The sequence below is a fragment of the Thauera sp. AutoDN2 genome (genome assembly GCF_051280715.1).
GTDB lineage: Bacteria > Pseudomonadota > Gammaproteobacteria > Burkholderiales > Rhodocyclaceae > Thauera.
On sequence record NZ_JBNCAR010000010.1, the window covers coordinates 55,342 to 111,845 of the forward strand.

The 56,504-nt window shown below is 66.6% G+C and carries 52 protein-coding genes and 2 tRNA genes (1 of these 54 running past the window's edge); 33 read left to right on the plus strand and 21 right to left on the minus strand.

The window, feature by feature from the left end; genetic code table 11:
• Window positions 1-63 precede the first annotated feature (63 nt).
• From ACPT9U_RS08040 to ACPT9U_RS08095, 12 genes are all read left to right on the plus strand, one after another.
• Window positions 64-1,512: a secretin N-terminal domain-containing protein gene (locus tag ACPT9U_RS08040; RefSeq protein WP_435750511.1), complete on the plus strand. Its 1,449-nt coding sequence runs from the start codon at window positions 64-66 to the stop codon at window positions 1,510-1,512.
• Window positions 1,509-3,212 carry a GspE/PulE family protein gene (locus ACPT9U_RS08045; RefSeq protein WP_435750512.1) on the plus strand — a complete coding sequence of 568 codons (1,704 nt, stop codon included), beginning with the start codon at window positions 1,509-1,511 and terminating at the stop codon, window positions 3,210-3,212. Before ACPT9U_RS08040 ends, ACPT9U_RS08045 begins: the two co-directional genes overlap by 4 nt.
• The gene (locus ACPT9U_RS08050; protein WP_435750513.1) at window positions 3,209-4,408 is read left to right on the plus strand and encodes a type II secretion system F family protein; all 1,200 of its coding nucleotides are present in this window, start codon (window positions 3,209-3,211) and stop codon (window positions 4,406-4,408) included. The genes ACPT9U_RS08045 and ACPT9U_RS08050 overlap by 4 nt, the downstream gene beginning before the upstream one ends.
• A 4-nt stretch (window positions 4,409-4,412) precedes the next feature.
• A complete protein-coding gene (locus tag ACPT9U_RS08055; RefSeq protein WP_435750514.1) occupies window positions 4,413-5,876 on the plus strand; it encodes a hypothetical protein in 1,464 nt (487 codons plus the stop codon).
• Window positions 5,873-7,102 carry a hypothetical protein gene (locus ACPT9U_RS08060; RefSeq protein ID WP_435750515.1) on the plus strand — a complete coding sequence of 410 codons (1,230 nt, stop codon included), beginning with the start codon at window positions 5,873-5,875 and terminating at the stop codon, window positions 7,100-7,102. Before ACPT9U_RS08055 ends, ACPT9U_RS08060 begins: the two co-directional genes overlap by 4 nt.
• A 38-nt stretch (window positions 7,103-7,140) precedes the next feature.
• On the plus strand, window positions 7,141-7,830 hold the full coding sequence (locus ACPT9U_RS08065; RefSeq protein ID WP_435750517.1) for a type II secretion system protein: 690 nt from the start codon (window positions 7,141-7,143) through the stop codon (window positions 7,828-7,830).
• A 40-nt stretch (window positions 7,831-7,870) separates the two neighbouring features.
• Complete coding sequence (locus ACPT9U_RS08070; protein WP_435750518.1) at window positions 7,871-8,503, plus strand: prepilin-type N-terminal cleavage/methylation domain-containing protein; 633 nt, start codon at window positions 7,871-7,873, stop codon at window positions 8,501-8,503.
• 245 nt (window positions 8,504-8,748) lie between these two features.
• Window positions 8,749-9,738, plus strand: coding sequence for a KpsF/GutQ family sugar-phosphate isomerase (locus tag ACPT9U_RS08075; RefSeq protein ID WP_418365191.1), 990 nt, complete (start codon window positions 8,749-8,751; stop codon window positions 9,736-9,738).
• Window positions 9,739-9,741: 3 nt separating this feature from the next.
• Complete coding sequence (lptC, locus tag ACPT9U_RS08080) at window positions 9,742-10,323, plus strand: LPS export ABC transporter periplasmic protein LptC (protein WP_435750520.1); 582 nt, start codon at window positions 9,742-9,744, stop codon at window positions 10,321-10,323.
• The gene (lptA, locus tag ACPT9U_RS08085; protein ID WP_418365193.1) at window positions 10,320-10,847 is read left to right on the plus strand and encodes a lipopolysaccharide transport periplasmic protein LptA; all 528 of its coding nucleotides are present in this window, start codon (window positions 10,320-10,322) and stop codon (window positions 10,845-10,847) included. Before lptC ends, lptA begins: the two co-directional genes overlap by 4 nt.
• 34 nt (window positions 10,848-10,881) lie before the next feature.
• Window positions 10,882-11,658, plus strand: a complete 777-nt coding sequence (locus ACPT9U_RS08090; RefSeq protein WP_435750521.1) for an enoyl-CoA hydratase — start codon at window positions 10,882-10,884, stop codon at window positions 11,656-11,658.
• Between the two features lie 359 nt (window positions 11,659-12,017).
• On the plus strand, window positions 12,018-12,587 hold the full coding sequence (locus ACPT9U_RS08095) for a phasin family protein (protein ID WP_435750523.1): 570 nt from the start codon (window positions 12,018-12,020) through the stop codon (window positions 12,585-12,587).
• 182 nt (window positions 12,588-12,769) lie between these two features.
• Here the strand turns inward: ACPT9U_RS08095 and ACPT9U_RS08100 are convergent, their stop codons facing one another.
• The 10 genes from ACPT9U_RS08100 to ACPT9U_RS08145 form a co-directional block, all read right to left on the minus strand.
• A complete protein-coding gene (locus ACPT9U_RS08100; protein ID WP_435750524.1) occupies window positions 12,770-13,570 on the minus strand; it encodes a lysophospholipid acyltransferase family protein in 801 nt (266 codons plus the stop codon).
• Between the two features lie 17 nt (window positions 13,571-13,587).
• Window positions 13,588-14,121 (minus strand): D-glycero-beta-D-manno-heptose 1,7-bisphosphate 7-phosphatase, encoded by a 534-nt coding sequence (gene gmhB / locus ACPT9U_RS08105; protein ID WP_418365197.1) that lies wholly within the window; start codon window positions 14,119-14,121, stop codon window positions 13,588-13,590.
• A 54-nt stretch (window positions 14,122-14,175) separates the two neighbouring features.
• On the minus strand, window positions 14,176-16,263 hold the full coding sequence (gene glyS / locus ACPT9U_RS08110; protein ID WP_435750525.1) for a glycine--tRNA ligase subunit beta: 2,088 nt from the start codon (window positions 16,261-16,263) through the stop codon (window positions 14,176-14,178).
• The gene (gene glyQ, locus ACPT9U_RS08115; protein ID WP_435750526.1) at window positions 16,263-17,189 is read right to left on the minus strand and encodes a glycine--tRNA ligase subunit alpha; all 927 of its coding nucleotides are present in this window, start codon (window positions 17,187-17,189) and stop codon (window positions 16,263-16,265) included. The genes glyS and glyQ overlap by 1 nt, the downstream gene beginning before the upstream one ends.
• A gap of 151 nt (window positions 17,190-17,340) precedes the next feature.
• Window positions 17,341-18,918 (minus strand): apolipoprotein N-acyltransferase, encoded by a 1,578-nt coding sequence (lnt, locus tag ACPT9U_RS08120; protein ID WP_435750527.1) that lies wholly within the window; start codon window positions 18,916-18,918, stop codon window positions 17,341-17,343.
• On the minus strand, window positions 18,918-19,757 hold the full coding sequence (locus tag ACPT9U_RS08125; protein WP_435750528.1) for an HlyC/CorC family transporter: 840 nt from the start codon (window positions 19,755-19,757) through the stop codon (window positions 18,918-18,920). The genes lnt and ACPT9U_RS08125 overlap by 1 nt, the downstream gene beginning before the upstream one ends.
• A 22-nt stretch (window positions 19,758-19,779) precedes the next feature.
• Window positions 19,780-20,559, minus strand: a complete 780-nt coding sequence (ybeY, locus tag ACPT9U_RS08130; protein ID WP_435750529.1) for an rRNA maturation RNase YbeY — start codon at window positions 20,557-20,559, stop codon at window positions 19,780-19,782.
• On the minus strand, window positions 20,549-21,577 hold the full coding sequence (locus tag ACPT9U_RS08135; RefSeq protein ID WP_435750531.1) for a PhoH family protein: 1,029 nt from the start codon (window positions 21,575-21,577) through the stop codon (window positions 20,549-20,551). Before ACPT9U_RS08135 ends, ybeY begins: the two co-directional genes overlap by 11 nt.
• Complete coding sequence (miaB, locus tag ACPT9U_RS08140) at window positions 21,578-22,930, minus strand: tRNA (N6-isopentenyl adenosine(37)-C2)-methylthiotransferase MiaB (RefSeq protein WP_435750532.1); 1,353 nt, start codon at window positions 22,928-22,930, stop codon at window positions 21,578-21,580. It lies immediately after the preceding gene.
• A 58-nt stretch (window positions 22,931-22,988) separates the two neighbouring features.
• Entirely contained in the window at window positions 22,989-23,288 is a 300-nt protein-coding gene (locus ACPT9U_RS08145) for a hypothetical protein (protein ID WP_435750534.1), read from the minus strand.
• 239 nt (window positions 23,289-23,527) lie between these two features.
• Between ACPT9U_RS08145 and ACPT9U_RS08150 the strand changes: the two genes are divergently transcribed.
• Window positions 23,528-23,604 (plus strand) — tRNA-Met (locus ACPT9U_RS08150).
• Window positions 23,605-24,119: 515 nt separating this feature from the next.
• Here ACPT9U_RS08150 and ACPT9U_RS08155 read toward each other — a convergent pair.
• Window positions 24,120-25,061 carry a sensor domain-containing diguanylate cyclase gene (locus ACPT9U_RS08155; RefSeq protein ID WP_435750535.1) on the minus strand — a complete coding sequence of 314 codons (942 nt, stop codon included), beginning with the start codon at window positions 25,059-25,061 and terminating at the stop codon, window positions 24,120-24,122.
• Between the two features lie 285 nt (window positions 25,062-25,346).
• Here ACPT9U_RS08155 and ACPT9U_RS08160 point away from each other — a divergent pair, with 285 nt between their 5' ends.
• From ACPT9U_RS08160 to ACPT9U_RS08185, 6 genes are all read left to right on the plus strand, one after another.
• Complete coding sequence (locus tag ACPT9U_RS08160) at window positions 25,347-26,771, plus strand: dihydrolipoyl dehydrogenase (protein ID WP_435750536.1); 1,425 nt, start codon at window positions 25,347-25,349, stop codon at window positions 26,769-26,771.
• Window positions 26,768-27,202 carry a DUF2141 domain-containing protein gene (locus ACPT9U_RS08165; protein WP_435750537.1) on the plus strand — a complete coding sequence of 145 codons (435 nt, stop codon included), beginning with the start codon at window positions 26,768-26,770 and terminating at the stop codon, window positions 27,200-27,202. The genes ACPT9U_RS08160 and ACPT9U_RS08165 overlap by 4 nt, the downstream gene beginning before the upstream one ends.
• 61 nt (window positions 27,203-27,263) lie before the next feature.
• Entirely contained in the window at window positions 27,264-28,280 is a 1,017-nt protein-coding gene (locus ACPT9U_RS08170; RefSeq protein WP_435750538.1) for a nucleoid-associated protein, read from the plus strand.
• A 33-nt stretch (window positions 28,281-28,313) separates the two neighbouring features.
• Entirely contained in the window at window positions 28,314-28,535 is a 222-nt protein-coding gene (locus ACPT9U_RS08175) for a hypothetical protein (RefSeq protein WP_435750540.1), read from the plus strand.
• Window positions 28,532-29,731: a CaiB/BaiF CoA transferase family protein gene (locus ACPT9U_RS08180; RefSeq protein WP_435750541.1), complete on the plus strand. Its 1,200-nt coding sequence runs from the start codon at window positions 28,532-28,534 to the stop codon at window positions 29,729-29,731. Before ACPT9U_RS08175 ends, ACPT9U_RS08180 begins: the two co-directional genes overlap by 4 nt.
• A gap of 124 nt (window positions 29,732-29,855) precedes the next feature.
• The gene (locus ACPT9U_RS08185) at window positions 29,856-30,473 is read left to right on the plus strand and encodes a hypothetical protein (protein WP_418365211.1); all 618 of its coding nucleotides are present in this window, start codon (window positions 29,856-29,858) and stop codon (window positions 30,471-30,473) included.
• 51 nt (window positions 30,474-30,524) lie between these two features.
• On the opposite strand, the gene ACPT9U_RS08190 is transcribed toward ACPT9U_RS08185, so the two are convergent.
• From ACPT9U_RS08190 to ftsY, 7 genes are all read right to left on the minus strand, one after another.
• Window positions 30,525-32,291 carry a diguanylate cyclase domain-containing protein gene (locus ACPT9U_RS08190; protein WP_435750542.1) on the minus strand — a complete coding sequence of 589 codons (1,767 nt, stop codon included), beginning with the start codon at window positions 32,289-32,291 and terminating at the stop codon, window positions 30,525-30,527.
• A gap of 27 nt (window positions 32,292-32,318) precedes the next feature.
• Window positions 32,319-34,220 (minus strand): ABC transporter ATP-binding protein, encoded by a 1,902-nt coding sequence (locus tag ACPT9U_RS08195; protein WP_435750543.1) that lies wholly within the window; start codon window positions 34,218-34,220, stop codon window positions 32,319-32,321.
• 112 nt (window positions 34,221-34,332) lie between these two features.
• Entirely contained in the window at window positions 34,333-35,892 is a 1,560-nt protein-coding gene (ahpF, locus tag ACPT9U_RS08200) for an alkyl hydroperoxide reductase subunit F (RefSeq protein WP_435750544.1), read from the minus strand.
• Between the two features lie 132 nt (window positions 35,893-36,024).
• Window positions 36,025-36,588 carry an alkyl hydroperoxide reductase subunit C gene (gene ahpC, locus ACPT9U_RS08205; RefSeq protein WP_418365215.1) on the minus strand — a complete coding sequence of 188 codons (564 nt, stop codon included), beginning with the start codon at window positions 36,586-36,588 and terminating at the stop codon, window positions 36,025-36,027.
• 233 nt (window positions 36,589-36,821) lie between these two features.
• Window positions 36,822-37,718 (minus strand): permease-like cell division protein FtsX, encoded by an 897-nt coding sequence (gene ftsX / locus ACPT9U_RS08210; RefSeq protein ID WP_435750545.1) that lies wholly within the window; start codon window positions 37,716-37,718, stop codon window positions 36,822-36,824.
• Window positions 37,715-38,410, minus strand: coding sequence for a cell division ATP-binding protein FtsE (locus tag ACPT9U_RS08215; protein ID WP_435750546.1), 696 nt, complete (start codon window positions 38,408-38,410; stop codon window positions 37,715-37,717). The genes ftsX and ACPT9U_RS08215 overlap by 4 nt, the downstream gene beginning before the upstream one ends.
• Window positions 38,407-39,873, minus strand: a complete 1,467-nt coding sequence (ftsY, locus tag ACPT9U_RS08220) for a signal recognition particle-docking protein FtsY (protein WP_435750547.1) — start codon at window positions 39,871-39,873, stop codon at window positions 38,407-38,409. The genes ACPT9U_RS08215 and ftsY overlap by 4 nt, the downstream gene beginning before the upstream one ends.
• Window positions 39,874-40,038: 165 nt before the next feature.
• On the opposite strand from ftsY, the gene ACPT9U_RS08225 reads away from it, so the two are divergent.
• The 5 genes from ACPT9U_RS08225 to ACPT9U_RS08245 are packed head-to-tail and all read left to right on the plus strand — an operon-like array spanning window position 40,039 to window position 44,122.
• Window positions 40,039-41,415 (plus strand): M16 family metallopeptidase, encoded by a 1,377-nt coding sequence (locus tag ACPT9U_RS08225; protein WP_435750548.1) that lies wholly within the window; start codon window positions 40,039-40,041, stop codon window positions 41,413-41,415.
• 17 nt (window positions 41,416-41,432) lie between these two features.
• Entirely contained in the window at window positions 41,433-42,830 is a 1,398-nt protein-coding gene (locus tag ACPT9U_RS08230; RefSeq protein WP_435750549.1) for a M16 family metallopeptidase, read from the plus strand.
• Window positions 42,827-43,366, plus strand: coding sequence for a 16S rRNA (guanine(966)-N(2))-methyltransferase RsmD (rsmD, locus tag ACPT9U_RS08235; protein ID WP_435750550.1), 540 nt, complete (start codon window positions 42,827-42,829; stop codon window positions 43,364-43,366). Before ACPT9U_RS08230 ends, rsmD begins: the two co-directional genes overlap by 4 nt.
• Window positions 43,363-43,851: a pantetheine-phosphate adenylyltransferase gene (gene coaD / locus ACPT9U_RS08240; RefSeq protein ID WP_418365222.1), complete on the plus strand. Its 489-nt coding sequence runs from the start codon at window positions 43,363-43,365 to the stop codon at window positions 43,849-43,851. The genes rsmD and coaD overlap by 4 nt, the downstream gene beginning before the upstream one ends.
• A 19-nt stretch (window positions 43,852-43,870) precedes the next feature.
• The gene (locus tag ACPT9U_RS08245; protein WP_418365223.1) at window positions 43,871-44,122 is read left to right on the plus strand and encodes a YfhL family 4Fe-4S dicluster ferredoxin; all 252 of its coding nucleotides are present in this window, start codon (window positions 43,871-43,873) and stop codon (window positions 44,120-44,122) included.
• A gap of 93 nt (window positions 44,123-44,215) precedes the next feature.
• Here the strand turns inward: ACPT9U_RS08245 and ACPT9U_RS08250 are convergent, their stop codons facing one another.
• Both ACPT9U_RS08250 and mutM read right to left on the minus strand, forming a co-directional pair.
• Entirely contained in the window at window positions 44,216-46,186 is a 1,971-nt protein-coding gene (locus ACPT9U_RS08250) for a dynamin family protein (RefSeq protein ID WP_435750551.1), read from the minus strand.
• A 153-nt stretch (window positions 46,187-46,339) separates the two neighbouring features.
• Window positions 46,340-47,158 (minus strand): bifunctional DNA-formamidopyrimidine glycosylase/DNA-(apurinic or apyrimidinic site) lyase, encoded by an 819-nt coding sequence (gene mutM, locus ACPT9U_RS08255; protein ID WP_435750552.1) that lies wholly within the window; start codon window positions 47,156-47,158, stop codon window positions 46,340-46,342.
• Between the two features lie 248 nt (window positions 47,159-47,406).
• On the opposite strand from mutM, the gene ACPT9U_RS08260 reads away from it, so the two are divergent.
• From ACPT9U_RS08260 to pth, 7 genes are all read left to right on the plus strand, one after another.
• Entirely contained in the window at window positions 47,407-49,122 is a 1,716-nt protein-coding gene (locus ACPT9U_RS08260) for a tetratricopeptide repeat protein (protein WP_435750553.1), read from the plus strand.
• Window positions 49,119-49,727: a lipoprotein insertase outer membrane protein LolB gene (gene lolB, locus ACPT9U_RS08265; RefSeq protein ID WP_435750554.1), complete on the plus strand. Its 609-nt coding sequence runs from the start codon at window positions 49,119-49,121 to the stop codon at window positions 49,725-49,727. The genes ACPT9U_RS08260 and lolB overlap by 4 nt, the downstream gene beginning before the upstream one ends.
• A complete protein-coding gene (gene ispE, locus ACPT9U_RS08270) occupies window positions 49,709-50,593 on the plus strand; it encodes a 4-(cytidine 5'-diphospho)-2-C-methyl-D-erythritol kinase (RefSeq protein ID WP_435750559.1) in 885 nt (294 codons plus the stop codon). The genes lolB and ispE overlap by 19 nt, the downstream gene beginning before the upstream one ends.
• Before the next feature lie 45 nt (window positions 50,594-50,638).
• Window positions 50,639-50,715 (plus strand) — tRNA-Gln (locus ACPT9U_RS08275).
• Between the two features lie 92 nt (window positions 50,716-50,807).
• Complete coding sequence (locus tag ACPT9U_RS08280) at window positions 50,808-51,758, plus strand: ribose-phosphate pyrophosphokinase (protein WP_002931055.1); 951 nt, start codon at window positions 50,808-50,810, stop codon at window positions 51,756-51,758.
• A gap of 90 nt (window positions 51,759-51,848) precedes the next feature.
• Complete coding sequence (locus tag ACPT9U_RS08285) at window positions 51,849-52,454, plus strand: 50S ribosomal protein L25/general stress protein Ctc (protein WP_418365228.1); 606 nt, start codon at window positions 51,849-51,851, stop codon at window positions 52,452-52,454.
• Between the two features lie 42 nt (window positions 52,455-52,496).
• A complete protein-coding gene (gene pth / locus ACPT9U_RS08290; protein ID WP_435750556.1) occupies window positions 52,497-53,174 on the plus strand; it encodes an aminoacyl-tRNA hydrolase in 678 nt (225 codons plus the stop codon).
• A 24-nt stretch (window positions 53,175-53,198) separates the two neighbouring features.
• Here pth and ACPT9U_RS08295 read toward each other — a convergent pair whose 3' ends face one another.
• Window positions 53,199-54,116 (minus strand): ATP adenylyltransferase family protein, encoded by a 918-nt coding sequence (locus ACPT9U_RS08295; protein ID WP_418365230.1) that lies wholly within the window; start codon window positions 54,114-54,116, stop codon window positions 53,199-53,201.
• 253 nt (window positions 54,117-54,369) lie between these two features.
• Between ACPT9U_RS08295 and ychF the strand changes: the two genes are divergently transcribed.
• Window positions 54,370-55,461 carry a redox-regulated ATPase YchF gene (gene ychF / locus ACPT9U_RS08300; protein ID WP_418365231.1) on the plus strand — a complete coding sequence of 364 codons (1,092 nt, stop codon included), beginning with the start codon at window positions 54,370-54,372 and terminating at the stop codon, window positions 55,459-55,461.
• A gap of 217 nt (window positions 55,462-55,678) precedes the next feature.
• Window positions 55,679-56,504, plus strand: partial view of a tyrosine-type recombinase/integrase gene (locus tag ACPT9U_RS08305; RefSeq protein WP_435750558.1) — the 5' portion only. 353 nt of this gene lie beyond the right edge of the window; 826 of the gene's 1,179 nt are visible here — the first part of the coding sequence; it begins with the start codon at window positions 55,679-55,681; its stop codon lies beyond the right edge, outside the window.

Consider the following 56,504-nt stretch of genomic DNA (forward strand, 5'->3'; position numbering starts at 1 on the left):
ACCCCTGCAACATCCGCCTCATGGAAAGCAGACAGGCTCACCTATTCCCTGGACGTGCAGGATATGCCGGTGACGCAGTTGCTCCTCGCCCTCGCACGCGACACTGCACTCGACCTCGACCTGCACCCCGGCATCGAAGGCAGCGTCACCCTGCAAGCACGCAATCGGCCGCTGGACGAACTGCTGGCGCGCATCGCAACGCAGGCAGACATCCGCTACCGACTCGACGGCCGTCACCTCATCGTCCGCCCCGACCTGCCGGTGCTGCGCAGCTACACCGTGGACTACGTAAACATGAGCCGCGACATGCGCGGGACGGTCGCCACCAGCACCCAGATCGCCACCAGCAGCGGCAGCCAGAGCCACGGCACGGAACACGGCAACACCTCGGTCACACAGATCGAGACTCGCGCGGCGAACGACTTCTGGGGCGCACTCGAGGGCAGCCTCGCCCTGCTCCTGGGCGGTCCGGCTCACGCCTGTGGAAGTACAGCCGAACCCTGCCGCCATCCTGACCTCACGGTCAACCGCGAGGCCGGCCTCCTCATGATCCGTGCCACCGCGCGCCAGCACGAGCAACTCCATGCCTTCCTGACGGGCATCCAGGACGCCGCGCGCCGCCAGGTCATGGTCGAGGCCACCATTGTGGAGGTCACCCTCGCGGACGGTTATCGCCAGGGCATCGACTGGACCCGCATCGGCATCCCGGGATGGAGCGTACGACCGCGCGGCAGCGGCGACGCACTGCCGGGCCAGCCCACGGTGAGCTATCTTTCCGCGCGCAGCGACGTGCGCCTCGAACTGCTGGAAACCTTCGGCACCGTGAAGGTGCTCTCCAGCCCACGCCTGTCGGTGCTCAACAACCAGACCGCCATGCTCAAGGTCGTCGAAGAGGTCGTGTACTTCCTCGTAGACAGCACCACCACCGAGTACGACGACCGCAAGCAGGCACGTATCACCGCCACCACCACGCCGCAATCGGTTTCGGTAGGGATGGTGATGTCGGTCACGCCGCAGATCAGCGCCGGGGGCGAGATCACGCTCAACGTGCGCCCGACCATCTCCGGCATTTCCGGCTTCAAGGACGACCCCAACCCGTCGCTCGGCAACATCCCCAACCGCGTCCCGCAGATCCGCACCCGCGAGATCGAATCCATCCTGCGCCTCCGCAGCGGCGAGATCGCGGTGCTCGGCGGCCTGATGGAAGACCGCATCGATCACGACACCGGTCGCATACCGCTGCTCGGCGACCTGCCGCTGATCGGCGAGATCTTCACTCGGCGCGACAACAACGTGCGCCGAACCGAACTGCTGATCTTCCTGCGCCCGGTCCTGATCGACGACCCCGGGCTCGAGGGCGGCTACGCGCCCTGGGCTACGCAGCTACCCGACGCAGGCTTCCTCACCAACATCGCTCCGCCAGGGGAGCGCAACTTTCCGCACATGCCGCTGCGACCACTGCTCGCGCCGGCTAGCGCAAGCGCCACCGAAAGCCCTCTGACCCCGCCATGAACACGCCGCCCCCGCTAGGCCAGAGACTGCTCCGCGCCGGATTGATCGGCTCCGACCAGCTACGTATCGCCCTGCACGAACAGTCCGCGCTTCAGCGCCCGCTCGGGCAGGTTCTCGTGGAGCTTGGCTTCGTGAGCGAGCGTGCGCTGCGCGAATCCATTGCGAACAGCAACGGCATGCGTGAGGTCGACCTGGACACCACGCTGCCCGACCCGGCCGCCATCCGTCGCATCCCGGACACGCTGGCACGCCGTCACCGCCTGCTTCCCTTGCGCTACGACCCAACCGGCCCTGCGCTAACGGTCGCCATGGCCGAAGCGCACGACATCGTGGCGCTCGATCGCCTGCGGACGGAACTCGGCCCCGACGCACACATCGAGGTCCGCCTCGCGGGGGATGCCGAGCTCGGGCGCGCAATCGCCCAGCACTATGGTGCAAGCACCTCGATCGAAGACCTGGTGCAGGCGCTGGAGCGCCGACACGCCCGCGCCGAAGCCCCCGGCCACGACCCGCAGCTGGTCGTGCGACTGGTCGACGCCCTGCTCGCCGAAGCGGTGTCGCGCGGCGCCTCCGACCTGCATTTCGAGCCGGAGGCAGGCTTCCTGCGCATCCGTCACCGCATCGACGGCATCCTGCACCAGACGCGCGCCCTGCACCGCGTGTGCTGGCCCGAGCTCGCGGTGCGGCTCAAGGTGCTCGCCGGCATGGACATCGCCGAATCGCGCGCCCCGCAGGACGGCCGCATCAGCCTTGCGATCGGCGGACGACCGATCGACTTCCGTGCCGCCACGCAGCCCACCCTGCATGGCGAAAATCTGGTCCTGCGCATCCTCGATCGCGACAAGGGCATCGTGCCACTCGCAGCACTGGCGCTCGGGGACGGCCAAGCGCGCGCACTACAGCGCATCCTCGCGCGCCCCGAGGGGCTGATCCTCGTCGTCGGCCCCACGGGCAGCGGCAAGACCACCACGCTGTACTCGATGCTCCAGCATCTTAGCTCCGAAGCGGTCAACATCATGACCCTCGAGGACCCGGTCGAATATCCGCTGTCGATGATCCGCCAGACGCAGGTAGGCGAAGCCTCGCGCCTCGGTTTCGCCGATGGCGTTCGTGCCCTCCTTCGCCAGGACCCGGACATCCTCCTGGTGGGGGAAATCCGCGACGCGGACACCGCGACCATGGCGCTGCGCGCCGCCCTCACCGGCCACCGGGTGTTCGCCACACTCCACGCAAACTCCGTGCTCGGAGCGATCCCGCGCCTGCTCGAGCTCGGCCTGAACACGGAACTGCTCGCCGAGAATCTCGCCGGCATCGTCTCGCAGCGACTGGTGCGCAGACTGTGTCCGGCCTGCAAGGCGTCCGGACCCGCAGATCCGGCACCCTGGCAAGGCACCCTTGCGCCCCTTCCTCCTGGCACGGTGGTGCACCGGGCCCAAGGCTGCCCCGCCTGCGATTTCCGCGGCTATCGCGGCCGCTTCGCGATCATGGAGATCCTGCCTTTCGACACCGAGCTCCATGACATGCTCGCGCGCAGCAGCGGAATCATCGAGTTGCACCGAGCGGTGCGCCGCATGGGCCTACCGACGCTCGCTGATGATGGCCTGCGCCGCGTCATCGACGGAAGCACCAGCCTGGAAGAGCTCGGTCGTGTCGTGAACCTCGAGAACCTGCGCAGTCGCGCCGTCGAGCACACCGCATGAGCATGTTCCGCTACCGCGCCCTCGATGCGGACGGCCGCCGCAAACGCGGCACCCTGGAGGCCTCCGGCATCGACGAGCTCGAGCGTGCGCTGCACGCGCAGGCGTTGCTCCTCATCAGCGCGCGCGAAACCCGGCCGCACTGGTTCCCCGCGCGACGCATCCCGCGCCGCGAGTTGATCCCCTTCCTCTTCCAACTCGAGCACCTGCTCGGCGCGGGCATTCCGCCGCACGAGAGCCTCGCCACCCTGCAGGAGAGCAGCACGGGCACGCGCCTACGCGAAACAGCCTCCGCGCTGCTCGCCGCCGTGGAGCGGGGACGGCCGCTTTCGGATGCTGCGGCGTCTCGCCCCGAGGCCTTCTCGCCGGTCGCGACCAGCCTGCTGCGTGCCGGCGAGGAAGCCGGCCGGCTGCCGATGGCGATTCACGACATCGGCAGCGTGCTTGCACAGGAGGAAGCGATCACCGCGCACGCCCGCCGTATCGCGATCTACCCCGCCATCGTCGCCAGCATCCTGCTGGTCGCGGCGGTGGTCGCACTCACCCACGTCGTGCCCGAGCTCGAAAAGCTGCTGCGCAGCACCGGACAGGCACTCCCCCTGCCGACGCGCATGCTTCTCGGCCTGTCGCAGGCGGTGCGTGACTGGGGACTGGCACTCGCGCTGGGTTCGGCACTGCTCGTTGCTGCAGCCGTCGCTGCGCTGGCCCGCTCCGAGGCCCTGCGCACCCGGATGCACGCCCTGCAGCTACGCCTGCCGCTGCTCGGTCCGATCCTGCACAAGCTCGCCCTCGCACGCTTCGCCTCGCTGTTCGGCGCCCTCTACAGCGCCGGAATCAGCATCGTCGAAGCACTGCGCACAAGCGAGGCAGCCTGCGCAAACCTCTCTCTTCGAGCCAGCCTGCGCTCCGCGCGGCAAGGTATCGAGCAAGGGCAACCCATCTCCAGCGCCTTCGAAACGGCAGGTGACTTTCCCCCGCTCGTGGTGCGCATGCTCCGCCTAGGCGAACAAACGGGGGCAATCGACCAGACCCTGGACAGGATCGCCACGCTCTACAGCCACGAGGCCGGCGATGCGATTGCCCGCCTGCAGGCGGCCATCGAGCCTGCGCTCACGGTACTGATGGGTGGTCTGCTGCTGTGGATCGCAAGCGCAGTGCTCGACCCGATTCATGCACTCATCACCCGTCTCCCGCTCTGACCCCATGCTCCGCAAACCGCTCCTGCTCCTGATCGACCCGCACGGACTGGAAGTGTGGCAGCACACCGACGGCCTGCTGCAAGCGCGCGCCGGCTTCGACGCCCACGGGCACGAGGCCTTCTCGAACTGGCTCGCAGGGCTGCAGCCGCGGCCTTCCTGCCGCGTGCTGGTCAACCTGCCGGACGAAGACTATGAATACGAGGATCTGCCGCGCACCCGTGGTCGTGACCGCCGCGCCCTGATCGCGCGCCGCTGCGCCGCATGGTTTCCGCACACGCCTTTCGTCCATGCCTGGGCCGCCGGCCCCGCGCCAAACCTGCGCAGCGGTGCGGAACGCTTCGTTTTCGCCGGTCTCGAGCGCCCCGCACCGCTCCAGGCGTGGCTTGCGGTGCTGCAGCGCAGCCAGGTCCGGGTCAGCCACCTGATCCCGGCTGCCAGTCTCGTTCCAACGCTACCCTCCCTCCATCCCCATCGCAGCAACAAGCCCGATACCGGCACGGCCCCCGACGCCAGTGCGGCCCTGGTCGCAGGCTTCACTCGTAGCGGGCTGCGTCTGAGTCTGGTACGTGGCCAGAAGCTGCTCTTCTCTCGGCTGATCCCCCACTGCACCATGCAGTTCACACCCGGGAGTCCGTCATGGGAGGAAGAGATCGAGCGCACCTGTGCCTACCTCCAGGCGCAACCGCTGCTGGCGGCCGACACGCCCCTGCGCGTGCATCTTCTCGCCGCGCCGGCCACACTCGCACGGCAGGCCGCGCCCGAAGGGCACTCGGGTACCACGGCACCGCGCTGGGTCTTAGCCCCCGCGCCACCCGGTCGTCAAGTCGCCGTGGTGCCCCGTCAACCCTCGCCGCCGCACGCCGACGGCGGCCGCACAGCACTGGAGGACTTCGACACGCTGCTTCTCACCGCGCTCATCCGGGTGCGAGCCGCGGAGGGCTGGCCAGCCCGCAGCACCGGCGGAGCGACGGCCCCGCTCAGGCTCTCACGTACCCGGCTGGCCGTCGGCGGGCTTTTTGCCGCCGCAAGCATCGGGGGCGGAGCCTGGTTCGCGCACGGAACCGCCGCACCGCCTCCCGTGATTGAACCTGCCTCCCTGGTCACCCTCCCGCCCGACCTCCCCGCCCACGGAGACGAAGCCGCCATTTCCGAGCCTGCCGTACATCCCGAAGCGCCACCGGAGCCCAAGGAAGCGATCGAGTCGCCACCAACGACCGCCCCTCCACAGCGGACCCCACGAACGATCGAGGGCATCATCCATCATCACGGCGGGCGCACCCGGATCTGGGCGGATGACCGCCTGCTCGAAGCCGACAGCGCCGGGCTGCGCACCCTCAGTCCGACCATGCTGTCACCGCTCGAGCAACCACGAATCCGGCTGCGCGTGGGCGACACGTGGCCACTCCCGCCGCCACCGCCCGAAGATCGTCCCGGGGAGCCCCCTCTCCACGAGGGTGGAGCCCAATGAAACCGCGACGTCAGGGAGGCCAGGTCCTCCTCGCCCTCCTGCTTCTCGGGCTGGTGCTGGGCGCCGGCAGCCTGCTCGCGAGCGGTGCCCTGCGCGCACGCGCCGAGGCACAGGCGCATGCCCGATCCATCGCCGCGCTCGCCGAAGCGCGCAGCGCCCTGATCGGCTACGCGATCAGCTATGCCGAGCGCCACCCCGACGCAGGGTATGGATTCCTGCCCTGTCCGGACAGGGACAACGACGGCTCCACCGACCTCGGCGCCTGTGGCGCGCGAGGCCACTTCACCCTCGGACGCCTGCCCTGGCGCACACTCGGCCTGCCCGAGCTCCGCGACGGATGGGGCGAATGCCTGTGGTACGCGGTCGCGGGCAGCATCAAGCACAACCCCAAGCCGCTCAGTCTGAATTGGGACAGCCCCGGGCAGTTCGAACCACTGGGCCCAAACCGGGAGCCCCTGCGCCTGCAGACCACCGACGGGCGTGCAGTCGCCGTGCTCTTCGCCCCCGGTCCGGCGCACCCAGGACAGGCTCGCGCCGGACGCCGCCCAGGCACGTGCAGCGGCACCGACGGCTCCGATCTGCCCCAGTACCTGGACCACCCGTACCCACTTGGCGGCACAATGCCATTCACGGTCATACAGGGGGGAGAACCCGCAGACGCGGCGGGCGACACGAACGACCTCCTGGCGTGGATCGGTGTCGACGAGATCTTCGCAGCCTGGCGGCGGCGCAACGATCACACGGCCTACCTCGACAGCCTCCTCGCCCGTGCTGCCGGCGCGCTGACCGCACGGCTCGCTGACGCTGACCGGGACGCCTGGCTCGATGCGCACGCAACACGCATCGGCATGCTCCACGCCGCACCGCTGCCCCCCGCCGCCGCACTGGGGCTTCCCGCTCCCGAACGCGGCGAGATCGATCAATGGCGCGACCAGATGCACTTCGCCGCCTGCCCGGCGGGCGGCACCTGCATCACCGTCACACGCACTCACGGTACCGAACCCTGCAGCGCTGTCCTCGGATTCGCGGGCGAGCGCGTGCCCAGCGGACCCGCCGCCCAGCGGCGCAGCACCGCAACGCAACGGGCCGATCCTGCGCAGTACTTCGAGGGCGTCAACGCACCCGGCTTCGCGCAGGGCATTCCCGCATTCGAGGGCGTGGCGACCGTCCCCCACCGCCGCGACAATCACCCCGGCACAGACGACGTCATCCTGTGCCTGCCATGAATCTCCGCATGCCTGGCCTGCGGGCATCCCCCGGCCCAATGCAAGAGCTTCGTGCGCCCGGCGTCACCAGGACCCGCGCGCGCGGCTTCACCCTGGTCGAAGTGGCCATGGTACTGGTGATCCTCACCCTGCTCGGCGGTAGCCTGCTCATGCCCCTGAGGATCCGCATCGAAGCGCGCGACCGCACGACCACGCTGACGCAGTTGCGCGAGATCGATCATGCGCTGACCGGCTTCGCGATCATTCATGGCCGTCTGCCCTGCCCCAGCACCGAAGCCGACCCGGCGAGCCCGCAATACGGCATCGAGGATCCCCCCCCATGCCGTCACGGCATCGCCGGGCGGCTGCCGTGGCGCTCGCTGGCACTTTCGGCGACGGACGCCTGGGGCCGCCCCCGCACGCATGTAGGCGATAGCTGGGCAGGGTACTGGCACTATCGCGTCGACCCAGCATTCGCGAGCGGCCCCATCCGCGCCGACACGGTTCCTGCGGCAAACCTGCAGGTCCATGCCCACGACGGCAGCCGCATCACCACACTCGATTCGCAGGCGATCGCCCTGGTGCACTCGACCGGGCCGAACCGGCGCGCCGACGGGCGCAATGCGAGCTTCTCGCCTGGTGCCCCGTCCTATCAGGCCGGTGAACCGACCCCCGACTTCGACGACCAGCTGGTGTGGATCGGTCGCCCGCTGCTGATCGCACGCCTCGCCCAAGCCGGTCGTCTTTGAGCCGCCGCCCCATGACCCACTCGCAGAGGAGACACCCATCATGCGCACCCAACATGGCTTCACCCTGGTCGAACTTTCCATCGTGCTCCTCGTCATCGGCCTGCTGCTGGGTGGCGTACTGAAAGGACAGGCCTTGATCGACAGCGCGCGGGTGAAGAATCTCGCCCAGGATCTGCGCACCGTCCCCGCGCTGGCCCATGCCTACCAGGACGCATACCGCGCCCTGCCGGGAGACGACCCCGGCGCCGTGCTCCACCTGTGCGGCAGCACACCGGCGTGCACCCGCGCCGGCAATGGCAACGGCTCCGTGGATGGGGACTGGGACGCAAGCACCGATCTGGAATCCGTGCGCTTCTGGCAGCACCTGCGCCTGGCCGGAATCACCACCGGCAGCACCGATCTCTCATCCCCGGGGTATCTGCCGCGCAACGCACTCGGCGGGCGCCTGGGCGTGCAGCGCGGCGGCATACTCGGACTGCCCGGCACCCTAGCAGTGTGCTCCGGCGCAATTCCCGGCTCCATGGCACGCGCACTCGACATTGCACTCGACGACGGCGAGCCCAGCACGGGATCGCTTCGCACCGGGACGCAGGGTACGAGCGGGATCATCCCGGTCTCCAGCGCGAACCCCCTCGTCGATGCAAGCCTGTACACCGTGTGCGCAAGCCTCTGAGCCCTGCTCTCCATCCCTGGGGAGCGGGTGCAAGACAGGGGCGCCGAGCAGCCCGGCAGACAAGGCCCGATGCTTGCCATACCGGGCTGCCGTTCTCTCGCCGTTGCCGTCTCTGTTGGCGTCTGGGGGCAGCAACGGGGGTTTGGTATACAATCTTGCCGATCCTCACCGTGCCTGCCGCCGGGGCTCCGCGTCCGGCAGCGCATTTGACCACGCTTTGCAGCGAACCTGATCGCATCCACTCCATGGACCCAATTCCCGCTTCCAGCGAAAGTCGCGCGGTCGCAATGGCACGCCGCGTGCTGCGCATCGAGGCCGAGGCCGTGGCCGCCCTCGCCGAACGCATCGGCGTCGAATTCGAACGCGCGGTGGACATCATCCTCAAGCGCCACGGGCGCGTGATCGTCACCGGCATCGGCAAATCAGGCCACATCGCACGCAAAATCGCGGCCACGCTCGCCAGCACCGGCACGCCGGCCTACTTCGTGCACGCGGCCGAAGCGGCGCACGGCGATCTCGGCATGATCACCGCACAGGATGTCGTCATTGCGCTGTCGAACTCGGGGTCTAGCGAGGAAGTGCTCACCATCGTGCCGCTGGTCAAGCGCCAGGGCGCGCGCCTGATCGCGATGACCGGAAAGGCCGATTCGCCGCTCGCGCGCGAGGCCGACGCGCACCTCGAGGCCGCCGTGGCGGAAGAGGCCTGCCCGCTCAACCTCGCTCCTACCGCGAGCACCACCGCTGCGCTGGCGCTAGGCGACGCGCTGGCCGTGGCGCTGCTCGATGCACGTGGCTTCGCAGCTGAGGATTTTGCACGGTCGCACCCGGGCGGAGCACTCGGGCGACGTCTGCTCACCCACGTCTCAGACGTGATGCGCCCGGCCAGCGCGGTGCCACAGGTCGGTGCCGATGTGCCACTCGCTCAGGCCCTGCTGGCAATGACCGCGGGCGGCATGGGGATGACTGCAATCGTCGGCCCCCAGGGGCGTCCCGAAGGCATCTTCACCGACGGCGATCTGCGCCGCGCACTGGAGAAGGGCATCGACGTACGCAGCGCGAACCTTGCGGACGTGATGACACGCAATCCACGCAGCATCGGCCCTGCCGCGCTTGCAGTCGAAGCCGCCGAACTCATGGAACGCCACCGCATCAGCCAGCTGCTGGTGCTCGACCCGCACGGAGGGCTCGCAGGCGCGCTTACGACACACGACCTGATGCAGGCCAAGGTCATCTGAATCATGCTCGTCGACGCCTGGCGCCTTTATCCCGTCATTGCACTCGCGGCGCTTGCGGGCGGCTCGATCTGGCTCGAGCGCGCCACCCGTACGGACGAACCTGTCGTCTGGGCCGAGCAGACCGGTCCAGACTTCGCTGCCGAATTCACCCGCGTGACCAGCTTCGGCGACGACGGCCGGCAGCGCTACGAACTCGTCGCCGATCGGCTCGAACACTTCCCTGCCGACGACACCACCCGCCTCCACCTGCCACGCCTGCATATGCTGGGCGAGGACAGCGAAACTTTCGTCACCGCCAACAGCGCAAACGTTTCGCCCGGCGGGGATCAGGTCGACCTCACGGGCGAGGTGCGCGTACGTCGTCCAGCCACCAACGACGCTCCGCCGCTCACGCTAGAATCCGAAACCCTCACCGTGTGGCCCGACGCGCACCGCGCCCTGACGCACTCACCCGTGCTGCTAACGCGCGGCGACGGGCGAACCACCGCACAAGGCATGCACGCCGACGACCTGTTCGGCACGCTCGAACTCATCGGCGAGGTCAGGACTCATTTGCCGCGCCGCCGCCAAGGATCGCCATCATGAAGCACTGGATCATCACTGCTGCCTGCGCACTGTTCGCAGGTCTTGCGCCCCCCGTCTTCGCCGAAAAGGCCGACCGCGAGCAGCCGGTCAACATCGAGGCGGACAACCTGACGGTAGATGACCGCAACAAGGTCCATGTCTTCGAAGGAAACGTCATCCTTACCCAGGGTTCGCTCGAGATCCGGGGCGACCGGCTGGTCGTCACCCAGGATGCGGCCGGCTTCCAGAATGGCGTGGCGACCGCCAGCAAGGGGCTCGCCACCTTCCGCCAGCGCCGGGAGGGCACGAGCGACTACGTGGAAGGCGAGGCCGAGCGCATCGAATACGACAGCCGCAGCGAGAAGGCGAAGCTGTTCAACCGCGCCAAGGTCACCAGCGGCGGCGACCAGGTCACCGGCCACTACATCGAATACGACGCCATCACCGAGAACTATCTCGCCACCAATGCCCCCGGCAGCAAGCCCGGCACCGCACCAGCCCGCGTGCGTGCCGTGATCCAGCCGAAATCCGACGGCGCGCAGTGAGCGCTGCCACCCCTGTTGAACGTAAGGAGACCCCATGAGCTTCGAGATGATCATTGCCGAGAAGCGCGGCCGCGTTGGCCTCATCACACTCAACCGCCCGAAGGCGCTGAACGCCCTCAACGACCAGGTGGTCGACGAGATCGGCGCCGCGCTGGATGACTTCGAAGCGGACGAGAACATCGGCGCGATCGTCATCACCGGGTCGGAGAAGGCCTTCGCAGCCGGCGCCGACATCGGCGCGATGGCGAGTTTCTCGTACATGGACGCCTACAAGGGCGACTACATCACCCGCAACTGGGAGCGCGTGAAAACCTGCCGCAAGCCGGTCATCGCCGCGGTCGCAGGCTTCGCGCTTGGCGGCGGCTGCGAACTGGCGATGATGTGCGACATCATCATCGCGGCCGACAGCGCGAAGTTCGGTCAGCCCGAGATCAAGCTGGGCATCCTGCCCGGCGCTGGCGGCACCCAGCGCCTGCCCCGCGCAGTGGGCAAGGCAAAGGCCATGGACATGTGCCTGACCGCGCGCTTCATGGACGCCACCGAGGCCGAGCGTGCCGGGCTGGTTTCCCGCGTGGTCCCCGCTGACAAGCTGCTCGACGAAGCGCTCGGCGCGGCCGAAACCATCGCAGGCTATTCGCTACCGGTGATCATGATGATCAAGGAATCCGTGAATCGCGCCTTCGAGAGCAGCCTCAACGAAGGCCTGCTGTTCGAGCGCCGCGTGTTCCACTCCGCCTTCGCGCTCAACGACCAGAAGGAAGGCATGGCCGCCTTTGTCGAGAAGCGCAAGCCGGACTTCCGCCACGACTGATTTCCGCCCTCTGCCGCAACACCAGCGCCCCGCGACGCCCGCCCGGGCAGCGTCCGCGGGGCGTCTGGCCGTAGGGCGCGCGGACCGCCCCGCGCGGATGTTGCGGTGCGGTCACAATGTCGAAACACCAGATCTCCAGAATCGGGACAAGCTTGTCGATGCAGCGCAGCAGCAAGGTCTAAAACCAGCTCCGGAAACGCGCAGGCGATTGGGTTTCATAATCAATCTGCCATTGTGCGATGCACAAAACGCGCTTGACACACTCCCCGGGGTCCGTATAATCCGACCCATGCTGCAACGCACCATCGCGGCATGAGCAAGCGATGCGGATGCAAACCCCCATACTCAAGGAGATTCACATGAGCAACTACGTCACCCCCGAGCAGTTCGTCGCTGCCAACAAGACCAGCATCGAAACCATGCTGACCCTGGCCAACACCGCCTTCGCCACCGTCGAGCGCCTGGCTGCCCTGAACCTGAACACCGCCCGTTCGCTGCTGGAAGACGGCGTGGCCAACACCAAGGCCCTGCTGGCTGCCAAGGACGTGCAGGAGCTGACCAACCTCCAGATCGCGCTGGCTCAGCCGGTCGTCGAGAAGGCCGTCGCCTACACCCGTAGCGTGTACGAAATCACCTCGCAGACCCAGGAAGAAGTCTCCAAGGTCTTCGAAGGCCAGATGGCCGAAGTGAACAAGGGCGTCGCCACCGCACTCGACAAGGCTGCCAAGTCGGCACCCGCCGGTTCGGACGTTGCCGTCGCCGCCGTCAAGTCGGCCATCGCCGCCGCCAACAGCGCCTACGACAGCATGAGCAAGGCCGCCAAACAGGTCGCCGAGATCGCTGAAGCCAACGTGGCTGCCGCGACCAACGCCACCGTCAAGGCCGTGAGCACCACCGCCAAGACGGCCGCCCCCAAGAAGGCTGCCTAAGCCTCTTCGGTACCGCTGAACAGAAAGGCCCCGCATTGCGGGGCCTTTCTGCGTCTACGTACGCTGGAACGTGGCCGCGTGAGAACTGAATCCGGCGGACATCGAAAGGCGGCGGAAACACCGCCCCCTCCAGCACTCCGGCCGCCGCGCCCCGGTCCGATTACCGCTCTGCAGCTGCTGCCTCAGACATCCTGCGCGCTCTTTCGCTCGGCGCCGCCCGCATCTTCTTCGGGCGTACCTGCCGGACTGGCTGCCACCTCGGCGTTCCCATAGTGGTGCGGAAACAGCCGATGCATCTCGGCCTCGATCCAGGCCTCGGCCCGCTCGCTGACGTCACCCGCCTTTGTGCCTTTGGTGTCGATCGCAGGACCGATGCTGACGATGATCTCCCCCGGGCGCTTGATGAAGGCATTGCGCTGCCAGAACTCACCCGCATTGTGCGCCACCGGCACCACCGGAACCCCCGCACGCTTGGCCAGGATCGCACCGCCCGGCTTGTAGCGCCGGGTCGTCCCGGGCGCAACCCGGGTCCCCTCCGGAAAAACCACCACCCACAGGCCTTCCTTGAGGCGCTCGCGCCCCTGCTCGACCACCTGCGCGAGCGCATCCTTGCCCGCAGAGCGGTCGATCGCGATGCCCGGGATCATGGCGAGCGCCCAGCCGAAGAAGGGGACGCGCAGCAGTTCGCGCTTGAGCACGTAGCACAGCGGCGGAAAGATCACCTGCAAGGCGATCGTCTCCCACGCCGACTGATGCTTGGACAGCACCACGGCCGGCCCCGCAGGGATGTTCTCACGACCGAGCACGCGGTAGCGAATGCCGAGCACCTGGCGGATCACCCACATCATGATCGGCACCCAGCTGGTGATCAGCCGGTGGCGCGTCATCGGCGGCAGCCAGAAGAACAAGGTCGGGAAGACCACATAAGGCACCGTGACGACGGCGAGCGCGATGGCGAAGAGGATGGATCGGATCAGATGCACTTCAGTACTCGAAGGGTTCAGGATGTCAGTTCGGCCGCAAGGGTAGCCAGGTCGGGGAACACCTCGGTGCCGGGCGGCAGTTCCGGGTTCTCGCGCGTCTTCTCGCCCTTGCCGGTGAGCACCAGATAGGGCTTTGCGCCCACCGCTACCGCAGCCTGCAGGTCGCGCAGGCTGTCCCCCACGACCGGCACGCCCGTCAATTCCACGTTGAAGCGCGCGCCGATCTGCTCCAGCATGCCAGGCTTCGGCTTGCGGCAGTCGCAGGTGGAGTCGGCCGGATGCGGGCAGAAGAAGATCGCATCGAGACGACCGCCGACCTGCGCGAGACTCTTGACCATCTTCTCGTTGATCGCGTTGAGCGTATCCATGCCGAACAGCCCGCGCCCGACGCCCGACTGGTTTGACGCCACCACCACCCGCCAGCCCCACTGGTTCAGGCGAGCGATCGCTTCCAGCGCGCCAGGGATCGGCTTCCACTCATCCGGCGACTTGATGAACTGATCGGAATCGAGGTTGATGACCCCGTCGCGATCCAGAATGATGAGCTTCATCGTCTTGCTCCTTGCGTCGCAGCGACCCCCACGCCCCATGCGGCCGCGGGGTGATCAGGCCGACAGGCGCGAGATGTCCGCCACCTGGTTCATCAGGCCAGCAAGCTGCGCCAGCAGCGCGAAGCGGTTCTGGCGCGTCAACGGCTCTTCGGCCATCACCATGACGTCCTCGAAGAACTGGTCCACCGCCGCGCGCAGGCCAGCGAGCACGCACAGCGCGTCGGTGTAGTCCTCGTTGGCGACGTGCGAGCGCACCAGCGGCGCGACCTCGACCACCTGACGGAAGAGCGCCTTCTCGGCGTCCTCCTGCAGCAGCGCGAAGTCCGGCTCGCCCGGCGTGCCCTCGGCCTTCTTGAGGATGTTGACGATGCGCTTGTTGGCTGCGGCCAGGGCATCGGCCTCGGGCAGCGCGCGGAAGGCTTCCACCGCGGCGAGCTTGGCCGGCACCAGATCGATGCGCGCGGGCTTCAGCGCCAGCACGGCGTCGATCACGGCGCCGTCGCGGCCCGTCTCGCGGAGCAGGTTCTTCAAGCGCTCGAACATGAAGTCCTGAATCTGTGCGGAGAAACCTTCGGTGGTCAGCAGGCCGGGCTTGAAACCGCCTGCAGCGGTGTCGATGAGCTTCGGCAGCTCAAGCGGAAGCGGCGCCTCGATCAGGATGCGCAACACGCCGAGCGCGGCGCGGCGCAGCGCGAACGGGTCCTTGTCACCGGTCGGCACCATGCCGATACCGAAGAAGCCGACCAGAGCGTCGAGCTTGTCGGCCAGCGCCACGGCGGCGGCGACGTTGCCCGCGGGCAGCGCGTCGCCGGCGAAGCGCGGCTGGTAGTGGGCCTGGATGGCGTCGGCCACCACCTGCCCTTCGCCGTCGGCGAACGCGTAGTAGCGGCCCATGATGCCCTGCAGCTCGGGAAACTCGCCCACCATGTCGGTGACGAGGTCGGCCTTGGCCAGGCGCGCGGCGCGCTTCGCCGCGGCGACGTCGCCATGCAGCTGCGCCGCGATCGCGCCGGCCAGCGCCTCGAGGCGCTCGACACGCTCGAGCTGGCTGCCGAGCTTGTTGTGATAGACCACCGGGGCCAGGCGCGGCAGGCGGGCCTCGAGCTTCTGCTTCTTGTCCTGCTCGAAGAAGAAGCGCGCGTCCGACAGGCGCGGGCGCACCACGCGGGCGTTGCCGGCGACGATGTTGCTCGGATCGGCCACCCGCATGTTGGAGACGATCAGGAAGCGGTTGAGCAGTTTGCCGGCGCCATCGAAAAGCGGGAAGTACTTCTGGTTGGCGCGCATGGTCAGGATCAGGCACTCCTGGGGCACGGCGAGGAATTCGGCCTCGAACTCGCCCACGTACACCGTCGGGTACTCGACCAGCGCGGCGACCTCATCGAGCAGGTCGGCGTATTCGTCGAGCAGTGCGCCCTGCTTCGCGGCCTCGGCGAGCAGCTGGCGCTCGATGTCGGCACGGCGCTCGGCGAAGCTGGGGATGACCTTGCCCTCGGCGAGCAGCGTGGGCTCGTAGGCGTCCGCAGTCGCAATGTCGATGTCGCCGCGGCTCATGAAGCGGTGGCCGCGCGTCGTGCGGCCCGAGTTCAGGTCGAGCACGCGGCCCGGCACCACGTCAGCACCGTGCAGCAGGGTGAGCTTGTGCACCGGACGCACGAAGGTGGCATCGCCGTCGCCCCAGCGCATGACCTTGGGGATGGGCAGTGCCTTGATCGCGTCCTGCACGATGCCCGCGAGGACGTCGGCGAGCTTCGCACCCGGCACCATGGCGGTGTGGAACAGCGCCTCGGCCTTGCCGTCCATACGACGTTCGAAGCCGACGAAGGCGTCGGCGGCAATGCCCTTCGCTTCCATCTTCTTCAGCAGCGCCGAGGTCGGCTTGCCCTCGGCGTCGAGCGCCACGGACACCGGCATCAGCTTCTCGGTGACTTCCTTGGCTGCGGCTTCGGAGGCCACCTGCGCCACCGTCACCGCCAGCCGGCGCGGGCTGGCGAAGGTGCGGAAGGCGGCGTCGGCAGGCGCCAGGCCCTTGGCCTTGAGGCCGTCGGCGATCCTGGTGGCGAAAGTCTCGCCCAGGCGCGGCAGGGCCTTGGGCGGCAGCTCTTCGGTGAGCAGTTCAACGAGCAGGGTCGCGCTGGTCATCACGCGGCCTCCTTGGTTGTGTTCAGCATCGGGAAGCCGAGGGCTTCACGGGATTCGAAATAAGCCTGGGCGACGGCGCGCGACAGGTTGCGGATACGGCCGATGTAGGCGGCGCGCTCGGTCACCGAGATGGCACCACGGGCATCAAGCAGGTTGAAGGTGTGCGCCGCCTTCAGCACCATCTCGTAGGCCGGCAACGCGAGGCCGACTTCCATCACGCGCTTGGCTTCGGACTCGTAGTTATTGAACAGCGAGAACAGGAAGTCGACGTTGCTGTGCTCGAAGTTGAAGGTCGACTGCTCGACCTCGTTCTGGTGATAGACGTCGCCATAGGTCACCTTGCGCCCGTCCGGCGCGATCGACCACACCAGGTCATAGACGTTTTCCACGCCCTGCAGGTACATCGCCAGACGCTCGATGCCGTAGGTGATCTCGCCCAGCACCGGCTTGCAATCGAGGCCGCCGACCTGCTGGAAATAAGTGAACTGGGTGACCTCCATACCGTCCAGCCACACTTCCCAGCCCAGGCCCCAGGCGCCTAGGGTGGGATTCTCCCAGTCGTCCTCGACGAAGCGGATGTCGTGCACCATGGGGTCGATGCCGAGCGCACGCAGGCTGTCGAGGTAGAGCTCCTGGATGTTCAGCGGCGAGGGCTTGAGCACCACCTGGAACTGGTAGTAGTGCTGCAGGCGGTTGGGGTTCTCGCCGTAGCGGCCGTCCTTGGGGCGGCGCGAGGGCTGCACGTAGGCGGCGTTCCAGGGCTCGGGGCCGATCGCACGCAGGAAGGTGTGGGTGTGGCTGGTGCCGGCGCCCACCTCGAGGTCGTAGGGCTGCAGCAGTACGCAGCCGCGCTCGCCCCAGAAGTGCTGGAGTGTGAGGATGACTTGCTGGAAGGTCGGTTTCACGAGTCTGGATTCGGTGGTCATGGTCTTGGGCAGCCTCCGGGCTGCGCAGCGCACGCAAAGGCGATGATTTTAACGGGCTTCGGGCTGCAAGGGGGCTGCAAGCTTACCGCCTGGCACCCTCTTGCGGGAGCGGGTTCCTGCGGGAGCAAGTTTGCCCGCGAACATTACGCGCTCAAGCGCCGCGTTCTCGGGCAAGCCCACCCCCACTGGCACCGCCCAGGGCAATGGCGGCCAGGGTCAGCAGCGCAAGGCCCAGTGCCAGCCAGTCGCCCCAGCGCGCGTAGGGTGTCAGCCCGGTGTAGCCCTGCGCTTCCACGCGCAACACCCCGCGCTCGAAGGCCGGCAGCACGTCGCTCACGCGGCCATTCGGCTGCACCAGCGCGGTCATGCCGGTGTTGGTCGAGCGCAGCATCGGGCGTCCGGTCTCGAGCGCACGCACACGGGCGACCTGCAGGTGCTGGGGCTGAGCGAGCGAGTCGCCGTACCAGGCAAGATTGGAAATATTGAGCATCAAGGTGGCCTCCGGCAGCGCGCGTGCGAGCTCTGCACCGAAGAGATCCTCGTAGCAGATGTTGAGCGCCACGCGTTGCGCGCCGAAGCGCATCGGCGGCTGGTCGGGGGCGCCGCGCGTCTGGTCGGACATCGGAATCTGCGCCAGCCGGTAGAACCAGCCGAAGAGCGGCGGCGAATACTCGCCGAAGGGCACCAGGTGCTGCTTGGCGTAGTACTGCGCAGGCGCGGCGCCGAGGCTGATCGCCGCGTTGTAGATGTGCCCGGCCTCATCGCGGCGGAACACGCCCATCACGAGGTCTCCGCCACCTTCACGTGCCGATTGTGCCAGCCATTTCAGGTAGCCTTCAGGCAGGCGATCGAGCAGTGTCGGCACGGTGGTCTCGGGTAGCACCACGAGCGCAGGCGGCTGTGGCCCAGCAAAAGCTTCGCGCACCAGGTCCAGGTTGGCCTGGAGCACGTCGGCAAAGCGCTCCGGATCCCACTTCAGGCTCTGCTCGAAATTCGTCTGCACCAGCGCCACGGTGACCGGCGCACCGCTCGGCACGGTCCATCCCCGGCCAGCCAGCCCCATGCCGACTGCGAGCACGACGCCCACCACCGCCACCGGCGCCCAGCGCCGCACGGGGGCACCACGCCCCATGGGCAGGAAGACCACCAGAGCAGCGACGAACGCGGCAAGCCCGCCGACGCCGTAGGCGCCGATCAGCGGCAGATAACCGGCGAGCGGACTGGGTGGCGTCTGCGAGTAAGCGACGGCCAGCCAGGGAAAACCGGTAAACACCACGCCGCGCAACCACTCGGCGAGCAGCCAGAGCGCGGCAAAGAGGGCGGCTGAACGCACGGGCGCCGCAGAAGGCGCTCGTAGTGGGGGCGCCGCTCCGACCCTTTGCGGGGAACGCGGCGGGCGTCGACGATGCAGGCCCGCAAAGCCAGCGCCGGCAAGTCCCGGGAAAAGTGCGAGGTAGCCACAGAACAGGGCGATGGCAAGCACGGCCAGCGGCGCAGGCATGCCACCATAACGCTCGAGAGCCACGTACAGCCAGGACACCCCGCCGGCAAAGGCGCCAAACCCCCAGGCAAACCCGAGTGCGAATCCGTCACGCAGGCGGGTCACACCGGCAAGCAGCCAGGCGAGCACCCCCAGCGAAATCAGCGCGAGCGGATACCACTCGAAGGGCGCGTAGCCGAACACCGACGCGCCGCCCGCAAGCAGCGCGAGCAAGGCGCGACGCCGCATCACTCGTCCACGGGCTCGGGTTGGGGCAGACGCTCCACCACCAGGGTATGCACCCGGCGACTGTCGGCGCGCAGAACCTGAATCTTCAGCCCCTCCACCTCCAGTGCCTCGCCACGCTTGGGCAGGCGCCCGAAATGGCGGATGACGAGACCACCGACGGTGTCGTACTCCTCGTCGCTGAAGTGGGTCGCGAAAGCCTCGTTGAAGTCCTCGATCTCGGTCGTCGCCTTGACGCGGTAGCGCCCGTTCTGATCGAGACGGATGCTGTCGCCAGCCTCGTCGAAGTCGTATTCGTCCTCGATGTCGCCGACGATCTGCTCGAGCACGTCCTCGATGGTGACCAGCCCGGCCACGCCGCCGTATTCATCAACCACGATCGCCATATGGTTGCGCGATACCCGGAACTCGCGCAACAGCACGTTGAGGCGCTTGGATTCGGGCACGAACACCGCGGGGCGGAGCATGTCGCGCAGGTCGAACTCGCGCCCGGCAAAGTAGCGCAGCAAATCCTTTGCGAGCAGGATGCCGGCGACGTCGTCCTTGCCGTCGCCGATCGCGGGGAAGCGCGAGTGCGCGGTGTCGATGGCGAAATTGACGATCGCATCGATCGGATCGTCCAGGTGCACGCAGTCCATCTGCGCGCGCGGGATCATCACGTCGCGCACCTGCATGTCGGACATCTGCAGGGCGCCTTCGATGATGGAGAGCGCATCGGCGTCGATCAGGTTGCGATCGAAGGCCGAGTGCAGTTGCGCGAGGAGTTCTTCGCGATCTTCCGGTTCGCGCGAGAGAAAGGCCGAAAGTCGCTCAAGTAAGGAAGGTTTAGGGGAACTGTCCATTTTGGGTGTCGAAGTCTCCGCTTCAGGCGTTCAAGGCGTATGGGTCGGCGTAGCCCAGCTCGCGCAGGATGGCGGTCTCGAGCGACTCCATCTCGGCGGCTTCCGCTTCGGTTTCGTGATCGTAGCCCTGCAGGTGCAGCATGCCATGCACGACCAGATGCGCAAAGTGCGCCTCCAGGGTCTTGCCCTGGGCGGCCGCCTCGCGCACCACGACCGGCACGCACAGCACCAGGTCGCCGGCGAGCACATCGCCCACGGCATCGGGCGCGCCGGGCAGCGCCTCGTTTTCTGCATAAACGAAAGTCAGGACGTTGGTGGCGTAGTCCTTGCCCCGGTAGTCGCGATTGAGCTCACGCCCTTCGGCCTCGCCCACCAGACGCACGGTGACCTCCGCGTCCCGGCGCGCCGCGGCCCGGGCCCAGCGGCGGATGTGATTTTTCTTGGGCGCGTTGGCCTTGTCCTCGCCTTCCAGCGCCTTCTGCACCGAGAGCTTGAGCACCGGCTCGTGTCCGCCTTCGGGCAACTCCAGCGGATCGACAAAGCGCATGTCGTGATGGACGTCTACGCGCAGGGTGAGCAGATTGCAGGCACCTGGCTGCAGCGAAAGCATCGGCACTGCGCTCTCGTCCTCGCAATCGGCCTCGATCTCGAGATCGCCCCAGGCGGATTCGGGGAAGGCCAGCAGCAGTCGGCGGCCGTTTCCGAAGTCGATCTCGAGGCGCTCGGCCTTCACCCGGCTCGCCTTGCCATCAGCGGCGATCGCGGTGATTCGGGGCGTGCTCACGACTGTCTCATTCGCCATTTCGGGAGTCTTCCTCTTCCTTTGTCTCTTCTTTTGCCTGCGTCGCCCTCGCGCGCGCGGCGGCCTTCTCGCGCTCGATGCGCGCAGCTTCGCGGTCGTAAGCTTCCACGATGCGTGCGACAAGCGGATGACGGACCACGTCTTCCTTGCGGAATTCGGTGATGGCGATGCCGCGCACCTCGGAGAGCACCTCGCGCGCTTCCCTCAAACCACTGCGCTGGCCGCGTGCCAGGTCGACCTGGGTCAAGTCGCCGGTGACCACAGCCTTGGCACCGAAACCGATGCGGGTGAGGAACATCTTCATCTGCTCGGGCGTCGTGTTCTGCGCCTCGTCGAGGATGATGAAGGCGTTGTTGAGCGTGCGCCCGCGCATGAAGGCGAGCGGCGCAATCTCGATCAGGCTGCGCTCGAAGAGCTTGCCGACGCGGTCGAAGCCCATCAGGTCGTAGAGCGCGTCGTACAGCGGGCGGAGATAGGGGTCGACCTTCTGCGCGAGGTCGCCGGGCAGAAAGCCAAGACGCTCGCCCGCCTCGACCGCCGGGCGGGTGAGGATGATGCGCTCGACCAGGTCGCGCTCGAAGGCGTCCACCGCACTCGCCACCGCAAGGTAGGTCTTGCCGGTACCGGCCGGGCCGATGCCGAAGGTGATGTCGAACTCCTGGATATTGCGCAGGTACTCCACCTGGCGGGGCGTACGACCGTGCAGCTCGGTACGCCGCGTCATCAGCACCGGTGCGGACTGCGGCGATTCGCCCTTGTTGGCGATCTCGATCAGGCCAAGCTGCACGTCGTCGAGCGAGAGGTCACTCTCGGCGCGCTCGTAGAAGTGCTTGAGCGCCATCTCGCCGCGCAGCACCTGCGCCGGATGACCGTTGAGCGTGAAGTGCTCGCCACGCCGGCTCACAGTGATGTCGAAGGCGTTCTCGATCTGGCGCAGGTTCTCGTCGAGCACGCCGCAAAGGTTCGCGAGCCGGGCGTTGTCGACCGGCTCGAAGAAGACTTCAAGGGTCTTCGCCATTCAGGATTCCCGGGTGAGGATTTCGCCGCGCAGGCTGTGGGGCAGCGCGGCAGTGATGCGCACATCCACGAACTGCCCGATCAGGCGGTCGCGCGCGGGCGAGTCGGAAGGGAAGTTGACCACGCGGTTGTTGTCGGTGCGCCCCATCATCTCGACCTCAGCGTTCTTCTTCGCCGCGCCCTCGACCAGAATGCGCTGCACCGAGCCGACCATGGCCTCGCTGTTGGCCTGGTACTGCGCGTCGATGCATTTCTGCAGGCGGGCGAGCCAGGCGAGCTTGGTGTCCTGCGGCACAGGGTCTTCGAGGTCGGCCGCCGGCGTGCCAGGACGCGAGCTGTATACGAAGCTGAAGGAGCCATCGAAGCCGATGTCCTCGATCAGCTTCATGGTCTTCTCGAAGTCGTCCTCGGTCTCGCCGGGGAAGCCGACGATGAAGTCGGAGGTCAGCGCCAGATCGGGCCGCGCCGCGCGCAGCTTGCGCACCACCGACTTGAACTCGAGCACCGAGTAGCCGCGCTTCATCGCCGCCAGCACGCGGTCCGAACCCGACTGCACCGGCAGGTGCAACTGCGAGACGAGCTTGGGGATCTTCGCGTAGCAGTCGATCAGGCGCTGCGTCATCTCGCGCGGGTGCGAGGTGGTGTAGCGGATGCGTTCGATGCCGGGGATCTCGGCCACGCACTCGAGCAGGAACGCAAAGTCGCCCTGCTCGCCGTCCTCGCGTACCAGCTCGCCGCGCCAGGCGTTCACGTTCTGGCCCAGCAGCGTCACTTCCTTGACGCCCTGCGCCGCCAGGCCGGCGACCTCGGCGAGCACGTCCTCGAGCGGGCGCGACACCTCATCGCCGCGGGTGTAGGGCACGACGCAGAAGGTGCAGTACTTCGAGCAGCCCTCCATGATGGACACGAAGGCGCTCGCGCCCTCGACGCGCGCCGGCGGCATGGCGTCGAACTTCTCGATCTCGGGGAAGGAGATGTCCACCTGCGAGCGCCCGGTCCGCTTGCGCGCCTCGATCAGGCCGGGCAGGCGGTGCAGGGTCTGCGGGCCGAACACCACGTCTACGTAAGGCGCACGCTTGACGATGGCCTCACCCTCCTGGCTGGCCACGCAGCCACCGACGCCGATGATCAGCCCGGGCTTGGCCTGTTTGAGCAGGCGTGCGCGGCCGAGGTCGTGAAACACCCGCTCCTGCGCCTTCTCTCGCACCGAGCAGGTATTGAAGAGGATCACATCGGCCTCTTCCGGGTTGTCGGTCTTGACCAGTTCTTCGTGGGCACCGAGCACGTCCGCCATCTTCTCGGAGTCGTACTCGTTCATCTGGCACCCGAAGGTGCGGATGTAGAGTTTCTTCATGTTCAGGAAAACACCAGGCTGAGCCTTGCGGCCGTTGGGGCGGGTGTCGCGGCAGCCATCAGCGCTTGGGCTCGGGCAGCGCCGCTTCTTCCGGGGTGAGGATCCACACCCGGTGCACCTCGCCATTGCTGTCGAGCAGCATGCGCACCGTATGGTTTCCGCGAATGTGGGATGGCAGCACGATGCGGTTGTGGGTGTCGCGGATCTGCGCACCGGGACTCAGGCGCAGCGCCAAGTCCTTCACCCGAACCACGCCGGGTTGCGAGAACCCGGCCGTCGCCTTCACGGCGCCATCGGGAATCGGCCGCGGCAGCGCCGCAATCGCCAGCGAGGACGCCATGCCAAGCACGCTGACCATGAGAACGGAAACAAAATGCGGGCGCAAGGGCAGACCGGACAGATCCGGAATGGTAGGAACAGGCGGCGATCATCCCCGATCGCCCGCCTGATGTCAATGCAAAAGCCTTATAAATCAAGACTTCCGAGGCAGACCGCACGCCACCCGCGTGCCGCTCGCCCAAGCCCTCGCCTTTCGGCTTTCGGCCGGCCGACTGTTGACGCATCCCGGCCCGACCCGCTATATTCGCGCGCTCTGTTGGTGATGTAGCTCAGACGGTTAGAGCGATGGATTCATAACCCATAGGTCGGCGGTTCGATTCCGCCCATCACCACCACCAAACACAAAGCCGCTGATTCGAAAGGATCAGCGGCTTTTTGCTTCTGCAAGTGGCACGGGATGCCTGCTCCGACACGTCCTGCACCCTAGGGCGCGCTCGCCGTCCGGCAGCGACACGACTAAGTGACCTTCAAGGTCCTGACCCGCAGCGACCGCGCACTCTCAAACCCACCCGCCCTCCTGACGCCTTCGATCAAGATGCGGTCGAAAGCCGTCTATCCGCCCCCTGCGAACCGGAAGCTCCACGCATTTGCCGCCGGCACAGAGGATGAAACCGAGCCGTTGGCGTGTGTTACTGGACACCAGAAAACGGCATCCGGCCTACGCCGCACCCACTTGCCTCCCTTTTGAGCAACCCATGCAAGCTTATGGCAAACAAGGCTTCGCCACACTTATCCACAGCTCTGCCAACAGCTCTTTCCCCACGGACTGGGGACAACCCAGAGCGAGGGTCGCAAAGCAGGCGCAATCGCGAGCGGACGACGCCGACGGTGGGTTGCCTCAGTCAGCGGCCTACGATTCGACGCAGTTCCGCCCTGCGAGCTTGGCCCGATAGAGCGCCATATCGGCACGCTTGATCAGCGCATCGAAGCCCTCGTCGGCGGCAAGCACGACGGCCCCGAAACTGGCGGTGACAGAGCCCGCCGCGTCGAAGTGTCTGGCCTCGATGCCCGCACGCAGGCGCTCCGCGGCGCGAAGGGTTTCGCTCAGGTCAGCACCGGAGAGCAGCAACAGGAACTCCTCGCCCCCCCAGCGCCCGACCACATCTTCCTCGCGCACCTGCTCGCGCACCACTTCGATCACGCCGCGCAACACGGCGTCGCCAGCGTCATGGCCGTGGGTGTCGTTGATCTGCTTGAACAGGTCGAGATCGAACATCACCAGCCCCAGCGGCGTGCCAGTGGCATGGGCGCGTGCGATCGCATCGTTGAGCCTGCGAGAGAACTCGGCCCGATTGGCCGCGCCGGTCAGGGTGTCGGTGGTGGCCAGGATGCGGATGCGCCGCTCGACCTCCTTGCGCTCGGTGATGTCACGGCAGATGCAGAAGATAAGCTTCTGCCCGCGAAAGATCGTGCGGCTGTTACTGAGCTCGATCTCGACGACGCTACCGTCCTTGCGCATCTGACGGGTTTCGAAGTGGTGTCCATCCGCATCGATGCAGTGAATCATCTCGAGCAGGTCATCCGCCGTGTACTCGTAGGCCCAGTCCCACACGTGGAGCTGATAGGTCTCTTCCATCGTGTAGCCGAGCGTCTCCGCGAAGCGCGGGTTCGCCTCATAGACCCGACCGTTCTGGTCGAGCACGACCACTCCGTCACGTGACTGCGCAAACAGGGTGTGCCACAGGGAGTCCCGGTCGCGGAGAAGTTGCTCCACGGTTTCGCGCTCGAAGTACCCCGCTTCGGAGTCTTCAGCAGGCGCTTCCTGCGTCAGGGGATCGTGACTGGCATTCATTTGGGCCGGATCGACAGCTTGTGAGGGACGGTCCGCCTGAACACGGAACCATCTAATCAATAGCATGCGCGACTCAAGACGCAAAAACCGTAATTTTTGTCACACATACACAATTTATTATGTTTTTAGCCTTTTATCCCCACAGACATGATTCTTCCCGGAAGCACCAGGAATGAAGTTGTGTCCGGTTTATAGTTGAAATCTATGCATCAACGTCGAACGATCAATTAGCCAGAATATAAGCACTCGTTTATGTTTGCCGGACAACCGACACGGAGTTCACCCATGAATGAGGAGATTCACACCGACATCGCGATCATCGGCGCCGGCAGCGCAGGACTGTATGCCCTGCGCGAGGTGCGCCGCGCCGGCCGCGACTTCCTCCTGATCGACCGCGGCCCACTGGGGACGACCTGCGCGCGCGTAGGCTGCATGCCCTCCAAGGTGGCGTTGCACGCTGGTGCGCAATGGGCTGCACGCAGCCAGTTCGCCGAGGCCGGCATCCGTGGAGCAGAGAAGCTGGAGATCGATCTGAGCCGCACGTGGGCCCATGTGCGCAGCAAGCGCGACCAGTTCGCCGCGAGCGCGTCCGGCAAGGCGCGGGAGGCAGCGGGCAAGCATCTGATCGAGGGCAGCGCGCGCTTCATCGAACCAACGCTGATCGAAGTCGAAGGCCCAGCTGGCGTGCGACGCATCCGCGCGCGGGCAGTCGTCATCGCCACCGGGTCACGGCCGGTGATGCCGGCCTGGCTCGACCCGGTACGGGAACGCACCGTGAGCACCGATGAACTCTTCGAGCTCGAGACCCTGCCGCACTCGGTAGGCATTCTTGGCCTGGGCGCGATCGGCCTGGAGATGGGCCTCGCGCTGTCCCGGCTCGGCGTGGGCTTGGTCGCGGCAGATCTCGCACCGACAATCGCCGGCATCGCCGACCCGGAAGTGGGCGAGCGTGCGATCGCCCACTTCGGCGAGGAGATGGAGATGTGGCTGGGTGCCCAGACGACGGTCACCCCGATTGGGCGGGGCGTGCGCATGCGGGCGGGCGACCGCGAGGCCGACGTCGAATTGCTGCTGGCCGCGCTCGGCCGCCGCCCGAACATCGACGGGCTTGGGATGGCCGAGGCCGGTTTCCCGCTCGATGAACGCGGCATGCCCAGGTTCGACCCCACGACGCTGCAGATCTGCGATCTGCCGGTCTTCATCGCCGGCGACGCCAACGCGGACCGCCCGCTGATGCACGAGGCCGCCGACGAGGGCGCAATCGCCGGCTTCAACGCCGCACACGGCATCCCGGTGCGCTTCGCGCGCAAGGTCGCGCTCGGCATCGCCTTCACCGATCCGGACATCGCCAGCGTGGGCGCGCGCTTCGACCAGCTCGACCCGGGACAGATCGTGGTCGGCAAGGCGACCGGCGCAGCCAACGGACGCGCCCGCATCCTTGAGGCCCAGTCCAGCCTGCTGCGCGTGTACGCCGACCGCAGGGACGGCCGCTTGCTCGGCGCCGCCATGATGATGGCCGGCGGCGAGCACATCGCCCATCTGCTCGCGTGGGCAATCCAGCGGGGCGAAACCGCGCGCAGCCTGCTCGAACTGCCCTTCTACCACCCGGTGGTGGAAGAGATGCTGCAAACGGCGCTGCAGGACATCGTCCGCAGCCTTGGCGATGACAGCCCCCTCCCCATCGGACTTGCACAGGAAACCGAGGCATGAACCACAGCCCTACCCGCCTTGCCACTTTGGTACTTGCCGCCGCCCTCGGCTGCAGCACCACACACGCTGCGGCCCCGCTCGAAGTCCAGCTCACCGGCGTCCAGCACGCGCGCGGCGCAATCCGGGTCGGCCTCTACGCCGACGAAAAGACCTTCCGCAAGGAAGCCCAGGCGCTGGCCCTGCAGCAGGTGCCGGCCACGCCCGGCAATGTCGTGGTGCGCTTCGACGATCTCGCCCCCGGCCGCTACGCGATCATGGCTTACCACGACGAGGACGGTAACGGCGAGATGAACCGTCGCTTCGGCATGTTCCCGACCGAGGGCTACGGTCTGTCGAACAACCCGCAGGTCGTTGGTCCGCCCGCCTTTGCGGACAGCGCCTTCGAAGCCGGAGAAAAGGCGCACACGATCACGATCGAGCTGCGTTACTGAAGCGCATCCCGGCAGTGCGCATGGCAGAATCCCGCCCCACTCCCCACCGCAAGCCCACCACATGCGCACCGTCGAACACCTCCTCACCCACCTGATCGTCCACGCACTGGTGCGCGAGCCCGGCGCGCCCTCGCGGCTGGTGCTGCGCGATATGCCCTGTGCGCCAGACGCTGCGGCGCTGCGGCTTGCCGAGCGACTGCGCGCGCAATACGACAGCCGCAGCGCCAAGGGCTTCGGCCGCTTCGAGGAAGACGAGGAAGCCTTCCCGCTGGCACGCTGGCTGCACGCGCACGTGATCGACGAGACGCTCGACTTCACCACCCTGTCGCGCCAGCTTGCCGAGCGCGTGCAGGCGATCGCCGACGAGGAAGAACTCGAGGACGGGGGCCACCTGATCGTGATGCGCGTGCGCGAAGGCGACACCGACGCGCTATGGGTGGCGCTGCTCGGCACGGCCGAGGGCGTGCGCGTCGTTGGTACGCTCGACCTGCTCGACTGCACCCATCTCGACTTCTCCGCGCTACACGCCGCCGGTCGCATCGACCTGTCGGGCTGGCGGAGGGGCGACGAGCGCTATCTCGGTTTCCTGCGCGGACGCGGCAAGGGGGGTGCGTGGTTCAAGCGCGTGCTCGGCTGCAGCGACGTGATGGTGGCGCTGCAGGAGACCAAGAAGCTGGTCGCCACGCTCGACCGTTTCGTTGACACCGAACAGTTCGCCCCCGCCACCCGCGACGCCGTGCTCGAACGCGCCCACGACTACCTCGACACCTTGGGCGAAGCCGGCGCTCCGGTCGTCTTCGAAGAGCTCGCACGCGAGGTCTTCCCCGAGCGTCCGGAGCGCCTCGACGCGCTGCTGCGCGCGGCGGAGACGAAGATCGCCCCCGGCTTTGTCCCCAACCGGCGTGCCATCCGCCCATTGGTGCGCTTCAGCGCCAGCGGCGAAAACTGGAAGCTGGAATTCGAGCGCAGCGGCCTGCACTCCGGCGCGGTGCATTATGACTCCGCAACCGACACCCTGGTCCTGTCGGGGGTGCCGGATTACCTCAAGCGCATGCTGGACGAGGCAGCCTCGGACTGACGCAGTTGCGGCACGCCAGCGCACGAATGGCGAGTGGGCTTGCTTCAAGCGCAGGATGCGCACCGCGCCTGCAAGCACCAGCACGCCGACCACGCCACCGACCACACAGCCCGGCCACGCTCGCCCACTCCACGCCACGAGCGCGCCGGCTGCGATGACGCCGAGGTTGGCGAGCAGCCCGCGCTCAACGGACGCAGCGTGCTGCCAGCTGAGCCTGACATAATGTGGCCCACCGTATTCACCGCCCCGCCATGACCACACCCGCCAAACCCCTCGCCGGCCTGAAGGTTCTTGAGCTCGGCACCCTGATCGCCGGCCCCTTCGCCGCCCGCATCCTCGCTGAGTTTGGCGCCGAGGTGATCAAGATCGAGTCCCCTGACGGTGGCGATCCGCTGCGAACATGGCGCAAGCGCTACGAGGGCACCTCGCTGTGGTGGTACCTGCAGGCACGCAACAAGAAGTCGGTGACGGTAAACCTGAAACATCCCGACGGGGTGGAGGTGGTACGCAGGCTGGCAACCGAGGCCGATATCGTGGTGGAAAACTTCCGCCCCGGCGTGCTGGAGAAGCTCGGTCTGGGCTGGGAAACCCTGTCGGCCCTCAACCCCGGGCTGGTCATGCTGCGCCTGTCGGGCTTCGGCCAGACCGGGCCGATGGCGCAGCAGCCCGGCTTCGGCGCCATCGGCGAGTCGATGGGCGGGTTGCGCTATGTGACCGGCTTTCCCGACCGCCCGCCGGTCAAGACCGGGATCTCGATCGGCGATTCGATCGCCGCACTGTGGGGGGCGCTCGGTGCAATGATGGCGTTGCGCCACCGGGAGGTGAACGGCGGTCAGGGTCAGGTGGTTGGCGTAGCGCTGTACGAGGCCGTGTTCGCGATGATGGAATCGCTGGTGCCGGAGTTCGACGTGGTCGGCTTCGTGCGCGAACGCACCGGCAACATCATGCCCGGCATCACCCCCTCCAATACCCACACCACGAAGGACGGCCGTCACATCACCATCGGCGCCAATGGCGACGCAATCTTCCGCAGGCTGATGGAGGCGATGGGACGCGACGACCTCGCCGCGGACCCGACGCTGGCTGACAACGCAGGGCGCGATGCCCGCCGTGATGAACTCTACGCCGCGATCGACACCTGGGTCGCAGAGCAGGACGAGGCCGAGGCGCTTGACACGCTCGCCACCGCAGAGGTGCCGGCCTCGCGCATCTATTCGGTCGCGGACATGTTCACCGATCCGCAATTCCTTGCGCGCGACATGCTGCAGACTGTGAAGCTGCCCGACGGGCGCGACTGCCGCATGCCAGGCGTGGTCCCCAAGCTATCGACAACGCCGGGGGGAACCGAGTGGATCGGCCCGGCGCTCGGCCAGCACACCGACGCGGTGCTGGAGGCGCTGGGGTATACGCCCGCCCAGATCGAAGCCCTGCACCAGGCTGGCGCCATCTGAACGGGACCCAACCCCCAACCGCGTATCGGCTTCTACCCCAAACTGCCAATGAGCGGATGAGCCACATCAAGGCACATCGCAGGCGGAGGCGGACAATCGCCGCGTCCCCACCCTCGGAGCCACCATGTCCAGCGAACGCTTCCCCGCCTTTTTCGACCGCGTCCCTCGCATCGTCGTGCGCGATCCACTGGCCGACTTTCTCGGTGCTGCCGAGGGCGGCGTGCTCGAGTATGGATATGCCGACGCAGTACGCCTCGCGGGCCACTCCTGCCCCACCGTAGCGTCCGCCTATGCGCTCGCCCACCACGCGATGACCCGTCTGTTTCCGGACGAAGTCCCCGTGCGCGGGACGGTCCGGGTGAGCTTCCAGCATCCACTCGACGAAGGGGTGACGGGCGTCATCGCAGCGGTAGTCGGCCTGCTTACCGGCAGCGCACAGGACGGGGGTTTCAAGGGAATCGGCGGACGCTTCGTTCGCCGCAACCTGCAGGCCTTCGGCGCGCATGCGCAACCGCTGGCCCTGCGCTTCACGCGCAGCGACAACGGTGCAACGCTGGACGCCGCAGCAGAACTCTCGAAAGTGCCGCCGCACCCCGACATGGCTGCGCTGATGCAGGTATGCATGCGCGGTGCGCCCGATGCGGCCCAGGCAAGACGCTTCGGCGAACTCTGGCAGGCACGCGTGGAGCGGGTGCTGCTCGAGCACTGGAACGACCCCGAGGTGTTCCACTTCCTGGCCTGATGTGGCGGGCCGGGCACGCCTGCCTGCCGGGCCGCCCCGTTCCCCGCTGAACTACGCCGGCTCTGCTTCGAAGAAGCGGAAGGTGCCCCGCGTGCCGCGCTTGACGCTATACAGCGCAGCATCGGCACGGCGGATCAACTCCTCCGCGTCCGCCGAGCCATCCGGCCCGAGCGCGATCCCAACCGATGCGCCGATCTCTGCCGTCCCTTCGGGTAGCTCGAAGGGGCGCGCCATGTCGACACAGATGCGCTCCGCGACTTCCCTCGCATCATCGAAGCCGTCGACCTCGTCGAGCACCACTGCGAACTCGTCGCCCCCCAATCGGGCGACCGTGTCCGAGCCACGTACGCAGTCGCGCAGGCGGCGCGCCACCTCGACCAGCAGCGCATCGCCCGCCAGGTGACCGAAACGGTCATTGACACCCTTGAAGCGGTCGAGATCCACCAGCATCAGTGCAAAGCGGTCGCCATGCCGATGCGCCTTGGCCATCGCCGTCTGCAAGCGGTCGCTGAACAGACTGCGGTTGGGCAGTCCGGTCAGGGCATCGTGGTCGGCACGGAAGCGCAGCTTCTCCTCGGCCTTCTTGCGCGAGGTGATGTCGGTCATCGTGGCCACATAGCCTTCAAGCCCGTCGGGCCCGAGGATGCGCGTCACCGACATCCACTGCACGTAGAGATCGCCATCCTTGCGCCGATTCCAGATCTCGCCCTGCCACACGCCGTCGCGCCCCAGCGCTGCAAACATGCGCTCGAAAAATCCTGCATCGTGGCGACCGGAGCCGAGCATCGCGGGATTGCGGCCGATCACTTCGTCGGCACCGTAGCCGGTAATCTCCGAAAAAGCAGGATTGACCTGGACAACGCGGCCCGCGGGGTCGGTCACCATGATGCCTTCCGCCGTACTGTCGAAGATCGCCCGGTAACGTGCCTTGCTTGCGGCCAGGCTGCGCTCGCTGCGCTGGTGCATCTCCACCTCGGCGGCGAGGCAGCGGTTGGCTTCGGCGAGTTCGCCCGTGCGCGCGACAATCAGCTTTTCCTGTTCGGCATTGATGCCGCGCACGAAGCGCAGGTGGCGAACGTTGGCCCGCAACAGACCATGGATCAGTCCGGCAGTGAGCAGGAAGGCGACCAGGTAGAGCGCGGCCGCGCGTTGCAACAACTCGTCGCGGCGGGCGACCAGCACCCCGGCGGGCATGCTCACCGAAATACCGCCGCGGATGTCGCCAACCTCATAGCCCTGCGCGGCATGGCACTGCATGCAGGGCTCCTGCACGCGCAGCGGTGCCATGTAGCGATGCACCGGCGCATCGGCCTGCTCACGCACCAGTTCCAGGACCTCCGGCTCCCCGGCTTCGAAACGCTGCAGTGCGTTCTTCTCCCACAGGTCGGGCTGGTTTCCCGGGCGAATGGGGGTCAGGCTTGTGATATGCAAGCGAATGCCATCGCCGCGCGACGCGAGCTCCGCGATCTGGCGCGTCATGAAGGCAGGGTTGATCATGGTCAGGCGCTTGCCGTCCACCGTCTCGAGGTCACGTCCCGGGTGATCGAGATAGGGATTGGGCTGAGCCTTGTCGCCGACCGGCACATAGACGCCACCGTGTTGCGCATTCCATTCGCGCGTCGTCTGGACCAGCGAGAACAGTGCCGCCCCACGCTCACGCGCGATCGCGAAGACGGTGTCGTCGATCAGCCGCCGCTCAAGCGCGAACAGCGCTCCGAACAACACGGCACCACACAGATAGACGAGCCATATGCTGCCCGGCAAGTGGCCATCGCCGCTCGCCTGGACGGGGTCCATGACGCGTGCCGGAGCATTCATGGCGAGATTCTAACGGCAGTTGCAGCATCAGGCGCGCAACAGCGCCTGCGCGCGCGCAGCCGCCCCACCCCTCTCCTCGGCCTCTTCCACCTCCTCACCCAGAAACCCCCCACTCTGGTGCGCCCACAGGCGTGCATAGAGTCCCCCCCGGGCGAGCAGGCTGCGGTGGTCACCCTCCTCGACGATGCGCCCCTTGTCCATCACCACCAGGCGATCCATGGCCGCGATCGTCGATAGCCGGTGCGCAATCGCGACTACCGTCTTGCCTTCCATCAGGCGGTAGAGGCTCTGCTGGATGGCGGCCTCGACCTCGGAGTCGAGCGCACTGGTGGCCTCGTCGAGCAGCAGGATGGGGGCATCCTTCAGCATCACGCGCGCGATCGCGATACGCTGCCGCTGGCCACCGGAGAGCTTGACGCCGCGCTCGCCGACATGGGCATCATAGCCGCTCCGGCCATGCGGATCGGAGAGGCCCAGGATGAAGTCGTGCGCTTCGGCACGTTGCGCCGCAGCGATCATGTCCTCATCGGTCGCATCAGGGCGGCCGTAGAGAATGTTGTCGCGCACCGAGCGGTGCAACAGCGAGGTATCCTGCGTCACCATGCCGATCTGCGCACGCAAGCTGTTCTGGGTAACCCCGGCGATGTCCTGGCCATCGATCAGGATGCGACCCTGTTCGAGGTCGTAGAAGCGCAGCAGCAGGTTCACCAGCGTCGACTTGCCCGCGCCCGAGCGCCCGACCACGCCGATCTTCTCGCCCGGGCGAATGGTGAGCGTGAAATCGTCAATCACCTTCCTGGCCTGCGGGCCGGTTGCACCGTAGGCGAAACCCAGCTGCTCGAAGCGGATCTCGCCACGGCACACTTCCAAGGGCTTCGCCTCCGCGCAATCGACGACTGCATGCGGGCGCGACAAGGTGTTGATGCCGTCCTGTACGGTGCCCACATTCTCGAACAGCGCAGCCATCTCCCACATCACCCAGTGCGACATGCCATTGAGGCGCAGCGCCATCGCGCTGGCCGCCGCGACCGCACCGATGCCCACCTGGCCCTGGCTCCACAACCAAAGCGCAACCCCGCTCGTGGCAAGGATCAGCAGCATAGAAAGGCTATGGTTGATGATCTCGATGCCGCTGACCAGACGCATCTGTGCGTGCACGGTGTGCATGAACTCCTGCATCGCGCCGCGCGCATAGGCCGCTTCGCGCCCCGCGTGCGAGAACAGCTTCACCGTCGCGATGTTGGTGTAGGCATCGGTGATGCGTCCGGTCATCAGCGCCCGCGCATCGGCCTGCGCACGCGAAACCTTCGACAGTCGCGGCACGAACCAGCGCAGCGCGAAGCCGTAGAGCACGAGCCAGCCGAGAAAAGGCGCCAGCAACCAGGCGTCAAAGCTCCCGACCACCAGCACCATGGTGACGAAGTAGATGCTCACGAAGACCAGGATGTCGGTGAGGATCAGGCAGGTGTCGCGCACTGCGAGCGCGGTCTGCATGACCTTGGCCGACACGCGGCCTGCGAACTCGTCCTGGTAGAAACTCATGCTCTGGCCGAGCATCAGGCGGTGAAAGTTCCAGCGCAGGCGCATCGGGAAGTTGCCCGCCAGGCTCTGGTGCTTGAGCATGGTCTGCACCGCCACGAGCACGATACTGCCGAGGATGATGGCGGCGAGCAGCAACAGCGTACCGCCCTCGTCCGCCCACAAGTGCGCCGGCTCGACCTCGGCCAGCCAGTCGACCACACGACCGAGCATCGCGAACAGCAGGGCCTCGAAGGCGCCGATGGTCGCGGTCAGCAGCATCATGCCGAGGATGAAGGGCCGCATCCCCTCGGTGCCTGCCCACAGGAAGGCGAAGAAGCCGCGCGGCGCGGGGCCGGGAGCGGCTTCGGGATAGGGGTCGACGCGACGCTCGAACCAGCTGAAAGGCAAGGGTGTTCTCCGGGAGCAGTGCAGGCTGTGACAAGTGGAGTGTGCCGCGAGTGCCTGCGCCAATGCAAAAGGCCCCGCGCGAGGCGGGGCCGTGCATGCTTTGCGGTGTGGATCAGGCCGCCGGCGAGGTGCTGCGGATCAGGTGGTCGAAGGCCGACAGCGAGGCCTTGGCCCCTTCACCCATGGCGATGATGATCTGCTTGTACGGCACCGTGGTGCAGTCGCCCGCAGCGAAGATGCCTGACACCGAGGTCTGGCCCTTGGCGTCGACTACCACCTCGCCGAAGCGGCTGAGTACCACCGTCCCCTTGAGGAAGTCGGTGTTGGGCAGCAGGCCGATCTGCACGAAAATGCCCTCGAGGTCGATGCGGTGCATGGTGTCGGAGGTCCGATCCTTGTACATCAGGCCATCGACCTTCTCGCCGCCGGTGACCTCGGTGGTCTGCGCCGACTTGATCACGGTGACGTTGGGCAGGCTGTAGAGCTTCTTCTGCAGCACGGCATCGGCACGCAGTTCGTCGGCGAACTCCAGCAGGGTGACATGGGCGACGATGCCCGCGAGGTCGATCGCAGCCTCGACGCCGGAGTTACCGCCGCCGATCACCGCCACGCGCTTGCCCTTGAACAGCGGGCCGTCGCAGTGCGGGCAGTAGGCCACGCCCTTGCCGCGGAATTCCTTTTCGCCCGGCACGTTCATCTCCCGCCAGCGCGCACCGGTGGCGACGATCACGGTGCGGGCCTTGAGGCTGGCACCGTTCTCCATCTTCACCTCGTGCAGGTTCTCGCCCGGCACCACGCCGGCGACGCGCTGCAGGTTCATGACGTCGACTTCGTATTCCTTGACGTGCTCTTCCAGGCTGGCGACCAGCTTCGGGCCTTCGGTGTACTTCACCGAGATGAAGTTCTCGATCGCCAACGTGTCCATCACCTGGCCGCCGAAGCGCTCGGCCACCACGCCAGTGCGGATGCCCTTGCGTGCGGCGTAGATCGCCGCCGCCGCGCCAGCCGGGCCGCCACCGACGACGAGCACGTCGAACGCAGACTTTTCAGACAGCTTCTTCGCGTCGCGCGCCGCGGCACCGGTGTCGACCTTGGCGAGGATCTGGCCGAGCTCGAGACGGCCCTGGTCGAACTCCTCGCCGTTCAGGAACACCGTCGGCACCGCCATGATCTGGCGCTCTTCGACTTCCTTCTGGAACAGCGCGCCATCGACCATGGTGTGCCGGATCTTCGGGTTCAGCACCGCCATCAGGTTGAGCGCCTGCACCACATCCGGGCAGTTGTGGCAGGAGAGCGAAATGTAGGTCTCGAAGTTGAGCTCGACGTCGAGGGCCTTGATCTGCTCGATCACATCGGCCTCCACCTTGGGCGGGTAGCCACCGGCCTGCAGCAGCGCAAGGATCAGGGAGGTGAACTCATGGCCCATCGGCAGGCCGGCAAAGCGCACGCGGGCTTCGCCGCCGCGCGGGCCGACCGAGAACGAGGGCTTGCGCTCGTCGTCGTCGCGGCGCTCGACGAGCGTGATATGCGTCGACTGCTCCACGACATCGTGCAGCAGCTCGAGCATTTCCTTGGACTTCGGGCTGTCATCGAGCGACGCCACGATCTCGATCGGCTGCGTCACCCGCTCCAGGTAGGCTTTCAGTTGAGTCTTGATATTGGCGTCGAGCATGACAGGCTTCCTTGATTATTTTTTTGAACGCTGATGTTTTCAGCGCTGCGGATATGACACAGCCGGCGTGTAGCCGGCTGCGTGGGCTTGCAACCCGGGCCGATCCGGCCCGGGGGAACTGCAGCGATCGTCTTAGATCTTGCCGACCAGGTCGATCGACGGAGCCAGGGTCTGCTCGCCTTCCTTCCACTTGGCGGGGCAGACTTCGTTCGGGTGGGCGGCCACGTACTGGGCAGCCTTGAGCTTGCGAACGGTCTCGGTCACGTCACGGGCGATGGCGTTGTCGTGCACTTCCATCGTCTTGATCACGCCTTCGGGGTTGATCACGAAGGTGCCGCGCAGCGCCAGGCCTTCCTCATCAATATGCACATCGAAGGCGCGGGTCAGCTGATGCGTCGGGTCGCCGACCAGGGCGAACTGGGCCTTGCCGACGGCGGCGGAGGTCTCGTGCCACACCTTGTGCGAGAAGTGCGTATCGGTGGTGACGATGTACACCTCAGCGCCAACCTTCTGGAACTCGGCGTAGTGATCGGCCGCGTCCTCGATCTCGGTCGGGCAGTTGAAGGTGAAGGCAGCCGGCATGAAGATCAGCACGGACCACTTGCCCTTCAGGTCGGCGTCGGTCACTTCGATGAACTTGCCGTTCTTGTAGGCTTGGGCTTTGAACGGTTGGACCTGGGTGTTGATCAGCGACATCTGTAATCCTCCGGTGAGTTGCGGTGAAGCGGTGTGTGAAAACTCGATGGAATGAATTTTAGACCTGTTCCACACATTGCTCTAATTGATTATGGAGATGCCTTCGATTGAAATTCACTATGATCATCCAGCGCGATGTCCAAGCCGCCGCACCCCCATCTTCGCGCCAGGCCATCCGAAACCAATCTGCAGCACCCGGCAACTCAGCCTACATTTGGACGGATTAAAAGAAATCAAGCGCCGGCAAGATGCCTGCGCACCGAAATCACGGCGCCGAGCCAGCCGAGGAAAGCAGCGAACACCACGATGGCGACCGAAACCCGCCAGTCTGGCCCGCTGAGCAGGAATATCGCCCCGTAGGTTTCCGCAAGCCGCGCCACCGGCTGCGCGAGCCCCGTTACACCAGCCCAGATCGTGCCCAGCGCCACAAGCCCGCCAAGCGCCCCCTGCAAACCGCCGAACCAGTAGAAGGGGCGGCGGATGAAGGGGTCGGTCGCGCCGAGCAGGCGGCTCACCGCGATCTCCTGGCGCTGCGTGAGGATCTGCAGGCGGATGGTGTTGAAGGTGACGATGACGAGCGCGAAGCCAAGCAGGCCAGCGAGCATCAGCACCGCCGAGCGCCCAAGGCCAATCAGCGCGTGCAGGCGCTGCACCCAGGCAGAGTCGAGCTGCACATGCGCAACCCTGGGCCAGGCCTGCATGTCCTGCGCAAGGCGATCGAACAATTCGGGCGCCTCGCCCCGCGGCGAGATCACGAACGCGTCGGGGAGCGGGTTGGCCTGCAGGCCGCCCAGCACGTCGCCCAATCCTGCCGCCTCCAACTGGCGCAGCCCCTCTTCGCGCGGCACGTAACGATAGCTCGCCACCTCGGACTCGGCCTTGATCCGGCGTTCGATCGCCGCCACCTCCGCCTCGCTCGCACCCACCTCCAGAAAGACGCTGATCTCCGGGCTGCCCGATACGCCACGCACGAGCGAGGCGACGTTGTCCAGCAGCAGATACCCGCCGCCGGGCAGCGAGAGCGCAATGCCCACCACCAGCGCGGACAGCAGTGTGCCCAGTGGTTGGGCGGCAAGCCTGCTCAGGGCATGGCCGATCGCGCGCAGATGCAGATACAGCCAGCTCGTCATGCGTACGCCTCCATCGCGGGACGCCCGGTCGGGCGCGTATCCTCGACCAGTTGCCCCTTGGCGAGCACGAGCCGCCGCGGCCGGCTGGCCGCGAACAGCGAGGCATCGTGGGTCGATACCAGGACGCTGACACCGGCCTCGTTGAAGGAGCGGAACAGCGCGGCGATCTCGGCCGCGTAAGCGGGATCGAGGTGGGCGGTAGGCTCATCCGCGATCAGGATCGAGGGCCGATTCACGATCGCGCGCGCAATGGCCACCCGCTGCTGCTCCCCCCCGGACAGCCCTGCCGGCATCTCCTTGCCACGCCCTGCAAGCCCCACGCGCTCCAGCGCAGCAGCCACCCGCCGGGCGGCGTCCCCCGGTGGGTGACCGGTAATCACCAGCGGCAGGATCACGTTGTCGTAAACGTTACGGTCGAACAGCAGGCGGCTCTCCTGCAGCACCAGACCAAGATTCCGGCGCAGATAGGGAATCGCCGTCTTCGGCAGGTGGGAGACATCCTGCCCGTTGATCAGCACGCGCCCGGAGGTCGGGCGTTCGATCACGGGGATGAGCTTGAACAGCGTGCTCTTGCCCGCACCGGAGTGCCCGGACAGCACGACCAGTTCGCCGTGGCGGATCTCGAAGCTGACATCGGCCAGCGCCGTGTAGCCCCCCGCGTAGCGTTTGGCCACGGCCTCGAAAACGATCATCTGCGCGCTTCCGCCCCGACCTTGACTGCGGCGGCGCCCGGCTCGAACAGGGCATCCACGAACTCCCGCGCCTTGAACGGCTGAAGATCGTCGATGCCCTCACCCACGCCGATGAAACGCAGCGGCTTCGGGCACTGGCGTGCGATCGCAGCCAGCACGCCACCCTTTGCGGTGCCGTCGAGCTTGGTCACCACCAGGCCAGTGACGCCGATCGCCTTGTCGAAGGCCTTTACCTGCGCGAGCGCGTTCTGCCCGATGTTGGCATCGAGTACCAGCAGCACTTCATGGGGGCCGGAGGGATCGGCCTTGGCGATCACCCGGCGCACCTTGGCGATCTCTTCCATCAGGTGCAGTTGGGTCGGCAGTCGGCCCGCGGTGTCGGCGAGCACAACGTCGATCCTGCGCGCACGGGCGGCATTGATCGCATCGAAGATCACCGCCGCTGCATCGCCACTGTCCTGCGCGACCACGGTGACATTGTTGCGCTCGCCCCAGGTCATCAGTTGCTCGCGCGCAGCCGCGCGGAAGGTGTCACCTGCTGCCAGCAGCACGCTCTTGCCCTGGGCCTGGAAGTACTTTGCGAGCTTGCCGATCGAGGTCGTCTTTCCGGAACCGTTGATGCCCGCGATCATGATGATGAAGGGCTGGTGGCCCTCGACCCGCAGCGGCACCTCGAGCGGCGCAATGATCTCGTGCAAGCCGTCGGCCAGCGCCTTCTGCAACTGGTCGGCGGTCTCCAGCCGGTCGCGCTTCCAGCGCCGACGCAGATCGTCGATGAGGTGCTGCGTGGCATCGACCCCGCAATCGGCCATCAGCAGCGTCGACTCCAGCTCCTCAAGCAGGTCCTCGTCGATCTTGCGCAGCCCGAAGAGGCTCGCCAGGCCGCCACCGAACTGCTGGCGGGTGCGGGCAAGGCCGGCCTTAAGGCGCTCGGCCCAGGATTTCTTCGCGGCCGGCTCAGCAGCGGGTGCTTCTGGCTCTGGCTCTGGCTCTGGCTCTGGCTCTGGCTCTGGCTCCGGTTCGGGTTCGAGTTCGGGTTCGGGCTCCAGCACAGGGCCGGGCTGCTCTGCCGCGAAAGCCGTCGACATCCGCACAGGGGGCTCGCACTCAGTCGCTGACGCCTTCTCCGACACCGTGGCAGGTTCGCGCTCGACGGCGGGCTCAGCATCCCGCACCGCAGGAGGCAACTCACCGGAGGACGCGCCTTCGTGCGCTTGTGGCATGGCAGGCGCGCCCACGGCCGGATCGGATGCTTCGGCCGTGCCGGCCAGCCGTCCGTCAGACGCCTCTGCGGCGCCATCCACCGCGCCCTCGGGCGACGGCTTCAGCCCCTCGCCAGACAGGTGCCCGGGCTCGGGCTGCACCTCGGAGGCTGCTTCGGCGGGCTCCACCGCCTCGGCAAGCTCCGGTGCCTTGGCGGCGTCATCGGCCTTGCCGAACTTCTTCTTCAGGAAACCAAACATGAAACGCTCGGGTCAGAGGGGACGTTTTGCGTCGGCGCCTGCACGTCCGGCCAGCCTTGGGCGCGCGCCGCCGATCACGCTAAGATGCGGCTCCCCGGCCAGGCTGCGCAATGCGCGCCTGGCCTCGCGGAGTGCCGCGAATTCTAACAGATGCAGGACAACTCCATGATTCGCCACACCCTTGCCCGCACACTGCTCGCTGGCGCCGCAATCGCCGCGCTGACCGGCGTGCCCGCACACGCCAACCCTTTCGAAACCACGCTCGACAACGGCATGAAGCTGATCGTCAAGGAGGACCGCCGCGCTCCCTCGGTGGTGCACATGGTCTGGTACCGCGCCGGCGGCATGGACGAGCCGGACGGTGTCTCGGGCGTGGCGCACGTACTTGAGCACATGATGTTCAAGGGCACGCAGAACGTCGGCCCGGGCGAGTTCAACAGGCGCGTCGCTGCCGTCGGCGGGCGCGACAATGCCTTCACCGGCAAGGACTATACCGCCTACTTTCAGCAGATCCCGCCCGAGCATCTGGCGCAGATGATGGCGCTCGAGGCGGACCGCATGCAGAACCTGGTGCTCACCGATGACGAGTTCGCGCGCGAGATCGAGGTGGTGAAGGAAGAGCGGCGGCTGCGCACCGACGACCAGCCCCGAGCGCTGGTGTTCGAGCAACTGATGGCCACCACCTACACCGCCCACCCCTATCGCCGGCCGGTGATCGGCTGGATGCCCGACCTCGAGACCATGCAGCCCGAAGATGCCCGCAACTGGTACGCACGCTGGTACGCGCCCAACAACGCCTATCTGGTGGTGGTCGGCGATGTGAACCACAAGGAAGTCTTCCGCATGGCCACCGAACACTACGGCCGCATCCCGGCGCGCGCGCTGCCCGAACGGCGCATTTCGCCCGAACCGGAGCAGCGCGGGCCGCGCAGTGCAAGGGTGCGAGCACCGGCCGAGCTGCCCTATCTCGCCATGACCTGGCATGTTCCTGCGCTGCGCGACCCGGTCGCCGACCGCGAGGCGCACGCGCTCCAGGTGCTGGCCGCGGTGCTGGATGGCTACGACGGCGCACGCCTCACCCGCCGCCTGGTGCGGGACGAACGCCTCGCAGTCAGCGTGGGTGCAAGCTACGACACCGGAAACCGCGGCCCCTCGCTGTTCTATCTCTACGGTGTCCCGGCCGCCGGAACCTCGGTCGAGTCCCTGCAGCACGCCTTGCATGCCGAGATCCGGCGCATCCGCGACGAAGGGATCAGCGCCGAGGAGCTGGCCCGCGTGAAGACGCAGGCCGTGGCTGCGCAGGTGTTCAAGCGCGACTCGCTGATGGGTCAGGCGATGGAGATCGGCTACATGGAGTCGGCCGGCCTCTCTTGGCGCGATGAAGCCGCCCTGCTCGAAGGCCTGCGCTCGGTCACGGCGGAGGAGGTGCAAGCCGTCGCAGCCCGCTACTTCAGCGACGACAGCCTCAACATCGCACAGCTCGAACCACAGCCCCTGGAAGACAAGCGCGCGCGCTCGCCCTTCACTACGCTGCGCCACTGACACGAGGGAGGACCTCCATGATCGCTCGCCTTCTGCATCGCCCAACCGTCCGTCTCATTGGCGGCGTCCGCGCGCTCGCCCTGAGCCTCACGCTGAGCTTCGGGCTCGGTGCCACCTCCGCTGCGCTGGCTGCTCCGGAGATCCTCCACTGGACCGCGCCCACCGGTGCCCGCGTCCATTTCGTCGAGAGCCGCGCACTGCCGCTGGTGGACGTCCAGATCTCCTTCGCGGCAGGCAGCGCCCTTGACGCCGCGGACAAGGCAGGCCTGGCCAGCATGACGCACGCCTTGCTCGACGCGGGTGCAGGCGAACTGGACGAACAGACCATCGCCGACCGCAAGGCCGACCTCGGCATCCAGCTCAGTGGCGGTACCGACAACGATCGCGTCAGCCTGTCCTTGCGCAGCCTGTCGTCCGCGGCGGAGCTGGACGCGGCGATCGCGCTTGTTGCCGATCTGCTCGCCCGACCGAGCTTTCCCGAAGCGGTGCTCGAGCGCGAGCGCAGCCGCGCCGTCGCGGCCCTGCGCGAAGCCCTGACCAAACCCGCCACGCTGGCAGCTCGCCAGTTCACTGCCTCGCTGTACACAGATCACCCCTACGGCCGCCAGAGCACGCCCGAGTCACTGGCTGCACTCACGCGCGCAGATCTGGTGGGCTTTCACCGCAAGCACTACGGTGCGAACCGGGCGACGGTCGCCATCGTCGGCGATCTCGATCGCGCTGCAGCCGAACGTATCGCGGTGCGACTGACCGAGCGACTGCCTGCAACCGAGCCCGCCACGCCACTTCCGGATCCAGCGCCCGGCGGAGCAAGCATCCTACGGATCCCGCACCCGGCGGCGCAGGCGCACATCCTGGTCGGCCAGCTCGGCATGACGCGCGAAGACCCGGACTATTTCCCGCTCCTGGTGGGCAATTACATCCTGGGCGGAGGCGGCTTCGTATCGCGACTGACCACCGAGGTGCGCGAGAAGCGCGGCTTCGCCTACAGCGTCTATAGCTTCCTCGCCCCGCAGCAGGTCGCCGGCCCCTTCCAGATCGGCCTGCAGACCCGCGGCGGCCAGACCGAGGAGGCGCTCGACGTCGTGCGCGACACCCTGGCGCAGTTCATTGCGGAAGGCCCCACTGCCGACGAGCTGCAAGCCGCTCGCGACAACCTCGTCAACGGCTTCGGTCTGCGCCTCGATTCCAACGCCAAGTTGCTCGATTACGTCTCCATGATCGGCTTCTACGGACTCGCGCTCGACTGGCTGGATCGCTACCCGCGCGAAGTGGAGGCCGTCACCGCAGAAGCGGTGCGCGAAGCCTGGCAACGGCGCATTCGGCCCGAGCAGTTGATCACGGTGATCGCCGGAGGAGACGGCGACCGCAACGACGTTCCGCCACCGGCCGCGGGCGCGGAGCCCCCCCAGTGAGTCGCGTCCGCATCGTCGGCGGCACCTGGCGCTCGCGCCAGATCGAAGTCGCCGGCGTCACCGGCCTCAGGCCAACCCCCGACCGCGTGCGCGAGACCCTGTTCAACTGGCTGGGGCAGGATCTGCATGGGCAGCACTGCCTCGACCTCTTTGCCGGCAGCGGCATCCTTGGCTTCGAGGCGGCCTCGCGCGGCGCAGCAGGCGTGGTGCTGGTGGAGCGCGATCCGCGTGCGCTGGACGCACTGCACAAAGCCGCAAAGACCCTGCTGGCTTCGCAAGTAGAGATCGTCCGCGGCGATGCGGTAAGATTCGCCCAGACGACGCCGCGCACCTTCGACGGCGTCTTCCTCGACCCACCTTACAACCAGGGCTGGATCGAGCGGGTGTCACCCTGGCTGGACCGTCTGACGGCACAGGGAGGGTGGCTGTATGTCGAATCCGAAGCCGTCATTGAACAGCTCGGCAACTGGCGCTCGGTCAGACAGGGCCGCGCCGGTCAGGTCCATTTCCACCTGATGCGCAGGGGCGATGAATGAAGCAAGCGATCGCGGTCTATCCAGGCACGTTCGACCCGTTCACGCGCGGACACGAGGATCTCGTGCGCCGGGCGTCGCTGCTGTTCGAGCGCGTCGTCGTCGCTGTAGCGCGCAGCAACAGCAAGAACCCGATCTTCAGCCTCGAGGATCGCGTGGACATCGCACGCGACGCGGTTTCTGCCTTCACGAACGTGGACGTTGTCGGCTTCGACTGCCTGCTGATGGATTTCCTCAAGCAGCAGGACGCCCGGGTGATCCTGCGCGGATTGCGCGCAGTGTCCGACTTCGAGTACGAGTTCCAGATGGCGGGCATGAACCGCAAGCTCTATCCGGACGTAGAGACGGTATTTCTGACGCCCGGTGAGGAGTTCATGTTCATTTCCGCCACGATGGTGCGGGAGATCGCCCGCCTCGGCGGCGACGTGAGCAAGTTCGTGCAGCCCAAGGTGCTCGCACGACTGCAGGAAAGACTCAAATCAAAGTAAACGCAAGGAAGCGAAGACCATGGCTCTGATGATTACCGACGAATGCATCAACTGCGACGTCTGCGAACCGGAATGCCCCAACGGCGCGATCTCACAGGGCGAAGAGATCTATGAGATCGACCCCGACAAATGCACCGAATGCGTCGGCCACTTCGACGAACCGCAGTGCCAGCAAGTCTGTCCGGTGGACTGTATTCCGGTGGATCCCGGCCACCAGGAAACCCACGAGCAACTGATGTCGAAGTTCCTCAAGCTGACCGGCAAGGCCTGACGAGGGCCTGAGTAGGCCACACGGGGGCCGACTCGTGTCATCGCCCGCGCGGAGCGCCTTGCAGCGCTCCGCGCGGCGCGCATCGCGGCACGCTCAGGCTGCGGCGCGCTCAGCCGCCTGCGCCTTCCGGCCCGCCGGAGGCGCACCGAGCGCAGCGGCAACGCCATCCTGCAACACAGCGAGTTCATCGAGCAGCGCACACACCGCCTGCTCGCTCTGCTTGAGTTCCTCGACGCGGTTCTCCAGCGTGTCCGTCGCCTCATGGATGCGCTTGACGCTCTCCAGCCTGCGCTTGAGCTGGATCTGATACTCACGCACCTGCGTCTCCAGCGGCGACATCACCGCCCGCAACCACTGCTCGACGTCGCGATTGGCCACCTCGAAGGTGCGCCGCGCCTGCACTGCCACGGTCTCGAAGAATTTCTGCGTCAACGCATGCTTCTCGGTCGTCACCAAGGTCAGCGCGGTATTGAGCTGACGATCGAAGGCCGCCTCCAGGCGCTCGAGTTCCTTCTCGTAACGCAAGGTCGAAAAGCTCTCTGGAGCACTCAGCTTCAGCCCGTGCTCCACACTGAAGCGCTTGTACATGCTGTCAAGCATGCGCGTGATCTCGCCGATCTCGGTCGTGGAGCGCTGCAGGTTGGCCCGCAGGTTGCGGAAGTACCCTTCCATGGCGTCGCGCAGGCCGCGCGTGAAGGAGGACTCCAGCATCGCCTCCCGCGTACGACGGGTTTCATTGCGCAGCGCATCAAGCCCCATGTGTGCGAAAAGGTTGTTGGTGAGATCCGAAAACACCGAGCGCACCGCGTAGTACTTCTGCAAGCCCTGCTCGAACTCTTCCTTCTCGCTGCGGATCTTGCGCATCATGTACTCGATCACGCTCTGATTCTTGCCGCGCAGATCCGTCAGTTCCTGCAGCTGTTCGCGCAGGCTCGCCAGCCTCGCCTCGAGCAGGGTACGCGTGCAGGCAGCGACTTCACCCGTCTCGGCAAGGGTGTCGTCACGGACGATTTCCTGGCGCGCAGGCAGCACGTCCTCCGCAAGCGCGCGCTCGAGTTGCGGGATACGGCTGCGTTCGAGCAGCGCGGCGTCATTCTGGATGCGCGCGACGAGCCCTTTTTGGGCAGACACCGGGAACACCGCCTCCCGCCCTACGCCGAGCGTTGCCGCCACGGCGTCGATCTGACGTGAAATCTCACTCTCGATACGAGCATCGTCGCGCAATCCGTCCCACAGGCCGTCGATCTTGTTGAGCACCACCATGCGCCCGTGCTGGCGCGCGCCGCCAGCCTGCACGTAGTCGCGCCAGATCGCGAGGTCGCTCTGCGTAACCCCGGTGTCGGCAGCGAGGATGAACAGCACCGCGTGCGCATTGGGCAACATGGAGAGCGTGAGCTCGGGCTCAGCCCCGATCGCGTTGAGGCCCGGCGTGTCGAGCACCACCAGCCCCTGCTCCAGCAGCGGGTGGGGAAACTGGATGAGGGCATGGCGCCAGCTCGGGATCTCGATCCGCCCGTCAGCATCGGGCGCGATACCCCCCTTACCCTCCAGGTCCACAGCGAAACCGAGCGCGGCCGCCTCCTCTGCGCTCACCTTCTCGGTCTGCCCTACGCGCGCGAGCGCAAGCTGCAGTTCGGCGGTGTCTGCAGATTCGAGCGGCAGCACCACCCATTCCTCGGGGTAGCGCTTGAGTTCGCTCACCGGCGTGCCGCGCGCCCGGGTGCGGATCGGCAGCAGGCGCAACTCCGGCGTTGCGCCCTTGGTCCATTGCAGTTCGGTGGGGCACATGGTGGTACGCCCCGAACTGGAAGGGAGGATGCGGTCCCCGCGGTCCGCGAAGAAGACCGCGTTGATCAGCTCGGACTTGCCGCGTGAGAACTCCGCGACGAACGCCACCGTGAGCCGGTCGTCGTACAGGCGCTCGAGCAGGTATTGCAGCCGCATGTCGGACTGCGCATCGCCAACATCGTTGCGCGAGAGCCAGGTGCGCAGACGGCTCACCGCCTCGGCGGCATGCATGCGCCAGCGCCCGTAGGCGGAGAACTGTTCAGTCAGATCGGTCATCGGCTGTTCACCTCTGCGTCGTCGCGGCAAATGCGCCCGTGAATGGAGGAACCACGAGGGGCGAAAGATTCCGCGTAAATATATTCATTGAACCATACCTTCATCTCTGGCGCGCTTCCGTGCGAAATTGCACGCCCCCGGCGCACCCGCGACTCAGCCGCGGCGCTGGCAATGTGGACAGAGGAAGGTCGAACGCTGCGCACTCAGGATGCGCCGCACCGGCCGCGCGCATACGCGGCAGGGCGCGTCTTCGCGCCCATAGACGAAGTATTGCTGCTGGAAGTACCCGGGCCTGCCGTCGCCGCCAACGAAGTCCCGCAAAGTGCTGCCGCCAGCCTCGATGGCAGCCGAGAGGGTTTCGCGCACCGCTTCCGCCAGTCGCGCGCAGCGTCGCGGCCCGAGCCGGCCTGCCGCCTCCAGCGGGTGGATCCTGGCCCGGAACAGGCTTTCGGATGCGTAGATGTTGCCCACACCGACGATGCGATGGCTGTCCATGAGCACGTGCTTGATCGGCGCGCGCAAGCCGCGCGTGTGGCGATACAGCCAGCCGCCTTCGAAGCCGTCGCCCAAGGGCTCGATTCCCAGCCTGGCAAGCAGCGGATGCACAGTGGCATCCCCCGCTTGCCAGGCCACCAGTCCGAAGCGGCGTGGGTCGCGCAGGCGCAGCGCCTGCGCGCCGAACACGAAGTCAACGTGATCGTGCCGCCCCGGAGGCTCGTTCGCAGGCACCACCCGCAGGCTACCCGACATGCCCAGGTGAACGATCACCGTGCCGCTGCCAAAGTCGAAAAGCAAATACTTCGCCCGTCGCCAGACGCGCTCCAGCCTGCGCCCCGCCAGAATGGAGGCAAGCTCCGCCGGCACCGGCTGGCGCAGGTTGGCATTGCGCACCACGAGCCCACCGAGCACCCGCCCTTCGGCGTGGGGCCGGATGCCGCGACAGGTGGTTTCGACTTCGGGCAGTTCGGGCATAGCAAGGGCTCGGGGCAGTGTTCTCGGGCGCCCGCGCCCGCACGCCGAAACGACAGCGGAGCGGGCACCGGCACAACAGACAGCGAAGCTGCGTTGCCGACGGGTTGCAGCCATGGCATCGATCTGCATACCATGGTGCGAAACGAATTCTAGTCGAGCCGCTCCAAGGCAGGACAGCGCCGCGCCGCGGACGCTTCTCCGGCCTGCGGCTCAGCCGCAACCCCCACACGTCGTGCGGACCCCTTTTCATGAAGATTCAGCTTTCCCGCCTCGCCCGCTCGGTCTGCCTCGCTCTGGCACTGGGCACCAGCGGCAGCGCCCTTGCCGCCAATGGCGATCCGATCGGCGGCCCCCTGCCCGCGCAGGAACTTACCCCGCGTACGCTCTACCATTTCCTGCTCGCCGAGATCGCCGGCTCACGCGGCCAGATCGGGCTGTCGGCCCAGCTCTATCTCGATCTCGCACGCAGCACGCGCGATCCGCGCATCGCCCGCCGTGCGACCGAGATCGCCATGTACGCACGCAACCTGCAGATGGCGCGCACCGCAGCAGGCATCTGGGCGGAAGTCGCCCCAGAGTCGGAAGAAGCACGGCGCGTGCTCGCAAGCATGGAGGGCCGCGAACACGGTGACAGCGTCAACCTCGACGCCGTGCAGATCCAGCTCGCACGCGTGCTGGCGCAGTCGAGCGAACGCCTGCCGCAGAACCTGCTCGGCCTGAATCGTGCATTGGCCCGCGTCCCGGACCGGCAGGCCGTACGAAGCATCGTTCAGCGGCTGACCGAGCCCTACCTCGACGCTCCGGAAGCACACATCGCTCGCGCCCAGGCCGCCCTGGGCGCGCAGGACGCCATGGGCGCGCTGGCGGGAGTCGAGCGTGCGCTCGAGCTGCGCAGCGGCTGGGCGCCCGCAGTGCTGATGAAGGCGCAGATCCTGCAGCAGGCTGGCGCACAGGACGAGGCTCTGACCCACTTGCAGAAGGCTGTCACGGACGCCCCCGACGACCGCGAGCTGCGCCTGGCGTGGGCGCGAAGCCTGGTGTCGGCCCAGCGCTACGCGGAGGCGCGCGATGAGTTCCGCAGCCTGCTCTCGGGCACGCCGGGGGACGCCGAGCTGCTCTATGCGGTGGCTCTGCTGTCCGTGCAACTGGGAGACCCTGCCGACGCCGAGATCCAATTTGCCCGCGCGCTCGCAGCCGACTATCCGCACCCGGACCTGGTTCGCCTGCACATGGGCCAGATCTCCGCCGACCGGGGCGACGGGGAAGCCGCACGCAAGTGGTTCGATGAGATCAGCGACCTCGACCTGCGCCCCGAAGCTACCATCCGCAGCGCGCTCAGCCTGGGCCGTGAGGGGCGGATCGACGAAGCCCGCGCTCGGCTTCAGGGCGAAGATGACGAACCCGAGATCCTGCGCCGCTATGTGCTCACCGAAGTGCAGATCCTGCGCGATGCCGACCGCAGCGGTGAAGCGCTGCTCGTCATCGATGAAGCCCTGCGCGAAACGCCCGACGACACCGGCCTGCTCTACGAAGCCGCGATGCTGTCCGAGCGACTGGACCGCCTCGACCTGATGGAGTCGCGCCTGCGCCGCGTCATCGAACTCGACCCGGAGCACGCGCACGCCTACAACGCGCTCGGCTATTCGCTCGCGGACCGCAGCTTGCGCCTCGAGGAGGCCGAAACCCTGATCGTGCGTGCGCTCGAGCTGCTCCCCGACGACCCCTTCATCCTCGACAGCCTGGGCTGGGTGCGCTTCCGGCGCGGTGACACGCCGGGCGCCCTGAGCCACCTTGAGCGCGCATACGGCATCCGCCAGGATGCCGAGATTGCCGCTCACCTTGGCGAGGTGCTGTGGTCGGCGGATCGCCGAGAGGACGCGCGGCGCATCTTCGCAGAAGCACTCGTCGCCCACCCGGAAAACCGCGTGCTGCGGGAAACCATGGACCGCCTGGGGGCGCAATGACGCTGCAAGTCCCCCGCAACGGGGCCGCCGCAGCGCCGGTGCGCACGATCGCCGCCATGGCCGCGCTGGCGCTGCTGTCCGCCTGCGCCCCGCTCGAGATACGTGAGGGCGTCACCGTAGCCGCGCGCGCTGCAGCCCCGGCCTTCCTCCTTGAGGGCCGGATTTCGGCCACCGATGGCCGGCAAGCCGCAAATGGCGGCGTGGCTTGGCAGCACACCGCACTGGCGGACCACCTCACCTTGTTCAGCCCCCTGGGCCAGATCGTCGCGCGCCTGGAGAGCAGCGCCGACAGCGCGACTCTCACGCGGGCGGACGGCACGCAGCACACCGCCCCAGACGCTGACACCCTGCTGCCAGAGCTTCTCGGTATCGAACTGCCCGTAGCAAGCCTCGCAAGCTGGGTGCAGGGCGCCCCCGGAGCGTTCGCCGAGGTGCGCGCGCACGACGCCGCCGGCCGCCCGCTGCTGGTCATCGACCAAGGCTGGCGCATCGACTACCCTGGCTATGCGGACGAAGGTCCGCAGGCGCTGCCCGCACGGATCGACATCTCGCGCGGCGAAACGCGCCTGCGCCTGGTCATCGATTACTGGACGCTTCCGCAGTGAACGCCACACCCCCCGACACCCAGGCGCCCTACCGCCTGCTCGGCTGCCCTGCGCCAGCGAAACTGAACCTGTTCCTCCACGTCGTCGGCAGGCGCGCAGATGGCTACCACCTGCTGCAGACCGCATTCCGGCTGCTGGACTGGGGGGATACGCTCGACTTCACGCAACGCGCGGACGGAAACATCGTCCGTGTCACTGAAGTGCCGGGCGTTCCTGCCGAGCAGGATCTGGTCGTGCGCGCGGCGCGCCTGTTGCAGCAGCACACGGGCTGCACGCTCGGCGCAGACATCGCGCTGCACAAAGCGCTGCCCATGGGCGGCGGCATCGGCGGTGGCAGTTCTGACGCGGCCACGACACTGATCGCCCTCAACCGCCTGTGGAACACTGGCCTGAGCCGGGCACGCCTGCAAACGCTCGCCCTGCAACTGGGCGCCGATGTGCCGGTGTTCGTGTTTGGCCGCGACGCATTTGCCGAGGGTGTGGGTGAGGCCCTGCAGCCGCTGGAACTGCCGCCCGCCTGGTACGTGATCCTGTCGCCCGGAGTCCAGGTGCCGACGGCGGAAATTTTTTCTTCCCGGGACTTGACGCGAAATACCACTCCAATCAGAATGGCGGACTTCGCAGCAAGCGCCACCCGGAACGACCTGCAGCCTGTGGCCTGCAGCCATTACCCGGAAGTGCGCAAGGCGATTGACTGGCTGGCGACCAAAGCGCCGGCCAGAATGACAGGCTCGGGTGCCTGCGTGTTTGCAGAAGTCGACTCCGAACAGGAAGCCGATCGCATCACGAAACTTTGCCCGCCAGCGTGGAGCGCTTGGAAGGCGAAAAGTCTGACTCGCCATCCGCTTTACGGTTGGCTACAATAGCGCCCGCTTCGTCAGCAGATCGTTTTTGCAGGCGAAAAGGTTTCTTGGGGAGTCGCCAAGTCGGTTAAGGCACCGGATTTTGATTCCGGCATTCGAGGGTTCGAATCCTTCCTCCCCAGCCAGATGACGACGGGCAGGCCATGAGCCTGCCCGAGTCGTTTCTGCGCGACGGCTTTTATTCGCGCGTCGTTTTAACGGCTTCGGAGTAGCTGAAATGCCCCACGGCAGCCTGATGGTCTTCACCGGCAACGCCAACCCCAAGCTTGGCGCCGATGTGACGCGACGTCTGGGTATCTCCCTCGGTTCGGCCACCGTCGGCCGCTTTTCGGACGGTGAAGTCAACGTCGAATTGCTCGAGAACGTGCGCGGCAAGGACGTCTTCGTCCTGCAGCCCACCTGTTCCCCGACCAACGACAACCTGATGGAGTTGCTGGTGCTGGTCGACGCGCTGAAACGCGCTTCCGCGGGCCGCATCACCGCAGCCATCCCCTACTTCGGCTACGCCCGCCAGGACCGCCGCCCGCGTTCGGCTCGCGTGCCCATCACGGCCAAGGTCGTCGCCAACATGCTGCAGGCAGTGGGCGTCCAGCGCCTGCTGACGATGGACCTGCACGCCGACCAGATCCAGGGCTTCTTCGACATCGCGGTCGACAACGTCTATGCCGCACCGGTGCTGCTCGCCGACCTCGACAAGCAGAAATACGACGATCTGCTCGTCGTTTCGCCCGACGTCGGCGGCGTGGTGCGCGCGCGCGCCTTTGCCAAGCGCATGGAGTGCGACCTGGCGATCATCGACAAGCGCCGCCCCAAGGCCAACGTGTCCGAAGTGATGAACATCATCGGTGAGGTCGAAGGCCGCACCTGCGTGATCATGGACGACATCGTCGACACCGCGGGCACGCTGTGCAAGGCGGCTGCAGCGCTCAAGGAGCATGGCGCCAAGCGCGTGCTGTCCTACTGCACGCACGCCGTGCTGTCAGGCGCTGCCGTGTCGCGCATCAACGATTCGGCGCTCGACGAACTCGTCGTCACGGACACCATCCCGCTGCGCGAAGACGCCAAGGCCTGCAACCGCATCCGCCAGGTCTCGGTGGCTTCGCTGCTCGCAGACACCATCCTGCGCATCAGCAACGAGGAGTCGGTTTCCTCGCTGTTCATGGAATAAGTATTTTGCCCGTCCGGCCTTGCGCCGGATGGGCTCTCACCGTCCTCGCCTGGTCGCGGGCTGGGACACTCATCACTCAGGAGCAACACAATGCAGATCGAATTCAAGGCCACCAAGCGTGACGCTCAAGGTACGGGTGCGAGCCGCCGCCTTCGTCGCGCAGGCCAGCTGCCGGGCATCATCTACGGCGGTGCGGGCGAAGTCAGCCTGATCACCATGGATCACAACGAGCTCTACCACCTGCTGCGCAAGGAAGCCTTCCACGCCTCCGTGCTCTCGATCGACGTCGAAGGCAAGAAGGAATCGGTGGTGCTGCGTGACTCCCAATGGCACCCGTTCAAGCAGCAAGTGCTGCACCTGGACTTCCAGCGCATTGCCGCCGGCGAGAAGATGCACCTGAAGGTGCCACTGCACTTCTCCGGCGACGACGTCAGCCCTGCCGTCAAGCTCGGCGGCTGCATGATCTCCCACGTGATCAACGAAATCGACGTCCAGTGCCTGCCGAAGGATCTGCCCGAGTTCGTCACGGTCGACCTGTCGGCACTTGAAGCTGGTGCATCGGTGCACCTGTCGCAGGTCAAGCTGCCCGCCGGCGTCGAGCTGGTGCAGCATGGCGAAGGCGACCCTGTCGTGGCGACCGCCCTGGTGGTCAAGGGCGCTGCTGCTGAGGGCGAAGCCGAAGGCGAGCAGGCCTGAGCCTATCCGTCGCGCTGACCCGGATCACCGAGACCGACCCCGATGAGCAACGCGTTCGCACGCCCGCCTCGTCTGATCGTTGGCCTCGGCAACCCGGGTGCCGAATACTCCGAAACCCGGCACAACGCCGGGTTTTGGTTTTGTGAGCGACTCGCCGACAAACTCGGCACACGCTTCTCGCACGAATCCCGTTTCCACGGCTTGGTCGCCAACGCACGCGAAGCTGGTATGTGGCTGCTGATGCCGCAGACCTTCATGAACCGCTCCGGTCAGGCCGTCGGCGCGCTCGCGCGCTTCTACCGCATCGAACCGGCCGAAATCCTCGTCGTACACGACGAACTCGACATTCCCCCCGGCCAGTTGCGCCTCAAGTTCGGCGGCGGCCTCGGCGGCCACAACGGTCTGAAGGACACCTCCGCCCACCTCGGCACGAATGACTACTGGCGCCTGCGCATCGGTATCGGCCATCCGGGCGACCGCAACGAGGTGGTCAACTTCGTGCTCAAGCCCGCGCGACGCGAAGAGCAAGGGCAGATCGACGAAGCGATTGCCAAGGCGCTCGCCCTGTGGCCGCAGATCATGCGTGGGGAGCTCAACGCCGCGGCAACCAGGCTGAACGTCCGCCCCGCAGCACCCAAGCCGCCCAAACCATCTCAAGCACCGAAGCCCACCAAGGCACCCGACTCGCCAGTTGCGGACAATACCGGCGCCGACAACTGAGCGCCTGCGCCGACCTCTGCCCGCTCAGTACCCGACCGCCGCCAGCGCGCGCAGCGGTCCGACACGACGGATCGACTCGATCTGCTCCGGCTGACGTGTGTACAGTGTTCCGCCAAAGCACACCGCGCTCATCGAGATGCCCTCGAAGTGCTCCTGACTGCGGGGCAGCATCAGCAACCAGCCATCGGATACCAGCAGATTACAGGCTGGAAGCAGCCCATCCACGCCAGGCTCCAGGTCAAGCGCCCTGCATGCGCGAACGTAGGCCGCATGCATGCTCGCCGCAGCCTCGTGTGCCACCTCACCCTGACCGCAGCGCACGCGCACGAAGCTGTGCTTCATCGGCAGCGCAGGATGTACCGCAACGTCCTGTTCCACGACCGAATCAGGCAGCCCTGCCGCAAAGAGGCGCAGGTTCGCATTGCCTTCAGCAGGCGGCATCCACTGCACATGCTTGTGGCGCTGGCTAGCGCCAGCGGCCGTGCCCCCGTTGTAGAGGCCGATCCCGCCCGCCTCGGCCATGATTTCGGCAAGCGCGGCAAAGTCGCTGCGCGTCAGCGGCAGCAACTGCTCTTCGAACGTCCGTCGCGCCAGCACCAGATGCCCTTCGCAGAGCGGAAACTTGTTCAGGATTGCCACATGCGCATCACCTACCGGGCCAACCGTGAGTTCGGGGTCCGGGTTCAGGAAGGGGTTGAAGTTCGGATCGCGCGGCCCGCCCGGGATCGCAACCTCCTCTCCGCCCCGGCCCGCCTCTCTTTCCCCCGCAGCCAGCGGACGCTTGGTCGCATCCTTGGCTGCCAGCGAGGACACCCAGCGCACAATGAAGCGCATGCCAGCATCCTCGAGTTCAATCTGCTCGGCCTGTACCGGCTGCAACGCACCCGACGCCAGCGCGCTCCTGCTGCGCGCATCGATGGCCGCGATCCACTTGCTTGTCATCCGGTCCGTCTCCTGTTCGTTATTGGGCAAATGTAGGAGGCCCCATTGTAGGCCGGAACCACACCTGAGACCCCCAGGGCCGACACGCAACGGCAATCCGCTCGGCGGTGCAGAGCCTGTTTGGCGCCCCCGGGCGGGCACACCCTTTGGAGGCGCACACTGCGTCACGGTACAATCCCGGGTTTCCCCACACCGGATCAAGGGCGTAGCCCAAGACAAGGCTGCACGCGCACCGGAACGATCAAGGATTCACATGAGCCTGAAATGCGGAATCGTCGGCCTGCCCAATGTTGGCAAGTCGACCCTCTTCAATGCGCTGACCAAGGCCGGCATCCAGGCCGAGAACTACCCCTTCTGCACCATCGAGCCCAACGTCGGCATCGTCGAGGTGCCCGATCCGCGCCTTGCCGCGCTGTCCGAGATCGTCAAGCCGCAGAAGATCCAGCCCGCCATCGTCGAGTTCGTTGACATCGCCGGCCTGGTCGCAGGCGCCTCCAAGGGTGAAGGGCTGGGCAACCAGTTCCTCGCCAACATCCGCGAGACCGACGCCATCGTGCATGTCGTGCGCTGCTTCGCCGACGACAACGTGATCCACGTGTCGGGGAGCGTCGATCCGATCCGCGACATCGAGGTCATCGACACCGAGCTCGCGCTCGCCGACATGGCCACGGTAGAGAAGGCGCTCAACCGCTACAAGCGCCCCGCCGCTTCCGGCGACAAGGAAGCCAAGATCCTCGTCGCAGTGCTCGAGAAGTGCTTCGCCCAGCTCGACCAAGGCAAGGCCGTGCGCGCGCTCGACCTGTCGAAGGAAGAATGGGCCAGCCTCAAGCCCTTCTGCCTGATCACCGCCAAGCCGGTGCTCTACGCCGCCAACGTCGCCGAGGACGGCTTCGAGAACAACCCGCACCTGGACGCCGTGCGCGCCCATGCCGCCACCGAAGGCGCCGAAGTGGTCGCGCTGTGCGCGGCGATCGAGGCCGAGATCGCAGACCTCGAGGACGCCGACAAGAAGGAGTTCCTCGAGACCATGGGCCTGGAAGAGCCCGGCCTCGACCGTCTGATCCGCGCCGGCTACAAGCTGCTCGGTCTGCAGACCTACTTCACCGCTGGGGTGAAGGAAGTGCGCGCATGGACCATCCACGTCGGCGACACCGCACCGCAGGCCGCCGGCGTCATCCACACCGACTTCGAACGTGGCTTCATCCGCGCCCAGACCATCGCCTTCGACGACTTCATCCAGTACAAGGGCGAGGCCGGCGCCAAGGAAGCGGGCAAGATGCGCGCGGAGGGCAAGGAGTACGTGGTCAAGGACGGCGACGTGCTCAACTTCCTGTTCAACGTCTGAGTAGCCAAGCCGTTTTCCTGATGTTTCATGAAACACCAGGATGCCATCAAAATCCTAATAAAACCGCGCAGTTGCGCGGTTTTATTGTTTCATGATGCTGCTTCGCGTTTCCCGAGCAGCCAAAGCATGGCTGAGTACGACAGTGAGTACGGATCTTGGGGGACGTGCGGATAAATGAGTATAGTAACGCTGTCGCCATGACAAGGAGTCAGCCACCATGCTTACCGACACGCACTGCCGCAACGCCAAGCCCAAGGAGAAGCTCTACCGCTTGAATGACCAGCGCGGGCTTTACCTCGAAGTCAAGCCCAACGGAGTCAAGGCTTGGCGATACCGCTTCACACTGGATGGCAAGGCCAGCATGTTTGCGCTTGGCGAATACCCTGCCGTTACGCTCTCTGAAGCCAGGGAACGCAGCGAGGCCGCACGCAAACTGGTCAAGCAAGGCATCAATCCCGCCCAGCAAAGGCAGCTCGACCGCATCCGGCAAGCCAGCGAAGCTAAGAACACCTTCGAGATCGTAGCCAAGGAGTGGCTGCAGACAAAGGACTGGGAAGATGTCACCAAGAACCGGCGTCTGGATATGCTGGAGCGCGTGGTGTTCCCCAGTATCGGCAATATGCCGGTTCGCGAAATAACGCCAGCCCATGTCCTGGACATCCTGCAGAAAACAGCAAAGCGTGGCGCCCCCACGGTCGCCGCCGAGGCGCGGCGCACCATGTCCGCCGTATTCGAGTTCGCCGTCGCCACCCTGCGAGCCGACAGCGACCCGGTTTGGCCGGTACGCAAGGCGCTACCAGCAAACAAGACCCAGCACAAACCGGCGCTGAGTAAAGAGCAGATCGGCAAACTGCTGAGCGACTTCGCAAACCACCACTGCAGCTTTCAGGTAAGTCATTGCATGCAACTGATGTGGTGGACCCTGGCGCGACCGACCGAAGTGGCCGAGGCGGCCTGGGATGAGTTTGACCTTGACAAGGCTGTTTGGCGTATCCCGGCGCAGCGCATGAAAGCACGCAAGGAGCACGTCGTGCCTCTGCCAC

Bases quoted from the DNA above. Each gene is read 5' to 3' on its own strand.
- ACPT9U_RS08040 (WP_435750511.1), top strand. From the start codon at position 64: ATGCCGGTGACGCAGTTGCTCCTCGCCCTCGCACGCGACACTGCACTC.
- ACPT9U_RS08045 (WP_435750512.1), top strand. From the start codon at position 1,509: ATGAACACGCCGCCCCCGCTAGGCCAGAGACTGCTCCGCGCCGGATTG.
- ACPT9U_RS08050 (WP_435750513.1), top strand. From the start codon at position 3,209: ATGAGCATGTTCCGCTACCGCGCCCTCGATGCGGACGGCCGCCGCAAA.
- ACPT9U_RS08055 (WP_435750514.1), top strand. From the start codon at position 4,413: ATGCTCCGCAAACCGCTCCTGCTCCTGATCGACCCGCACGGACTGGAA.
- ACPT9U_RS08060 (WP_435750515.1), top strand. From the start codon at position 5,873: ATGAAACCGCGACGTCAGGGAGGCCAGGTCCTCCTCGCCCTCCTGCTT.
- ACPT9U_RS08065 (WP_435750517.1), top strand. From the start codon at position 7,141: ATGCAAGAGCTTCGTGCGCCCGGCGTCACCAGGACCCGCGCGCGCGGC.
- ACPT9U_RS08070 (WP_435750518.1), top strand. From the start codon at position 7,871: ATGCGCACCCAACATGGCTTCACCCTGGTCGAACTTTCCATCGTGCTC.
- ACPT9U_RS08075 (WP_418365191.1), top strand. From the start codon at position 8,749: ATGGACCCAATTCCCGCTTCCAGCGAAAGTCGCGCGGTCGCAATGGCA.
- lptC (WP_435750520.1), top strand. From the start codon at position 9,742: ATGCTCGTCGACGCCTGGCGCCTTTATCCCGTCATTGCACTCGCGGCG.
- lptA (WP_418365193.1), top strand. From the start codon at position 10,320: ATGAAGCACTGGATCATCACTGCTGCCTGCGCACTGTTCGCAGGTCTT.
- ACPT9U_RS08090 (WP_435750521.1), top strand. From the start codon at position 10,882: ATGAGCTTCGAGATGATCATTGCCGAGAAGCGCGGCCGCGTTGGCCTC.
- ACPT9U_RS08095 (WP_435750523.1), top strand. From the start codon at position 12,018: ATGAGCAACTACGTCACCCCCGAGCAGTTCGTCGCTGCCAACAAGACC.
- gmhB (WP_418365197.1), bottom strand. From the start codon at position 14,121: ATGAAGCTCATCATTCTGGATCGCGACGGGGTCATCAACCTCGATTCC.
- glyS (WP_435750525.1), bottom strand. From the start codon at position 16,263: ATGACCAGCGCGACCCTGCTCGTTGAACTGCTCACCGAAGAGCTGCCG.
- glyQ (WP_435750526.1), bottom strand. From the start codon at position 17,189: ATGACCACCGAATCCAGACTCGTGAAACCGACCTTCCAGCAAGTCATC.
- lnt (WP_435750527.1), bottom strand. From the start codon at position 18,918: ATGCGGCGTCGCGCCTTGCTCGCGCTGCTTGCGGGCGGCGCGTCGGTG.
- ACPT9U_RS08125 (WP_435750528.1), bottom strand. From the start codon at position 19,757: ATGGACAGTTCCCCTAAACCTTCCTTACTTGAGCGACTTTCGGCCTTT.
- ybeY (WP_435750529.1), bottom strand. From the start codon at position 20,559: ATGGCGAATGAGACAGTCGTGAGCACGCCCCGAATCACCGCGATCGCC.
- ACPT9U_RS08135 (WP_435750531.1), bottom strand. From the start codon at position 21,577: ATGGCGAAGACCCTTGAAGTCTTCTTCGAGCCGGTCGACAACGCCCGG.
- miaB (WP_435750532.1), bottom strand. From the start codon at position 22,930: ATGAAGAAACTCTACATCCGCACCTTCGGGTGCCAGATGAACGAGTAC.
- ACPT9U_RS08145 (WP_435750534.1), bottom strand. From the start codon at position 23,288: ATGGTCAGCGTGCTTGGCATGGCGTCCTCGCTGGCGATTGCGGCGCTG.
- ACPT9U_RS08155 (WP_435750535.1), bottom strand. From the start codon at position 25,061: ATGAATGCCAGTCACGATCCCCTGACGCAGGAAGCGCCTGCTGAAGAC.
- ACPT9U_RS08160 (WP_435750536.1), top strand. From the start codon at position 25,347: ATGAATGAGGAGATTCACACCGACATCGCGATCATCGGCGCCGGCAGC.
- ACPT9U_RS08165 (WP_435750537.1), top strand. From the start codon at position 26,768: ATGAACCACAGCCCTACCCGCCTTGCCACTTTGGTACTTGCCGCCGCC.
- ACPT9U_RS08170 (WP_435750538.1), top strand. From the start codon at position 27,264: ATGCGCACCGTCGAACACCTCCTCACCCACCTGATCGTCCACGCACTG.
- ACPT9U_RS08180 (WP_435750541.1), top strand. From the start codon at position 28,532: ATGACCACACCCGCCAAACCCCTCGCCGGCCTGAAGGTTCTTGAGCTC.
- ACPT9U_RS08185 (WP_418365211.1), top strand. From the start codon at position 29,856: ATGTCCAGCGAACGCTTCCCCGCCTTTTTCGACCGCGTCCCTCGCATC.
- ACPT9U_RS08190 (WP_435750542.1), bottom strand. From the start codon at position 32,291: ATGAATGCTCCGGCACGCGTCATGGACCCCGTCCAGGCGAGCGGCGAT.
- ahpF (WP_435750544.1), bottom strand. From the start codon at position 35,892: ATGCTCGACGCCAATATCAAGACTCAACTGAAAGCCTACCTGGAGCGG.
- ahpC (WP_418365215.1), bottom strand. From the start codon at position 36,588: ATGTCGCTGATCAACACCCAGGTCCAACCGTTCAAAGCCCAAGCCTAC.
- ftsX (WP_435750545.1), bottom strand. From the start codon at position 37,718: ATGACGAGCTGGCTGTATCTGCATCTGCGCGCGATCGGCCATGCCCTG.
- ACPT9U_RS08215 (WP_435750546.1), bottom strand. From the start codon at position 38,410: ATGATCGTTTTCGAGGCCGTGGCCAAACGCTACGCGGGGGGCTACACG.
- ftsY (WP_435750547.1), bottom strand. From the start codon at position 39,873: ATGTTTGGTTTCCTGAAGAAGAAGTTCGGCAAGGCCGATGACGCCGCC.
- ACPT9U_RS08225 (WP_435750548.1), top strand. From the start codon at position 40,039: ATGATTCGCCACACCCTTGCCCGCACACTGCTCGCTGGCGCCGCAATC.
- ACPT9U_RS08230 (WP_435750549.1), top strand. From the start codon at position 41,433: ATGATCGCTCGCCTTCTGCATCGCCCAACCGTCCGTCTCATTGGCGGC.
- coaD (WP_418365222.1), top strand. From the start codon at position 43,363: ATGAAGCAAGCGATCGCGGTCTATCCAGGCACGTTCGACCCGTTCACG.
- ACPT9U_RS08245 (WP_418365223.1), top strand. From the start codon at position 43,871: ATGGCTCTGATGATTACCGACGAATGCATCAACTGCGACGTCTGCGAA.
- ACPT9U_RS08250 (WP_435750551.1), bottom strand. From the start codon at position 46,186: ATGACCGATCTGACTGAACAGTTCTCCGCCTACGGGCGCTGGCGCATG.
- mutM (WP_435750552.1), bottom strand. From the start codon at position 47,158: ATGCCCGAACTGCCCGAAGTCGAAACCACCTGTCGCGGCATCCGGCCC.
- ACPT9U_RS08260 (WP_435750553.1), top strand. From the start codon at position 47,407: ATGAAGATTCAGCTTTCCCGCCTCGCCCGCTCGGTCTGCCTCGCTCTG.
- lolB (WP_435750554.1), top strand. From the start codon at position 49,119: ATGACGCTGCAAGTCCCCCGCAACGGGGCCGCCGCAGCGCCGGTGCGC.
- ACPT9U_RS08280 (WP_002931055.1), top strand. From the start codon at position 50,808: ATGCCCCACGGCAGCCTGATGGTCTTCACCGGCAACGCCAACCCCAAG.
- ACPT9U_RS08285 (WP_418365228.1), top strand. From the start codon at position 51,849: ATGCAGATCGAATTCAAGGCCACCAAGCGTGACGCTCAAGGTACGGGT.
- pth (WP_435750556.1), top strand. From the start codon at position 52,497: ATGAGCAACGCGTTCGCACGCCCGCCTCGTCTGATCGTTGGCCTCGGC.
- ACPT9U_RS08295 (WP_418365230.1), bottom strand. From the start codon at position 54,116: ATGACAAGCAAGTGGATCGCGGCCATCGATGCGCGCAGCAGGAGCGCG.
- ychF (WP_418365231.1), top strand. From the start codon at position 54,370: ATGAGCCTGAAATGCGGAATCGTCGGCCTGCCCAATGTTGGCAAGTCG.